General features: G+C 61.7%; 52 protein-coding genes, 3 tRNA genes and 1 pseudogene (1 of these 56 running past the window's edge). 34 read left to right on the top strand and 22 right to left on the bottom strand.

All coding sequences use genetic code 11. The annotated features are described in order from the left end of the window. The 5 genes from accC to AC1D08_RS27310 all read right to left on the bottom strand — a co-directional run. Nucleotides 1–136 carry the 5' portion of an acetyl-CoA carboxylase biotin carboxylase subunit gene (gene accC, locus AC1D08_RS27330; RefSeq protein ID WP_095090710.1) on the bottom strand. The gene continues 1208 nt to the left of window position 1, outside the view, so only the first 136 of its 1344 coding nucleotides appear in the window; its start codon is at nt 134–136; the stop codon falls past the left edge of the window. A gap of 10 nt (nt 137–146) precedes the next feature. Then, nucleotides 147–605, bottom strand: a complete 459-nt coding sequence (gene accB, locus AC1D08_RS27325; protein ID WP_457154931.1) for an acetyl-CoA carboxylase biotin carboxyl carrier protein — start codon at nt 603–605, stop codon at nt 147–149. A gap of 26 nt (nt 606–631) precedes the next feature. Further along, entirely contained in the window at nt 632–1066 is a 435-nt protein-coding gene (aroQ, locus tag AC1D08_RS27320) for a type II 3-dehydroquinate dehydratase (protein WP_095090709.1), read from the bottom strand. 149 nt (nt 1067–1215) lie between these two features. Continuing rightward, nucleotides 1216–2019, bottom strand: coding sequence for a DsbA family protein (locus AC1D08_RS27315; protein ID WP_457154932.1), 804 nt, complete (start codon nt 2017–2019; stop codon nt 1216–1218). 70 nt (nt 2020–2089) lie between these two features. Beyond that, entirely contained in the window at nt 2090–3484 is a 1395-nt protein-coding gene (locus AC1D08_RS27310) for a M48 family metalloprotease (protein ID WP_477424486.1), read from the bottom strand. A gap of 145 nt (nt 3485–3629) precedes the next feature. Between AC1D08_RS27310 and AC1D08_RS27305 the strand changes: the two genes are divergently transcribed. From AC1D08_RS27305 to AC1D08_RS27290, 4 genes are all read left to right on the top strand, one after another. After that, nucleotides 3630–4778 carry a pyridoxal phosphate-dependent aminotransferase gene (locus AC1D08_RS27305; RefSeq protein WP_457153099.1) on the top strand — a complete coding sequence of 383 codons (1149 nt, stop codon included), beginning with the start codon at nt 3630–3632 and terminating at the stop codon, nt 4776–4778. A gap of 4 nt (nt 4779–4782) precedes the next feature. Then, complete coding sequence (locus AC1D08_RS27300; RefSeq protein ID WP_457153100.1) at nt 4783–5712, top strand: glutaminase; 930 nt, start codon at nt 4783–4785, stop codon at nt 5710–5712. Nucleotides 5713–5916: 204 nt separating this feature from the next. Then, the gene (locus tag AC1D08_RS27295; RefSeq protein ID WP_477424484.1) at nt 5917–8682 is read left to right on the top strand and encodes a beta strand repeat-containing protein; all 2766 of its coding nucleotides are present in this window, start codon (nt 5917–5919) and stop codon (nt 8680–8682) included. Between the two features lie 122 nt (nt 8683–8804). After that, nucleotides 8805–11564: a beta strand repeat-containing protein gene (locus AC1D08_RS27290; RefSeq protein ID WP_477424482.1), complete on the top strand. Its 2760-nt coding sequence runs from the start codon at nt 8805–8807 to the stop codon at nt 11562–11564. A 176-nt stretch (nt 11565–11740) separates the two neighbouring features. Here the strand turns inward: AC1D08_RS27290 and AC1D08_RS27285 are convergent, their stop codons facing one another. Continuing rightward, nucleotides 11741–14725, bottom strand: coding sequence for an Rne/Rng family ribonuclease (locus AC1D08_RS27285; protein WP_457154016.1), 2985 nt, complete (start codon nt 14723–14725; stop codon nt 11741–11743). 653 nt (nt 14726–15378) lie between these two features. On the opposite strand from AC1D08_RS27285, the gene AC1D08_RS27280 reads away from it, so the two are divergent. From AC1D08_RS27280 to AC1D08_RS27245, 8 genes are all read left to right on the top strand, one after another. Then, nucleotides 15379–16641 carry an N-acetylmuramoyl-L-alanine amidase gene (locus AC1D08_RS27280; RefSeq protein ID WP_477424480.1) on the top strand — a complete coding sequence of 421 codons (1263 nt, stop codon included), beginning with the start codon at nt 15379–15381 and terminating at the stop codon, nt 16639–16641. Between the two features lie 213 nt (nt 16642–16854). Next, complete coding sequence (locus AC1D08_RS27275) at nt 16855–19311, top strand: penicillin-binding protein 1A (RefSeq protein WP_477228494.1); 2457 nt, start codon at nt 16855–16857, stop codon at nt 19309–19311. A 117-nt stretch (nt 19312–19428) separates the two neighbouring features. Beyond that, nucleotides 19429–20560, top strand: a protein-coding gene (gene prfB, locus AC1D08_RS27270; RefSeq protein WP_477417861.1) for a peptide chain release factor 2 whose coding sequence is annotated in 2 segments (ribosomal slippage) — nt 19429–19494 and nt 19496–20560 — 1131 coding nt in all. Because the reading frame shifts where the segments join, the coding sequence is not laid out codon by codon here. A gap of 65 nt (nt 20561–20625) precedes the next feature. After that, entirely contained in the window at nt 20626–21045 is a 420-nt protein-coding gene (locus AC1D08_RS27265) for a GFA family protein (protein ID WP_457153991.1), read from the top strand. A 192-nt stretch (nt 21046–21237) separates the two neighbouring features. Beyond that, the gene (locus AC1D08_RS27260) at nt 21238–21612 is read left to right on the top strand and encodes a hypothetical protein (protein ID WP_457153990.1); all 375 of its coding nucleotides are present in this window, start codon (nt 21238–21240) and stop codon (nt 21610–21612) included. A gap of 136 nt (nt 21613–21748) precedes the next feature. Further along, on the top strand, nt 21749–22117 hold the full coding sequence (locus AC1D08_RS27255) for a GFA family protein (protein WP_095091674.1): 369 nt from the start codon (nt 21749–21751) through the stop codon (nt 22115–22117). 151 nt (nt 22118–22268) lie between these two features. Continuing rightward, on the top strand, nt 22269–22919 hold the full coding sequence (locus AC1D08_RS27250; protein ID WP_095090696.1) for a YiaD family glycine zipper/OmpA-like lipoprotein: 651 nt from the start codon (nt 22269–22271) through the stop codon (nt 22917–22919). Between the two features lie 244 nt (nt 22920–23163). Next, nucleotides 23164–23769, top strand: coding sequence for a hypothetical protein (locus AC1D08_RS27245; protein WP_095091673.1), 606 nt, complete (start codon nt 23164–23166; stop codon nt 23767–23769). Between the two features lie 273 nt (nt 23770–24042). Here the strand turns inward: AC1D08_RS27245 and AC1D08_RS27240 are convergent, their stop codons facing one another. Next, the gene (locus AC1D08_RS27240; protein WP_457154898.1) at nt 24043–24315 is read right to left on the bottom strand and encodes a DUF2798 domain-containing protein; all 273 of its coding nucleotides are present in this window, start codon (nt 24313–24315) and stop codon (nt 24043–24045) included. 47 nt (nt 24316–24362) lie between these two features. Next, nucleotides 24363–25244: an NmrA/HSCARG family protein gene (locus AC1D08_RS27235; RefSeq protein WP_477424477.1), complete on the bottom strand. Its 882-nt coding sequence runs from the start codon at nt 25242–25244 to the stop codon at nt 24363–24365. Between the two features lie 119 nt (nt 25245–25363). On the opposite strand from AC1D08_RS27235, the gene AC1D08_RS27230 reads away from it, so the two are divergent. Further along, complete coding sequence (locus AC1D08_RS27230; protein ID WP_457153080.1) at nt 25364–26257, top strand: LysR family transcriptional regulator; 894 nt, start codon at nt 25364–25366, stop codon at nt 26255–26257. A gap of 101 nt (nt 26258–26358) precedes the next feature. On the opposite strand, the gene AC1D08_RS27225 is transcribed toward AC1D08_RS27230, so the two are convergent. Together AC1D08_RS27225 and AC1D08_RS27220 are read right to left on the bottom strand one after the other, a co-directional pair. Beyond that, nucleotides 26359–27951 carry a DEAD/DEAH box helicase gene (locus AC1D08_RS27225; protein WP_477424476.1) on the bottom strand — a complete coding sequence of 531 codons (1593 nt, stop codon included), beginning with the start codon at nt 27949–27951 and terminating at the stop codon, nt 26359–26361. A gap of 194 nt (nt 27952–28145) precedes the next feature. After that, nucleotides 28146–28919, bottom strand: coding sequence for an NAD kinase (locus tag AC1D08_RS27220; protein WP_477424474.1), 774 nt, complete (start codon nt 28917–28919; stop codon nt 28146–28148). Nucleotides 28920–29585: 666 nt separating this feature from the next. Between AC1D08_RS27220 and AC1D08_RS27215 the strand changes: the two genes are divergently transcribed. From AC1D08_RS27215 to AC1D08_RS27185, 7 genes and pseudogenes are all read left to right on the top strand, one after another. Further along, nucleotides 29586–30542, top strand: a complete 957-nt coding sequence (locus tag AC1D08_RS27215; protein ID WP_457153077.1) for an NAD-dependent epimerase/dehydratase family protein — start codon at nt 29586–29588, stop codon at nt 30540–30542. Nucleotides 30543–30901: 359 nt separating this feature from the next. Then, complete coding sequence (locus AC1D08_RS27210) at nt 30902–31993, top strand: ABC transporter ATP-binding protein (protein ID WP_457153076.1); 1092 nt, start codon at nt 30902–30904, stop codon at nt 31991–31993. Nucleotides 31994–31997: 4 nt separating this feature from the next. Beyond that, nucleotides 31998–32918: an ABC transporter permease gene (locus AC1D08_RS27205; RefSeq protein ID WP_457153075.1), complete on the top strand. Its 921-nt coding sequence runs from the start codon at nt 31998–32000 to the stop codon at nt 32916–32918. After that, complete coding sequence (locus tag AC1D08_RS27200) at nt 32911–33711, top strand: ABC transporter permease (RefSeq protein WP_477399294.1); 801 nt, start codon at nt 32911–32913, stop codon at nt 33709–33711. The genes AC1D08_RS27205 and AC1D08_RS27200 overlap by 8 nt, the downstream gene beginning before the upstream one ends. Before the next feature lie 40 nt (nt 33712–33751). Continuing rightward, nucleotides 33752–34787 (top strand): annotated as a pseudogene (locus AC1D08_RS27195) (extracellular solute-binding protein). 89 nt (nt 34788–34876) lie between these two features. Then, on the top strand, nt 34877–36304 hold the full coding sequence (locus tag AC1D08_RS27190; RefSeq protein WP_457153377.1) for an amidase: 1428 nt from the start codon (nt 34877–34879) through the stop codon (nt 36302–36304). Between the two features lie 109 nt (nt 36305–36413). Continuing rightward, complete coding sequence (locus tag AC1D08_RS27185; protein WP_457153376.1) at nt 36414–37103, top strand: TetR/AcrR family transcriptional regulator; 690 nt, start codon at nt 36414–36416, stop codon at nt 37101–37103. A gap of 8 nt (nt 37104–37111) precedes the next feature. Here the strand turns inward: AC1D08_RS27185 and AC1D08_RS27180 are convergent, their stop codons facing one another. From AC1D08_RS27180 to AC1D08_RS27160, 5 genes are read right to left on the bottom strand one after another with little or no spacing between them, the layout of a single operon-like run. After that, a complete protein-coding gene (locus tag AC1D08_RS27180) occupies nt 37112–37870 on the bottom strand; it encodes an MBL fold metallo-hydrolase (protein ID WP_457153375.1) in 759 nt (252 codons plus the stop codon). Between the two features lie 2 nt (nt 37871–37872). Beyond that, nucleotides 37873–38937, bottom strand: coding sequence for an ABC transporter ATP-binding protein (locus AC1D08_RS27175; RefSeq protein ID WP_457153374.1), 1065 nt, complete (start codon nt 38935–38937; stop codon nt 37873–37875). Beyond that, complete coding sequence (locus AC1D08_RS27170) at nt 38934–39716, bottom strand: ABC transporter permease (RefSeq protein WP_457153373.1); 783 nt, start codon at nt 39714–39716, stop codon at nt 38934–38936. The genes AC1D08_RS27175 and AC1D08_RS27170 overlap by 4 nt, the downstream gene beginning before the upstream one ends. Nucleotide 39717: 1 nt before the next feature. Continuing rightward, complete coding sequence (locus tag AC1D08_RS27165; protein ID WP_457153372.1) at nt 39718–40581, bottom strand: ABC transporter permease; 864 nt, start codon at nt 40579–40581, stop codon at nt 39718–39720. Between the two features lie 13 nt (nt 40582–40594). After that, nucleotides 40595–41686, bottom strand: coding sequence for a polyamine ABC transporter substrate-binding protein (locus tag AC1D08_RS27160; protein WP_477424470.1), 1092 nt, complete (start codon nt 41684–41686; stop codon nt 40595–40597). Between the two features lie 91 nt (nt 41687–41777). Here AC1D08_RS27160 and AC1D08_RS27155 point away from each other — a divergent pair, with 91 nt between their 5' ends. Further along, nucleotides 41778–42392, top strand: a complete 615-nt coding sequence (locus AC1D08_RS27155) for a TetR/AcrR family transcriptional regulator (RefSeq protein WP_477424468.1) — start codon at nt 41778–41780, stop codon at nt 42390–42392. Between the two features lie 112 nt (nt 42393–42504). Further along, nucleotides 42505–43071: a DUF2569 family protein gene (locus tag AC1D08_RS27150; protein WP_477424466.1), complete on the top strand. Its 567-nt coding sequence runs from the start codon at nt 42505–42507 to the stop codon at nt 43069–43071. 156 nt (nt 43072–43227) lie between these two features. On the opposite strand, the gene AC1D08_RS27145 is transcribed toward AC1D08_RS27150, so the two are convergent. Together AC1D08_RS27145 and AC1D08_RS27140 are read right to left on the bottom strand one after the other, a co-directional pair. Then, nucleotides 43228–43770, bottom strand: a complete 543-nt coding sequence (locus AC1D08_RS27145; RefSeq protein ID WP_457155445.1) for a hypothetical protein — start codon at nt 43768–43770, stop codon at nt 43228–43230. A 118-nt stretch (nt 43771–43888) separates the two neighbouring features. Beyond that, nucleotides 43889–43964 (bottom strand) — tRNA-Thr (locus tag AC1D08_RS27140). A 158-nt stretch (nt 43965–44122) separates the two neighbouring features. On the opposite strand from AC1D08_RS27140, the gene AC1D08_RS27135 reads away from it, so the two are divergent. The 4 genes from AC1D08_RS27135 (at nt 44123) to AC1D08_RS27120 (ending at nt 45639) form a co-directional block, all read left to right on the top strand. Further along, complete coding sequence (locus tag AC1D08_RS27135; RefSeq protein ID WP_095090676.1) at nt 44123–44290, top strand: hypothetical protein; 168 nt, start codon at nt 44123–44125, stop codon at nt 44288–44290. A gap of 198 nt (nt 44291–44488) precedes the next feature. Next, the gene (locus AC1D08_RS27130; RefSeq protein ID WP_457152129.1) at nt 44489–44683 is read left to right on the top strand and encodes a hypothetical protein; all 195 of its coding nucleotides are present in this window, start codon (nt 44489–44491) and stop codon (nt 44681–44683) included. A 257-nt stretch (nt 44684–44940) separates the two neighbouring features. Continuing rightward, the gene (locus tag AC1D08_RS27125) at nt 44941–45246 is read left to right on the top strand and encodes a BA14K family protein (RefSeq protein ID WP_477424464.1); all 306 of its coding nucleotides are present in this window, start codon (nt 44941–44943) and stop codon (nt 45244–45246) included. A 150-nt stretch (nt 45247–45396) separates the two neighbouring features. Continuing rightward, entirely contained in the window at nt 45397–45639 is a 243-nt protein-coding gene (locus AC1D08_RS27120; RefSeq protein ID WP_457152127.1) for a hypothetical protein, read from the top strand. A gap of 16 nt (nt 45640–45655) precedes the next feature. Here AC1D08_RS27120 and bhcR read toward each other — a convergent pair whose 3' ends face one another. Beyond that, nucleotides 45656–46477, bottom strand: a complete 822-nt coding sequence (gene bhcR / locus AC1D08_RS27115; protein WP_095091670.1) for an HTH-type transcriptional regulator BhcR — start codon at nt 46475–46477, stop codon at nt 45656–45658. A gap of 213 nt (nt 46478–46690) precedes the next feature. Between bhcR and gcl the strand changes: the two genes are divergently transcribed. The 3 genes from gcl to AC1D08_RS27100 all read left to right on the top strand — a co-directional run bounded on the left by gcl (nt 46691) and on the right by AC1D08_RS27100 (nt 50323). Continuing rightward, a complete protein-coding gene (gene gcl, locus AC1D08_RS27110; protein ID WP_457152126.1) occupies nt 46691–48472 on the top strand; it encodes a glyoxylate carboligase in 1782 nt (593 codons plus the stop codon). 24 nt (nt 48473–48496) lie between these two features. Then, nucleotides 48497–49294, top strand: a complete 798-nt coding sequence (gene otnI / locus AC1D08_RS27105) for a 2-oxo-tetronate isomerase (RefSeq protein WP_457152125.1) — start codon at nt 48497–48499, stop codon at nt 49292–49294. Between the two features lie 111 nt (nt 49295–49405). Next, a complete protein-coding gene (locus AC1D08_RS27100) occupies nt 49406–50323 on the top strand; it encodes a 2-hydroxy-3-oxopropionate reductase (protein WP_457152124.1) in 918 nt (305 codons plus the stop codon). Between the two features lie 114 nt (nt 50324–50437). On the opposite strand, the gene AC1D08_RS27095 is transcribed toward AC1D08_RS27100, so the two are convergent. Next, nucleotides 50438–51286, bottom strand: a complete 849-nt coding sequence (locus AC1D08_RS27095; RefSeq protein WP_457152123.1) for a TrmH family RNA methyltransferase — start codon at nt 51284–51286, stop codon at nt 50438–50440. 199 nt (nt 51287–51485) lie between these two features. Here AC1D08_RS27095 and AC1D08_RS27090 point away from each other — a divergent pair. From AC1D08_RS27090 to AC1D08_RS27080, 3 genes are all read left to right on the top strand, one after another. Beyond that, nucleotides 51486–51570: transfer RNA gene (locus AC1D08_RS27090), tRNA-Tyr, on the top strand. Nucleotides 51571–51659: 89 nt separating this feature from the next. After that, nucleotides 51660–51733 (top strand) — tRNA-Gly (locus AC1D08_RS27085). A gap of 768 nt (nt 51734–52501) precedes the next feature. Then, on the top strand, nt 52502–54235 hold the full coding sequence (locus tag AC1D08_RS27080) for an adenylate/guanylate cyclase domain-containing protein (protein ID WP_477424461.1): 1734 nt from the start codon (nt 52502–52504) through the stop codon (nt 54233–54235). A 402-nt stretch (nt 54236–54637) separates the two neighbouring features. On the opposite strand, the gene AC1D08_RS27075 is transcribed toward AC1D08_RS27080, so the two are convergent. Next, nucleotides 54638–55102, bottom strand: a complete 465-nt coding sequence (locus AC1D08_RS27075) for a YidB family protein (RefSeq protein ID WP_457152121.1) — start codon at nt 55100–55102, stop codon at nt 54638–54640. Between the two features lie 130 nt (nt 55103–55232). Here AC1D08_RS27075 and AC1D08_RS27070 point away from each other — a divergent pair, with 130 nt between their 5' ends. Continuing rightward, on the top strand, nt 55233–55487 hold the full coding sequence (locus AC1D08_RS27070; protein ID WP_095091667.1) for a GlsB/YeaQ/YmgE family stress response membrane protein: 255 nt from the start codon (nt 55233–55235) through the stop codon (nt 55485–55487). Nucleotides 55488–55603: 116 nt separating this feature from the next. On the opposite strand, the gene AC1D08_RS27065 is transcribed toward AC1D08_RS27070, so the two are convergent. Further along, nucleotides 55604–55741 (bottom strand): hypothetical protein, encoded by a 138-nt coding sequence (locus AC1D08_RS27065; RefSeq protein ID WP_202359563.1) that lies wholly within the window; start codon nt 55739–55741, stop codon nt 55604–55606. A gap of 134 nt (nt 55742–55875) precedes the next feature. Then, entirely contained in the window at nt 55876–56763 is an 888-nt protein-coding gene (locus AC1D08_RS27060) for a DMT family transporter (protein WP_457152120.1), read from the bottom strand. 294 nt (nt 56764–57057) lie between these two features. On the opposite strand from AC1D08_RS27060, the gene AC1D08_RS27055 reads away from it, so the two are divergent. Continuing rightward, nucleotides 57058–57317 (top strand): GTP-binding protein (locus AC1D08_RS27055; protein WP_477424459.1); only part of this gene is annotated, 260 nt, incomplete at its 3' end.

Here is a 57317-nt window from a genome sequence, read left to right as displayed (position 1 = left end):
CGGCGAGCCGCACATGCATGGCATCGGCGTCGGCGGTCGAATGCACCACCACCGTCTGGATGCCGAGTTCCTTGCAGGCACGCAGCACCCGAAGCGCGATTTCGCCGCGATTGGCGATGAGGATCTTCTGGAACATCCGGCCCGCTCTACTCGATCACAACGAGCGGCATGCCGTATTCGACAGGCGTCGCATCCTCGAACAGGATGGCCGTCACCGTGCCGGAGCGCGGCGAAGGAATCTGGTTCATCGTCTTCATCGCCTCGATGATCAGCAGCGTCTGGCCTTCCTTGACCTTTTGGCCGACTTCGATGAACGCCTTCGCGTCGGGCGATGGCGCCAGATAGGCGGTCCCGACCATCGGCGAGGTGATCGCGTTCTTCGCCACGTCGACCACTGCCGGGGCTGCCGCGGCAATGGGCTGGGCGGCTGACGGTGCATAGGCCGGCTGCGGTGCCGCGATCGCGTGCACGGCCGGGGCCTGCCGCGAAACACGCACCTTCAGGTCGCCCAGTTCAACCTCGATCTCGGTGAGGTTGGTGTCGTTCAGTATGCCCGCCAGATCGCGGATCAGCTGCTGGTCAACACCGGTCTTCTTTATCGACATTTTCGAGCCTTCTGTTTGTTGGCCGGTCATAGGCGTGCGGCCAGCGCCTGCAGGGCCAGCGTGTAGCCGAGCGGCCCAAAGCCACAGATCATGCCGACGGCAACCGGCGCGACCATGGACACGTGGCGGAATGGTTCCCGCGCATGGATGTTGGAAAGATGGACTTCAGCGACGGGCAGCGGCGCGATGGCGCGGATGGCGTCGTGGATCGCGATCGAGGTGTGGCTGTAGGCGCCTGGATTGATGACGATGCCGGCGGCCTTGTCGCCAGCTTCCTGAATCCAGTCGACAAGGTCGCCCTCGTGATTCGACTGGCGGAAATCGATCTCGAGCCCAAGTGCTGTGCCGGCCTGTTTGCAGTCCTCGGCGATCGCGGCAAGCGTCTTGCCGCCATAGATGCCCGGCTCGCGCTTGCCGAGCGCGTTGAGATTGGGACCGTTCAGGACGAAAACCGTTTTCAAAAAAGCCGACCTTTCCCGGCGCCGACATCAAGCCGGCGCGCTGGGCCCTCTATAATGGGCATAGACGCCTGCGAAAAGAGCGCAAGTGCGTTCTTTCACTGTCCACAACGCGCGGAAATGTACCCCTGAAAATATGCCCGTGAGCAAGATCAGAGCGCGGCTTTCGCCGCCTCGATCTTTTCAGCCAGCACTTCCTGTCCAAGCGCCCCGAACACCACCTCGTTGCCGACCACATAAGACGGCGTTCCGGTGATCGCCAGCTTGTTGGCAAGATCGTAGGTCTTGGAGAAGGCCTCGTTGATCGACGGGTCCTTCATCTTCTCGCGCAGCATCGCTTCGTCGGCGCCGAGCGAAAGCGCGATCTTGATCGCCGCCGCCTCGGTGGCGCGTCCCTGGCCGCCGAGCAGTGCGTTGTGGAACTCGCCATACTTTTCCGGCTTCATCAGGTGGAATGCCATCGAAACCACGCTCGCCTTCTGCGAATCCGGTCCGAGGATCGGGAACTCCTTGAGCACGAAGCGCAGGTCCGGATCGGACTTGGTCAGCGCCCGCATGTCGTCGATGGCGCGTTTGCAGAAGCCGCAATTGTAGTCGTAGAACTCGACGATGGTGACCTTGCCGTTCGGGTTGCCGACGACGCCGTCGAATGCCGAGTTGAAGATCTGGTCCTTGGCATCCTTGATGACACCCATATGGGCGATGCGCTGCTCTTCCTTCTGCTTGGCTTCGAGCGCGTCCTGAACCTCCAGAAGCACTTCCGGGTTCTTCAACAGATAGTCGCGGATGATACCTTCGACCTCGGTGCGGTCGATCTTGGTGTCGGACTCTGCCGTCTGGGCCGGCTGCGCCGTACCGGCCTTGGCAATCTGTGGGTTTCCGGCCACGAATCCGAAAGCCAGCATGGCCAGGGCGGCCACGGCCCCCGTGGTGCCCAGCAGCAGTGCCTTTTTCATCGTTCCTGTTCCTTCTACCTGTTTTTCCGGCCCGTTCGTCTGACTGTGTCGCAGCGTGCTGCCAGAAGGTTCACTTGATCTTGGTCGATGGTGCGTAGTTTATGATGTCCTGGGCGCGAAGCCATCGCGGTTCGCCGCGCTTCATCTGCTGCTGTGCCCGCATGGCGAAGATCTTAGCATCCTTATAGTTGCCGGAATAGAAATGACCTTCGGCGGTGGCAAGTTCTGCGCCCGGTATGTCACTCAGTTCGCCATAGGCCTGTGCAAGGTAGCGGTAACCGGCCGCATTTTCCTTGTCTCGCTGCAGACCATTGTTGATCTGCACGACGGCTTTCTTGAGGGATTCAGGCGTACCGACGGCCATCAGCGCCTGGCCAAGCGAGACAGGCAGCAATCCCGACCGCGCCGGGTCGAGGCTGACCGCCTTGGCATAGGCATCCGCGGCCTCCTTGGGCCTGTTCGCCTTCATCAGGATGTCGCCGCGCAGTTCCTGGAAATATGCATTCTTCGGCTGCGCCTTGATCAGTGCATTGGTCTTGGCGAGCGCGGTGGCTATGTTGCCGAACAGGTACGTCGACTCGGCATCGCCATATTGTGCGGCAAGGCTGCCGGGCATCTTGCGCATCAGCCGCGCCAACCCCGCCTGGCCTTCCATATAGACGGCGATCTTCATGCGCATCATGTCGTGCCGCTGCTGCAGAGCCGGCGGGTCGACCTTGTCGACATTGGGGCTCTGTTTCACCAGCACTTCGAGATTGGCGATGCGGTCCTGCGGCATCGGATGGCTGATCCGGTAGGGATCGACCTGGGCGCCCGACAGCGACAGCGCCGTCTGGAAACGGTGGAACGTCTTCAGCATGCCCATGCCGGACTGGCCGGTGGCGTTGAGATAGGTGATCGCCGAGCGGTCGGCGGTTATCTCCTCGGTGCGCTGATAGGCGAGGATGCTTCGCTGCGCCATCTCGCCGCCGCCCGCCGCCATGCCGATACCGGCGCCGGCAAGGCCGCGGCTGTTGGTGGTGGCACCGGCGACCATGGCGCCGGCCCCTAGCAATGTGGCGATGATGGCCATGGTCTTGGCACGTTCGAGCTGTTCGCGCAGCTTCTGCTGGTGGCCGCCGGCGATATGGCCGGCTTCGTGGGCAATGACGCCGATGATCTCGTTGGGTGTCTCGGCCGTCATCAGCGCGCCGGTGTTGATGAACAGCCGGCGCCCGGTGACGAAGGCGTTGAAACTCTGGTCGTTGACCAGCACGATGTCGATGCCGTCGTTCGCCAGTCCTGCCGCCTTGAAGATCGGCCGCGCATAATCGCGCACCAGCGCCTCGATCTCGGCGTCGCGTACCACTGGCACGTTCTGGGCGAAGGCGCTGACCGAATCCGCCAACGCGACGGCAACGCCAAGCGAAAGCGTCGCAAAGACGCGCGCTGTCCGGGCAATCGTCGATCTGGGTCGGCTCAACATGATGGTTCCACTGGTAGACGAGCGGGCGAAAGATGAAAAGTCGGCGCCGGAAACTTCCTCAACTTGTGATCCTCACATCAATCGGGCATTTGTGCGGCGCATGCGCCCGAGTTTGGCGCCTTCAACCATCGGGAATACTGGTTAAATGGTCGTTTCGCTCTCACGTCGTGGCAATGTCGAGCCCTTCCACGCCATGGACATTCTGGCCGAGGCAAACCGCCTGAAGGCCCAGGGCGTGCCGGTGGTTTCCATGGCCGTCGGCCAGCCCTCCGACCCTGCGCCGATCGGCGTTCGCGCGGCGGCGGCCAAGGCCTTGCAGGACGGACGCATCGGCTACACCGACACGCTCGGCCTCGCCGCGCTGCGCAAGGCGATCGCCGAGCACTACGCCGATCACTATGGCCTCGATATTTCACCGAGCCGGATCGCGGTGACCACCGGATCGTCGGCCGCCTTCAACCTCGCCTTCCTCGCGATGTTCGATCCAGGCGACCGCGTCGCCATCGCCGCGCCCGGCTATCCCGCCTATCGCAACATCATGGCCGCACTCGGCATCGACGTGGTCGAGATCGAACTCGGCGACGCCGCCTACCTGCATGCCGGCCATCTGGAAACCGCACATCGCGAAAAGCCGCTGAAAGGCGTGCTGTTTGCAAGTCCGGCCAATCCGACCGGCGCCGTCATACCGGCCGATGAGCTGGCGGCCCTGGTGAGGACGGCACAGGAGCTCGGCATCGCCGTGATATCAGATGAAATCTATCATCGGCTGGCCTATGCCGCCCCCGATACCACCGCACTTGCCTGTGGCGGCGACGTGACGGTCATCAACTCGTTCTCGAAATATTACTGCATGACCGGCTGGCGCATCGGCTGGATGGTGTTGCCCGAAGATCTGGTGCGGCCGGTAGAACGCGTCGCCCAAAGCCTCTACATCTCGCCGCCGGAACTGTCGCAGATCGCCGCGATCGAGGCGTTCAAGGCGACTGAGGAGCTGGAAGCGGTGAAAGGCCGCTACGCCTGGAATCGCGAGCTGTTGATGAAACGCCTGCCGGAACTCGGCTTTCCGCTGGCGGCACCGATGGACGGCGCCTTCTATGCCTTTTGCGATGTCACCAGGCACACCAACGACAGCATGGCCTTCGCACGAAAGATGTTGGCGCAGGCGCATGTCGCGGCGACGCCCGGCCGCGACTTCGACACCCAGGCGGGGCACCGCACGATGCGTTTCTCCTATGCCGGCAGCCACGACGAGATGGTCGAGGCGATGGCGCGCATTGAACGCTGGTTGAGGTAGCACCATGCCAGAACTCGAACAGGCGCTCGCCGAAGTCGCCGCCGAAATGGCCGAACGCACCGATCGCGGCGCTGTTGCCACCTACATTCCGCAGCTCGGCAAGGTCGATCCCAAGAAGTTCGGCATTGCCGCCGTCACCAATGACGGCCGCGTGCTGATGGCGGGTGACGCCGATCAGGCCTTTTCGATCCAGAGCATCTCGAAAGTGTTCACCCTGACGCTGGCGCTCGGCAATGTCGGTGATGCGCTGTGGCAGCGGGTCGGACGCGAGCCGTCGGGCAATCCGTTCAACTCGATCGTCCAGCTCGAGCATGAGAACGGCATTCCGCGCAATCCGTTCATCAATGCCGGCGCCATCGTCGTTTCCGACATCCTGCTTGCCGGCCACCAGCCGCGCGAGGCGATCGGCGAAATCCTGCGCTTCATCCAATTCCTGGCCGATGACGAGACGATCGTTATCGACCGCGAGGTCGCGGCCTCCGAACGGGCCACAGGCTATCGCAACTTTGCGCTTGCCAACTACATGAAATCCTTCGGCAATCTCAACCATGCGCCGGAGCTGGCGCTGGGCGTCTACTTCCACCACTGCGCCATCGCCATGAGTTGCCGGCAGCTGGCGCTCGCCGGCCGCTTTCTCGCCAACGGCGGCAAGAATCCGGCGACCGGACATAGCGTGGTGTCGGCCGAGCGGGCGCGGCGCATCGGCGCCATGATGCTGACCTGCGGCCATTATGACGGATCGGGCGACTTTGCCTTCCGCGTCGGCATTCCCGGCAAGAGCGGCGTCGGCGGTGGCATACTGGGCATCGTGCCGGGCGTAGCCTCGCTCGCCGTCTGGTCGCCCGGCCTCAACGCCAACGGCAATTCCAAGCTGGGCTCGATCGCGCTGGAAAAGCTGGCCAGGATGATGAACTGGTCGATTTTCGCGCCGTAGAGCGGTCTATTGTTCATGGAAACGCCGCTCGACTGATAGACTTCATGCCCGCCGGGTAAATCTGCAATAATTGCCTTGACCACAGTAATGTCGTCCGTTCTTGTTGGGGACGACTGCAAATGGGTAGCACCAGTCCTTGACCAAGACGGTCCCCTGACGCAGTCTTCTGTTTCAAACCCTGTCTGCAGCGAAAGAGAACGAGTCATGCCCATCGGACGCGTAGGACAGGAATTCATCGTCAATTCGACGGCAACCGGCGGTCAGGTTAGCCCAGCGATCACGGAACTGGCCGATGGCCGCTTCGTGGCCACCTGGCAGTCTTATGACACCGGCGACGGCGATAGCATCTGCATCCGCGGACGAATCTACAGTGTCGACGGCAAGGCGATAGGCAGCGACTTCATCGTCAATTCGACGGCAACGGGCTATCAGAATGCCCCAGCGATCGCGGGGCTGGCCGATGGCCGCTTCGTGGCCACCTGGCAGTCTTATGACACCGGCGATGGCGATGGCCTCTGCATCCGCGGACGGATCTACAATGTCGACGGCAATGCGGTCGGCAACGACTTCATCGTCAATTCGACAGCGGCGGGCAATCAGCTTAACCCAGCGATCACGGTGCTGGGTGACGGACGCTTTGTGGTCACTTGGGAGTCAACTGACACTGATACCGACATCGGCGCCTGCGTCCGCGCCCGAATATACAATGTCGACGGCAGCGCGGCCGGGAGCGACTTCATCGTCAATTCGACGGCAACGCACGACTATCAGGTCGAACCAGAGATCACGGCGCTGGCCGATGGCCGCTTCGTGGCCACCTGGACTTCCTTTGATATCGGCGACGGCTCTGGTTCCTGTATCCGCGCCCGAATCTACAATGTCGACGGCAGTGCGGCCGGCAACGACTTCATCGTCAACTCGACGACAACGGGCTATCAGAATGCCCAAGTAACCACGACGCTGGCGGATGGCCGCTTCTTGGCCTCTTGGGTGTCCGATGACATTGGCGACGGCAGCGGCGCCTGCATCCGCGCCCGAATCTACAATGTCGACGGCAGTGCGGCCGGGAGCGACTTCATCGTCAATTCGACAACAACGGGCTATCAGGTTAACCCAGCAATTACGGCGTTGGCCGATGGCCGTTTCGTGGCCGCTTGGCAGTCCGATGACACCGGCGACGGCTCTGGCACCTGTATCCGCGCCCGCGTCTACAATGCCGACGGCATAGCGGCCGGCAGCGACTTCATCGTCAATTTGACGGCAAGCAGTGATCAGTACACCCCAGCGATCACGCCACTGGCCGATGGCCGCTTCTTGGTCACTTGGCAGTCATTAGACAGTGGTGATGGCAGCAGCGGCTGCATTCGTGCTCAAATCTTCGATCCTACCATCTTTGTCGGCACCTCCGCAGATGACGTCTGGCAAGGCAGCAATGTCTTCGCCGACCACATCAACGGCGGCGACGGCGCCGACACGCTGTCGGGTCTTGGCGGCAATGATACGATCAGCGGCGATGCGGGCAACGACGTCCTCAACGGTGGTGCCGGCGCCGATACAATGAAAGGCGGCATCGGCAACGATACCTACTGGGTCGACAATGCCGGCGATCATGTCACTGAGGCCAATGGCGAGGGCACCGATACAGTCAACAGTACCGTGTCCTTCAATCTCTCCGGCCAGGAATTGGAAAATCTGACGCTGACGGGAACGGGTGATATCAACGGCACTGGCAACTCGATTGCCAACATCATGTCAGGCAATTCAGGCATCAACACGCTAATCGGGCTTGGTGGCAACGACACGCTGGATGGCAAGGGCGGCGCCGACACCATGCAAGGCGGCCTCGGCGACGACACCTACTACGTCGACAATGCCGGGGATATCGTCGATGAGAGTACTGCCGGCGCCAACGGCACCGATATCGTCAATGGCTACATCTCGATCAACCTTGGCGGTGCCGCCCACTTCAAGGGCAATATCGAGAATGTCGCGCTGCTCGGTGCGGTCGCGATCAACGCCACCGGCAACAGCCTGGCCAACACGCTGACCGGCAATTCCGGCAACAATGTGCTGGATGGCATGGGTGGCGCCGACACGATGAGAGGCGCTCAGGGCAACGACAGCTACTATGTCGACAATGCGGGCGATATCGTCAGTGAGCGCACCGCCGGCGCCAACGGCACCGATACCGTCAACGGCTACATCTCGATCAACCTCGGCGACGGCAACCATTTCACGGGCAATATCGAGAACGTCGCGCTGCTCGGTGCGGCCTCGATCAACGCCACCGGCAACAGCCTGGCCAACACGCTGACCGGTAATTCCGGCAACAATCTGCTGGACGGCAAAGGTGGCGCCGACACGATGATCGGGGCTCAGGGCAATGATGGCTACTATGTCGACAATGCCGGCGATATCGTCAGTGAAAGCACCGCCGGCGCCAACGGCACCGACACCGTCAATGGCTTTGTTTCGATCAACCTTGGCGATGGCAACCACTTCACGGGCAACATCGAGAACGTCGCACTGCGCAGCGCGGCCTCGATCAACGCCACCGGCAACAGCCTGGCCAATACGCTGACCGGCAATTCCGGCAACAACGTACTGGACGGCAGGGGCGGCAACGACACGATGTCCGGCAGCACCGGCCAGGACATCTTCGTCTTCACCACGGCGCTCAATGCCTCGACCAATGTCGACCGCATCACAGACTTCTCGGTGGTCGATGACACTATCCGGGTCGATAACGCCATCTTTGCCGCGCTTGGCGGCAACGGCACGCTGTCGGCCGACCAGTTCGTCAAGAACACCACCGGCCTTGCGGGTGACGGCAACGACCACATCATCTACGAGACCGACACCGGCTGGCTCACCTATGACAGCAACGGCAGTGCTGCCGGCGGCTCGACCCATTTCGCCACACTGGCCGCCAACCTGGCGCTGACCAACGCCGATTTCGTCGTTGTGTAAGGTCAGAAGTACCACCAGTCCTTGACCAGGACGGGATACTCTGATGCAACCTTTAGGTGCAGCCAATGCCATGCTGGCGGCTGGCCATTTTACACCCTGCCTGCAGCGAAAGAGAACGAGCCATGCCCATTGGACGCGTAGGACAGGACTTCATCGTCAATTCGACGACAATGGGCAGTCAGTTTGGCCCCGCGATCACGGCGCTGTCCGACGGCCGCTTCGTGGACACCTGGATGTCCTATGACCCCGGCGATGGCGATGGCTTGTGCATCCGTGCCCGCCTCTACAACGCCGACGGTTCAGCGGCCGGCAACGACTTCATCGTCAATTCGACAGCAACGGGCGATCAGTATAGCCCTGCAATCACGGCGCTGGACGGCGGCCGCTTTGTGGCCACCTGGCAGTCAGAAGATCACGGCGACGGCATCGGCAATTGCATCCGCGCCCGAATCTACAACGCCGACGGTACGGCGGCCGGCAACGACTTCATCGTCAATTCGGCGGCAACGAGTGGCGGGAATTCCCCCGATATCACGGCGTTGGCCGATGGCCGCTTCGTGGCCACCTGGGAGTCCTATGACCTCGGCGAGGGTAGTGGCATCCGCGGCAGTTACATCTACGCCCGCCTCTATAACGCCGACGGTTCTGCGACCGGCAACGACTTCATCGTCAATTCGACGACAGCAACATACACCGAGTTTGTCCCCGCGATCACGGCGCTGGCCGATGGCCGCTTCGTGGTCACCTGGCAGTCCTACGACAGTGGCGACGGTAGCGCCAACGGCATCCGTGCCCGCGTCTACAACGCCGACGGTTCTGCGGCCGGCAACGAATTCATAGTCAATTCGACGATAACCAACAGCTATAGTGCCCATAGTGCCCCCGACATCACGGCGCTGGCCGATGGCCGCTTCGTGGCCACCTGGCAGTCCTACGACACCGGCGACGGTGGCGGAAACTGCATCCGCGCCCGTATCTACAACGCCAACGGTTCGGCGGTTGGCAACGACTTCATCGTCAATTCGACGATAACCGACGGCCAGCTAAGCCCCGCGCTCACGGCGCTGGCCGACGGCCGCTTTGTGGCCACCTGGTATTCCTATGATGCCGGCGACGGCGATAGCAGCTGCATCCGCGCCCGCGTCTACAACGCCGACGGTTCAGCGGCCGGCAGCGACTTCATCGTCAATTCGACGGCAGCGAACAGCCAGTTTTACCCGGCAATCACGGCGCTGGCCGATGGCCGCCTCGTGTTCACCTGGGACTCCTATGATGGCGGCGACGGCGGCTCTTGGATCCGCGCCGCGATCTTCGACCCTACCGTCTTCGTCGGCACCGCCGCCGATGACATCTGGCAAGGCAGCAACGTCTTTGCCGACCACATCAATGGCGGCGAAGCCAACGACACGCTGTCGGGCCTTGGCGGCAATGATACGATCAGCGGCGATGCCGGCGCCGATCTGATGAGCGGCGGCACCGGCGACGACACCTACTTCGTTGACGATTACGGAGACCATGTGGTCGAGGTGAATGGCCAGGGCATCGATACAGTCAACAGCACCGTGTCCTTCAACCTCTCGGGCCAGGAGTTGGAGAAACTGACGCTGATCGGCGCCCGCAATATCAATGGCACCGGCAACTCGATCGCCAATGTGATCACCGGCAACTCCGGCAACAACGTCATCGACGGGCTCGGCGGCACCGATACGATGAGCGGAGCGCAAGGCAAYGACACCTACATCGTCGACAATGCCGGGGATCATGTGATCGAGGCTAATGGTCAGGGCACCGATACGGTCAACAGCTCCATCTCTTTCAATCTCTCCGGCCAGGAACTGGAAAACCTGACGCTGACTGGATCGGCGAACATCAACGGCACCGGCAATTCCTTCGCCAATGTCATCACCGGCAATTCTGCCGTCAACACGCTGATCGGCCTTGACGGCAGCGATACGCTGGATGGCAAGGGGGGCGCCGATACGATGCAAGGCGGCATCGGCAACGACACCTACTTCGTCGACAATGCCGGCGATATAGTCAGTGAAAGCACCGTCGGCGCCGACGGCGCCGATATCGTCAACAGCTACATCTCGATCAGCCTTAGCGATGGCAATCACTTCACGGGCAACATCGAGAACGTCGCACTGCGCAGTGCGGCCTCGATCAACGCCACCGGCAACAGCCTGGCCAACGCGCTGACCGGCAATTCCGGCGTCAACACGCTGATCGGCCTTGGCGGCAACGATACGCTGGACGGCAAGGAAGGTGCCGACCGTTTGGAAGGCGGGGCCGGCACCGACACCTACTTCGTCGACAATGCCGGCGATATCGTCAGTGAAAGCACCGCCGGCGCCAACGGCACCGACACCGTCAATGGCTACATCTCGATCAACCTTGGCGATGGCAATCACTTCACGGGCAACATCGAGAACGTCGCACTACGCAGCGCGGCCTCGATCAACGCCACCGGCAACAGCCTGGCCAACACGCTGACCGGCAATTCCGGCAACAACGTGCTGGACGGCAGGGGCGGCAACGACACGCTGTCCGGCAGCAGCGGCCAGGACATCTTCGTCTTCACCACGGCGCTCAATGCCTCGAGCAATGTCGACCGCATCACCGACTTCTCGGTGGTCGACGACACCATCCGGGTCGATAATGCCATCTTCGCAGCGCTTGGCGGCAACGGCACGCTGACGGCCGACCAGTTCGTCAAGAACACAACTGGCCTTGCCGGTGACGGCAACGACCACATCATCTACGAGACCGACACCGGCTGGCTCACCTATGACAGCAACGGCAGTGCCGCCGGCGGCTCGACCCATTTTGCCACACTGGCCGCGAACCTGGCGCTGACCAACGCCGATTTCGTCGTGGTGTAAGGTTAGAAGGCACTTCGGTTTCCGTCGACGATAACTCTCTGCGCCGGCGGTTTCACACTTTGATTGGCTTTAGCGTTTCGCGACCAGCCGGAACGCCAGATATGAAAAATCCCGCGCAGTCTTTCGATTGGCGCGGGATTCTTTTGTCAAGAAATCAAGTCAAGCGGCTGAAAGGCTTAGAAAAAGCCCTTCCGCTGCCACCATCCGGCGCGCTTCGGCTTGTCCTCGGTCTTGGCCGCCGGTTCGTCGGCAACCGTCGAAGACACCACCGGCACGACCGGCGCATCCACGGCCGCCGGCTTGCGCCGTGACGGGCGGACCTTCGGCGCCTCCTCGACAGTCGCTGCCGCTGCCTCGTCGGACGCCGTGGCCGGCGTCTCGGCCAGTACCTCCGCGACCGCTTCGGCAGCAGCCGGCTCCTCGGCGACGACCTCGACCGCGGCCTTCTTCGGCTTGGCGGCACGACGTGGCTTCTTCGGCTTTTCCGTGCTCGGCGCGTCGTCATTGGCCGGAGCAAGCGCCACCGGCTCTTCGGCCGGTTCGGCAACTACCGGCTCACTGGAGACCGTCGCGCTTTCCGCCACTTCACTGTCGAGTGCTTCGACCGTTTCGCCAGCGCCTGCCTCGGCCTCGCCTTCACCGTCTTCGCGACGGTTGCGCTTGCCGCCGCGCTTGCCACGCCGGCGCTTCTTGCCTTGGCCTTCATCCGAAGCCTCAACCGTTTCGGACGTTTCCGCAACACCGAGAGGAGCGTCGTCGTCCGCTTCCGCCTCGCCGTCGCTGGCAGTGGCTGCCGAGCCGGAGAACTCAGCGGCCGGTGCGGAGACGGTAGACCCGTCCGCGGGTGCGCCGTGTTCGCGGTCGCGGTCCTTGCCGCCACGACGCCGCCGGCGCTTGCGGCGCTTGCGGTCGCGGCCTTCGCCTTCTTCGCCACCGGCGGCAGGCCGTGGCTGTTGTTGCTGCGGCTGCTGCTGGCGTGGCTGTTCGGCCTGTACCGGCGCGTCGTCGTCTTCCTCGATGACGACGATCTCGTCCTCGGGCTCATCCGGTTCGACATAGGCCGGCAGGCTACGCACCTCGACAAAGCCTTCCGGCTTTTCCGCCAGCGCGCCGCGGAAGATCGCATAGTGCTGCGCGCCAACCGAATCGTCGGCCTCGACGGTGATGGTCAGGCCGAAGCGGCTTTCCAGTTCCACCAGCGTGCCGCGCTTGTGGTTGAGCACGTAGAGCGCGGTCGCTGCCGGCGTCCGCACCGTGATGTGGCTACGCGAATCCTTCAGCAGGAATTCCTCGATCGCCCGCACCACCATCAGCGCGACCGACGAATCGGACCGCACATGGCCCGTGCCGCCGCAATGCGGGCAGGGCTTCATGGTCGATTCCAGCACGCTGGCGCGGATGCGCTGGCGTGACATCTCCATCAGGCCAAAATGCGAGATGCGGCCGACCTGGATGCGCGCACGGTCGTTCTTGAGGTGATCCTTCAACCGCTTCTCGACGGAGCGGTTGTTGCGGTTCTCCTCCATGTCGATGAAGTCGATGACGATCAGGCCGGCGAGATCGCGCAGCCTGAGCTGGCGGGCGACTTCCTCGGCCGCTTCCAGGTTGGTGTGGAGTGCCGTGTCCTCGATCGAGTGCTCCTTGGTGGAACGGCCCGAATTGACGTCGATGGCGACCAGAGCCTCGGTCTGGTTGATGATGATGTAGCCGCCGCTCTTCAGCGTCACTTGCGGCTGCAGCATGCGGTCGAGTTGCGCCTCGATGCCATTCCGCACGAAGATCGGCGTCGTGTCGCGAAACGGCTGAACCACCTTGGCGTGGCTCGGCATGAGCATGCGCATGAAGTCCTTGGCTTCGCGGTAGCCTTCCTCGCCGGAGACAAGGATCTCGTCGATATCCTTGTTGTAGAGGTCGCGCACCGAACGCTTGATCAGGCTGCCTTCCTCGTAGACCAGGGCAGGGGCCGTCGATTGCAAGGTGAGGCTCCGGACATTTTCCCAAAGCCGCATCAGATATTCGTAGTCGCGCTTGATCTCGGCCTTGGTGCGGCTCTCGCCGGCGGTGCGCAGGATGACGCCCATGCCCTGCGGCACTTCGAGATCGGCAACGACCTCCTTGAGGCGCTTGCGGTCGACCGCGCTGGTGATCTTGCGCGAAATGCCGCCGCCGCGCGCCGTGTTCGGCATCAGCACCGAATAGCGGCCGGCAAGCGACAGGTAGGTGGTGAGGGCAGCACCCTTGTTGCCGCGCTCTTCCTTGACGACCTGCACCAGCAGGATCTGGCGGCGCTTGATCACTTCCTGGATCTTGTACTGGCGGCGCACCGGCTTGCGGCGGTTGCGCACTTCTTCCAGCGCATCCTCGGCGCCGACCGATTCGACCTCATGGTCGTCCGGGTGCGAGGATTGCACCTCCTCGAGCATGCCGCGATCATTGTCACCTGACGGCGCTTCGCTGCCTTCCGCTTGCGGGACGGCTTCGGAAATCACATCGGCTTCGACCGAGGCGGCGATCGACGTCGGGCCGCCGTTGCGCGTTTCGGTTTCGTCCTGCTCGGCAGAACCCTCGTCATGCCCGGACGCATCGGCATGTTCGGAAGTATCGGCATGTTCGGACGTATCAACATGTTCGGACGCATCGGCCGCGTGTTCGATGATCTCGGAAGTGTGAGAGATCTCCTCGACAACGAAATCGCCGCCATTGTCGCCGCCTTCGCCTGCCTCGCCGGAGCCTTCGCTCTCGCCGGCAGCGCCTGCGTCGCGCCTGTGTTCACTACGGTCGCGGCTCTTGCCACCGCGCCGGCGTCCGCGCCGCCCGCGATCGCGGCTCTGGCGATCATCGCCGTCGCCATCCTCGTCCTCCTCGTCTTCGGCCTCCTGCGCTTCGGCGCGCAGCAGTGCCTGACGGTCGGCGACCGGAATCTGGTAGTAGTCGGGGTGTATTTCACTGAAGGCGAGGAAACCGTGACGGTTGCCGCCATATTCGACAAAGGCTGCCTGAAGGGAGGGCTCTACGCGCGTTACGCGGGCTAGGTAGATGTTTCCTTTGAGCTGCTTCTTGTCCTGGGATTCAAAGTCGAATTCTTCAATACGGTTACCGCGAACGACGACAACGCGTGTTTCCTCCGGGTGGGAGGCGTCTATCAGCATTTTGTTGGGCATTATTTCGTTTCCCCCCGGCAGCCGTCAGCCGCAGCTTGCGAGGCAAAGCCCGCTGCTGCGTGTCTGGAGTGTGGGTGCCGGATAATTGAACGTCCGCCGGCCGCCGCTTGAGCGCCATGGCGGTGCCGCCCGCAGCCATAATGGCGCGGTTTGATGCGGACCTTTCCATGATTGCGCTTGAAGCCATCGTCACCAGCAGAACCTTTTGAACCAAAGCCCGGACGAACCGGACCAGCTTGTTTGCTCATACAGAGCCGGCGCGGGAACAAACCCGGCCGTTTTCCTCACGCAGGCGATTCCCCCGCCACGGGCGCACACCTGCGAAATTTCGTCGCGATCACCTGAACCCTTTTCGCATGAAGCGAAAGGAGCCGCCTTTCATCTAACCCTGTAGCAGGAAGCTGCGGAGGAGGGCGGTTCCAGGATTGCAGTGATCCAGTATCGCTTTTATGATTTGGCGGGGTGGAAGGCAACCCCGATTTCCGATGCCGGCAAAAAGCAGTTCCGTAACGTAAGAACAGGCTCCAACCCTTGCATGAAAAGGCTTGGTTAACCTTCTCTGGATACCAATCGTTAATCGAGTTCGCGGCCTAACCGGCACTTCGACGAAACGACGGGCGCCTGGCGCCAAACCGGGAGCGACTGGAAGACAAATGGGACTGGCAGACTTCACAGACAAGGGATGTCGTGTTGGCGGCCGGATCATCGGTGCCTTCTGCCTCCTGCTGTTGCTGGTGATCTCTTCCGCCTCGTCCTCCGTTGCCAATGCGGCCGACGCACCGCTGGTGGCAAAAGGCTACAAGATGGCGGGCGATGCCACCAAGATGCGCATCGTCATGGATTTCGACCGCGAACCCGATGTCAAATGGTTCCTGCTGCGCGGTCCCAATCGTCTTGTCATCGATCTTGCGAATACGCGATTCGCCATTAACGCCAAGGACTTGAAGGCGCGCGGTCTGGTCAGGGGCGTGCGCCTTGGCGCGCTCGGCGAGGGCGTTTCGCGGCTGATCCTCACCGGCAAGGGACCCTTCGCCGTCGACAAGCTCGATGTGCTCAAGAACGAGGACGGAACCGGCTACCGCATCGCCATCGATATCTCGGCAGCCTCCGCTCGCGAGTTCGACGCGGCACTTGCCAATCAGGCGCTGACCACCGGATCGACGGTTTCGACCGACAAGGGAGCGCGGGTCGGCACCGGACCGGTGTCCAATCCGGGCCATCGCTTCACTGTCGTCATCGATCCAGGCCATGGCGGCATCGACGGCGGCGCCGAGGGCCTGAACGGCACCATCGAGAAGAACGTCACGCTCGCCTTCGCCACCGAGTTGCGCGACAAGCTGGCGGCCGTCGGTAACTACGATGTGTTCATGACGCGCGATACCGACGAGTTCCTGCGGCTGGATGATCGCGTGCGCATTGCCCGGCAGCACGAGGCCGATTTGCTGATTTCCATTCATGCCGACACGATCAGTGTGAAAGGCATTCGCGGCGCCACCGTCTACACCGTTTCCGACAAGGCTTCGGATCCCGAGGCGCAGGCGCTTGCCGACCGCGARAATCTCTCCGACCAGTTCGCCGGCATGGAMATCAAGAACGAYAGCAAGGAAGTCACCGACATCCTGATCGACCTGATCCGCCGCGAAACGCACAATTTCTCGATGAGCTTCGCCCACACCCTGGTCGGCCAGCTTTCGACCAGCGTCGGCCTCATCAACAATCCGCAGCGTTCGGCGGGGTTCAAGGTGCTGAAAGCACCCGACGTGCCATCCGTGCTGGTCGAACTGGGTTATCTCTCGAATGCCAAGGACGAGGCGCAGCTGCTCAACGCCGACTGGCGCGGCAAGGCGGCTCAGAGTATAACCAATGCCGTCGCACTTTTCGCGTCAGCCAAGACCGGAGCCGGAACCGGAGGCTGACATGCTCCGGGTCGCCCACAACCAGGGGCAGCGTTGCGCGGCGACAACAGCTGTTGCCTTTATTTACGGCCTGCGGTCACGAATTCAGGCATTGCCGTATTTTGTCCACATGGTGGCGACATGAGTTTTCGATTGCGGATTGGGACCGGCTCGAAAGCTTGCGCGGAAGGCGGCTTCGTTTAGGAAATTCCCGAACCAAGGACTGGAGCGGGTATGATTCGTCTCATTGGCTATTTTTTCGGCATCGGCACGACGCTGGCCCTTTTGGTCGCGGCGGGCGTTGCGATCTACATCGGCCATTTGTCGAAGGACCTCCCCGACTACGAGGTGCTGGCCAAATACGAGCCGCCGGTGACCACCCGCATTCATGCGTCGGACGGCGCGCTGATGGCCGAATATGCCCGTGAGCGGCGCCTGTACCTGCCGATCCAGGCCATACCGGATCGCGTCAAGGCAGCCTTCCTGTCCGCCGAAGACAAGAACTTCTACAATCATCCCGGCATCGACGTGACCGGCCTTGGCCGCGCCATCATCGTCAACCTGCAGAATTTTGGCTCAGGCAAGCGCCAGGTCGGCGCCTCGACGATCACCCAGCAGGTGGCGAAGAACTTCCTCTTGTCTTCGGACCAGACCTATGAGCGCAAGATCAAGGAGATGATCCTCGCCTTCCGCATCGAGCAGGCCTACCCCAAGGATCGTATTCTCGAGCTCTACCTCAACGAAATCTTCTTCGGCTTCGGCGCCTATGGCGTCGCCGGTGCGGCGCTGACCTATTTCGACAAGTCGGTCAACGAGCTGACCGTGGCCGAAGCTGCTTATCTGGCTTCGCTGCCGAAGGGACCGAACAACTACCATCCCTTCAAGCATGCCGATCGCGCGCTGGAGCGCCGCAACTGGGTCATCGACCAGATGGTCGAGAATGGCTACGTGACGCGTGAGGAAGGCGCCAAGGCCAAGGCCGAGCCGCTGGGCGTGACGCCGCGCCGCAACGGCACCTATCTTTTCGCCGGCGAGTACTTCACCGAGGAGGTGCGCCGCCAGATCATCGCCCGTTACGGCGAGAATGCGCTTTACGAAGGCGGCCTTTCCGTCCGCACGACGCTTGATCCGAAGGTTCAGCTCATTGCCCGCAAGGCGATGCAGAACGGGTTGATGAAATACGACACGCTGCGCGGTTATCGCGGACCGGTGACGACCATCGACGTGTCCGGCGACTGGGGCGTGCCGCTTGGCAACGTCAAGGGGCTGGAGGATGTCCCTGAATGGTCGCTGGCCGTCGTGCTCGACAGTTCGGAGACCGGCCTGTCGATCGGCCTTCAGCCGGCGCGCCAGGCCTCGGGCGAGATCGTCAAGGAACGCGTCGAAGGCACCGTCAGCAAGGACGACATGGGTTTCGCCATGCGCCATCTGGTCGACGGCAAGACCGTCAAGGCCAAGTCGCCGGCGGACGTCTTGAAACCGGGCGACGTTATTTTCGTGCAGAAGAACGATGGCGCCGATGGCGCCTACAGCCTGCGCCAGGTTCCCGAGGTGGAGGGCGGCCTGATCGCCATGGATCCGCATACCGGCCGCGTGCTGGCCATGGTCGGCGGCTTCTCCTACGCGCAATCCGAATTCAATCGCGCGACGCAAGCCATGCGCCAGCCAGGCTCCTCGTTCAAGCCGATCGTCTATTCGGCCGCGCTCGACAACGGCTATACGCCGGCCTCGGTGATCATGGACGGGCCGATCACCATCCAGAGCGGCAACACGACCTGGACGCCGAAGAACTATGACGGCACCGTTGCTGGTCCGGCGACATTGCGCTCCGGCATCGAGAAGTCGCGCAATTTGATGACGGTGCGGCTTGCCAACGATATGGGCATGAAGCTGGTCGTCGAGTATGCCGAGCGCTTTGGTGTCTACGACCATCTGGCGCCGTATCTGCCGATGGCGCTGGGCTCCGGCGAAACGACCGTGATGCGCATGGTGTCGGCCTATTCGATCATGGCCAACGGCGGCAAGTCGATCAAGCCGTCGCTGATCGACCGCATCCAGGACCGCTACGGCAAGACGGTGTTCAAGCAGGACGAACGTGGCTGCCAGGGCTGCAATGCGCCCGAATGGCAGAACCAGCCGGAACCGGAACTGGTCGACAATTCCGAGCAGGTGCTCGATCCGATGACCGCCTATCAGATCACCTCGATGATGGAAGGTGTCGTGCAGCGCGGCACCGGCGCCACCATCGGCGAACTCGGCCGCCACATCGCCGGCAAGACCGGGACGACGAACGACGAAAAGGACGCCTGGTTCATCGGTTTTACGCCCAACCTCGTCGTTGGCCTCTACATGGGCTACGACACGCCGCGCGGCCTTGGCCATGGCGCTACCGGTGGTGGTCTCGCGGCACCTATCTTCAAGGACTTCATGCGGGTGGCGCTGGATGGCACGCCCAATGTCGACTTCAAGGTGCCGGAAGGCATGAACCTGATCGCCATCAATCGCAAGACCGGCATGCGTGCCGCTTCGGGCGATCCCGGCACCATCATCGAAGCCTTCAAGCCGGGTACCGGGCCTGCCGACAGCTATTGGGTGATCGGCATGGGCGCCGACGGCTCTAATGCCACCGGCGGTGCACTATCGCCGCAGGCCAACCAGGCCATCCAGTCCGGCGGCGGCGGCCTCTACTGACGATTTTCATGAGCGGATGGGCTGGCCTTGCGCCGGCCCATTTTGCTTTACAGCCGGCGGCGGCCTCCCTATGTATCGCGCCTACCGATTTCATCAAACAGGACAGAACAGCCAGCCATGCGCGCGGAAACGCAGAATATTGTCGACGAGATCAGGCAGGCGATTACCCTGCTGAGGAGGCATCTTTGACTGGGATCAGGCCATAAAGCGGCTTGAATACCTCAACGTGCGCGCCGAGGACGCCAGCCTCTGGAACGAACCGCTGGAAGCACAGAAGTTGATGCGCGAACGGCAGGGCCTCGAGGAAGGTATCGCCTCGGTGAAAGGCCTGACGCAGGCGCTGGAAGACAATATCGGGCTGATCGAACTCGGTGAGGAAGAGGGCGACGAGGGCGTCATCGCGGAAGCGGAAGCCGCGCTCCGTTCGATGCAGGGCGAAGCGAAGGCTCGCCAGGTCGAGACGCTGCTGTCGGGCGAGGCCGACGCCAACGACACCTACCTCGAAGTCCATGCCGGCGCAGGTGGCACCGAAAGCCAGGACTGGGCCTCGATGCTTTTGCGCATGTACACGCGCTGGGCCGAGCGGCGCCGCTTCAAGGTCGAGGTGCTGGAAGTGCATGACGGCGAAGAGGCCGGCATCAAGTCCGCCACGCTGCTGATCAAGGGCCACAACGCCTATGGCTGGCTGAAGACGGAATCGGGCGTTCATCGCCTGGTACGCATTTCGCCCTATGACAGCAATGCGCGTCGTCACACGTCGTTCGCCAGCATCTGGGTCTATCCGGTCATCGACGACACGATCGAGATCGACGTGTCCGAATCTGATGTCCGCATCGACACCTACCGCTCGTCCGGCTCGGGCGGCCAGCACGTCAACACCACGGATTCGGCGGTGCGCATCACCCACCTTGCCACCGGCATCGCCGTCGCCTGCCAGGCCGAACGGTCGCAGCATAAGAACAAGGCCAAGGCGTGGGAGATGTTGCGCTCGCGCCTCTACGAGGAAGAGCTGAAGAAGCGCGAGGCTGTTGCCAACGCCACCGAAGCGTCGAAGAGCGATATCGGCTGGGGTCACCAGATCCGCTCCTATGTGCTGCAGCCCTACCAGTTGGTGAAGGATCTTCGCACCGGCGTCGAGAGCACCAGCCCGTCGAGCGTGCTCGATGGCGACCTCGACGATTTCATGGAAGCCTCCCTGTCGCAGCGCATCGAGGGCGGTGCGGGTGAAGCGGTGGCGGATCTGGATTAGTCCTGGCAGCATGATCCCGAAAATTGGGTCCAGTACCGCGGGCCCACATAGACCTGGATAGGACGATGGCTCGCAAGCTTGTCGGAAAATGTTTGTGCGGCGCTGTGCAATACGCCGTACGGGACGAGTTTGTTTACGCGGCCAACTGCCACTGTTCCAATTGCCGACGGACCACGGGTTCGGCCTTCAAGCCGTTCGCCGGTATCGAGCGCGAAAAATTTGCCTTGGGCGAAGGCGAGGACAAGCTTCTGATCTTCGGCGATCAAAGCGGCCATGATGCGCATTGCGGGCTGTGCGGCTCATTGCTCTATTCGCTGGTTCGCGAAGGGGCTTTCGTCCACGTGGCGATGGGAACCCTTGCCGACGACCCGTCGATCCGCCCGTCCGCCCATATCTTCGTGGGCTCCAAGGCGGGCTGGTTCACCATCACCGACGACCTGCCGCAATATCAAGAGCACGTGATTGCCGGATCTGTCGACGAATAGGCGTCGGTCTGCCACGTAGCAATTTCTTGCGCCGACTCACATTTGCGCTCACCATCACCGCATTGAGGGGAGACAAAAGCATTTATGGCTGGGCGCGGCATATCTGCTAGCTGACGATCCGGCCGCTGGGAAGAGACGTTCAGGGAACGGGCAAGCGAAACGCTTGATGGCTCGTTTGAAAGGAACGTTTCCATGTCTGCCACACCCAGATCGGCCAAAGCCGTTCGACCGGCCGGTCGACTCCTGATTTCCCTGCTTGCAATTCCAATGATCGCAATGCTGTCGTCGCCGGCGTTGGCGCATGATGCCAAGCCGACCGCGGCGAAACCGCAAGGCTGGAGCTATCCGTTCGCCTGCTGCGCCAATTACGATTGCCACGAGGTGTCGCAAACCTCGATCAGCGAGCGCCCGGAAGGTTATGTCATCAAGGACACCGGGGAGGTGTTGGCCTACAGCGACAGACGGATCAAGGATTCGCCCGACGGCGAATTCCATTGGTGCGCCCATGAAGCCGGGCTCGATGCCGGCAAGACCATCTGCCTGTTCGTGCCGCCATCGTCCTTCTAGGCCTTTCCGGCCTGGATTTAGAATGAAGGTTCAGACGGCGCGCCGTCTGGCGCCTCTGCTGGCAGAGAGTTGTCAGGAGCGCCTCTTTATGCTGCCCTTGCCGCACGAGGCGGTGGGCGACTGGAGGAGTTCGTTGATGACCATCAAGGCAAGCTGTCATTGCAAGGGGACGACATTCGAGGTTTCGCAGGCGCCGCAGACTGTGACGCAATGCACCTGCTCGTTCTGCTCGAAACGGGGCTCGCTCTGGGCCTACTACGTTCCGTCGCAATTCAAGCTCACCAGCCCGCCGGAGAATGTTTCCGTCTACCAATGGGGGTCAAAAACAGTCAAGCACGGTTTTTGCGCCACATGCGGCTGCGGCACCTTCACGGAAACGCCGGATTGGTCGACTGGCGAGCCGGATTTCGACAATCCCAAGATCAGTGTCAATTCGCGGCTCTTCGATGATTTCGATCTCGATAAGGTCGAAGTGGTCGTCATCGACGGCAAGAATCTCTGGTAGCCCGCCATGGGGCGACCGGCCAATCGGCGTCGGGGAAAAGCCGTTGCGGTAGCTTTTGCCGTTCCGCTTTTCGCCGCATTTCATGTTACAAGTCGCGGGAAGGGCTGATTTGGCGCCATCGCAGTGGCGTGACCTGGAGAGGGACGATCCTATGAAAAAGACTGTGCTCGTCGTTGTGGCGACGGCTTTGCTTGTGAGCGCATGCACCACCACCGATCCGTACACGGGCGACCAGAAGATTTCCAACACCGCCGCGGGAGCCGGTCTTGGCGCCCTGGCAGGTGCCAGCCTTGGCCTGCTTGCCGGTGGCAACGACCGCCGCAACGCACTGATCGGCGCGGGTATCGGCGCGCTTGCCGGCGGTGCCATCGGCGCCACCATGGACCAGAACGAGGCCGAACTGCGCCGCCAGCTTCAGGGCACCGGCGTCAGCGTCACCCGCAGCGGTGACCAGATCATCCTCAACATGCCCTCCGACATCACCTTCAACACGGATCAGGATGCTGTGAAGCCCGGCTTCTACCAGGTGCTGAATTCGGTCGCGCTGGTGCTGAAGAAGTTCAAGCAGACCACGGTCGACGTTTTCGGCCACACCGATTCGACCGGTGGCGACCAGCACAATTTCGATCTGTCGCAGCGGCGCGCGCTGGCGGTTGCCAACTACCTGTCCGGTCAGGGTGTCGATCAGCGCCGCTTCGCCGTCACCGGTTTCGGCAAGACACGGCCGATCGCATCCAATGCGACGGCCGAAGGCCGCGCCCAGAACCGCCGCGTCGAGATCCAGCTGTCGCCGCTCACCTGATCTGTCCGGCAAGCGAATGCAAAACGGCCCCATATATGGGGCCGTTTTTGTTTGAGCGGATGCCGGCGCAGATTGGCGCTCAGAGAATTAGCTAGTTCTAACTAACTAGTTTCCCGCAGCCACGGAAAGGAATAGCATCGACCCTGTTCCGGAGGGGATGAGGCGGATACAACTGGCCGCGCAATCAGCATTTTTTCCCGCCTCGGTCTTGCACGGCCAGATTCAGAAAATCTGGGAGGAATGCATGACAAGAACAGCCAGCCTTGGGCGCTGCGGCGTCCTCGCTTTAACCAGTCTTGTGGGCGCATGGTTGGGCGTCGCCACGGCTCAGGCCGAGGATGCCGGCAAGGCCGACATAGATGCCTTGAAGAAGTCGCTTGCCAAATATGAGGACTACACCGCCGCCGTCCGCGACCTCTATCTGTCGACAGTCGGCTGCGTCTACTACAGCGGAGAAAAGATACCGGGCACGATGGATTACCCGAAAGGCGCCATGGGTATCCATTTCGTCAACGTCCCAAGTGTCGGCCAAAAACTCGATCCGATGCACCCCAATGTGCTGATCTACGAACCGACGAGAAAAGGCCTGCGCCTGGTCGGGGCGGAATGGCTGGTGCCACTGACGCCGGACATCAAAGCGCCGCCGAAGCTGTTTGGCCAAACCTTCATGGGCCCGATGGAGGGACACTATCCGCTCATCCCGCGGGAGTTCGTCCACTACGATCTTCACGCCTGGTTCGTGGACAATCCGAACGGCCTGTTCAGTCCGACGAACCCGAAGGTGAAATGCAACAAGGCCGAGTTTCCGATGCTGGAGAAACCGACCAAGATGATGCCTGGCCCGATGTAACGGGCGAGCCAGGCTGGGAGCAATTCCAGGAAAAGTGTGAAGCGGTTTTCCGTCCGGAATTGCGTCCAAACAAAGAGGCAATTCCCGGAAAAGTGTGAGACGGTTTTCCCGGGAAAGCGCATCGCGCTTTCCCTTAGGAAATTGCGTCAGAGCAAGATTTGGAGCGGTCCGGCGTTTCCGTGAAACGGTGAATCGGTAGGAGCTTACCGGCAGGGCAAGCCGATGGCTGGCTTGCCCTCGAAAGCGATCGGGGATCAGACCCTGGCGACGCCATCAGGACGAGGTCGGCTGGTCGACAATTGCCGCCACGATCCGGCGAACGATCGGCAAGACCAGCAGCAGACTCGGAAACGCCACAAGCCATGATGCTCCCCATGCATACGGCCAGGTCGCCACGAAACCGGTTGTCCAGCCCGCATTGATCAGCGTCGATACTGCCGAGACAATGCTCGACATCAAGATGGAAAGAACGAATGGCATTACCAGCGCATTGTAGGAGGGCGGTAGTTTCCTCGATTTCAAAACTTTGTCCGATGACGCTCGCATCAAGTATCTCCTGTTCAGAAAGTGGACGCATGCGCGGCTGAGCGCGATCAGGTGGCATGTGCCGTTTGCAGGGCCAGGTTGCTAATGAAGCTGCGCAACGAACGCGGTTCGCGACCCAGGGCGGCGCGCAATGTCAGACTGTTCCCGCCGAGGCCATGGAGGGCGTAGTGGCCATATACCCTGGCCAACGATTGCATCTGGAGGTCGCTGTAGGGGAGGCGGACATCCGCAGCCCACTCGGCAAATGTCGGCTCGCCCGCGATGACCGGGCGGCCAAGTTCCTCTCCCATTATTGACGCGATCTCTTCCCGGCTGTGCATACCCGCGCAGAGCTCGATCGTCGCATATGACAGTCGCGCTTCGGTCAAGGCGATCGCTGCCACTTCAGCAACATCGCGGTAATCGACACGCGCCACCTTCGCCGTCTTTGGAAAAGGTTCCGAGAAAACACCGTGCTCAACGACCGACGGCCAGGCCGCTGCGATATTCTGCATGAAATTGGCAGGATGCAGGATCGTATATTCCATCGTCGTCGAGTAGAGAGCGTTCTCGACTGGCACCTTGCTCGCATGGTTTTTCAGTTTCGTATTGGTCGGCTGGATCACCGACGAGAAGACGAATTTCTGAACGCCCGCCTGCGCAGCGGCTTCAACCATGGCAACCCCCATGGCGGCTTCATCGGGGGCAAAGGCCGGTCCAATATGGAAGACACCGGCAACGCCCTCGACAGCGCTTTCGAGGCTCCGGCGATTGCGTAAATCGCCAGTGGCGACCTCGGATGCCCCTAGCATTCGGGCCTTCTCGGCGTTCGCCGGATCATGGACGAGCGCGCGAACCGTGGCATTGCGGCGCACAAGTTCGGGCACGACCAATCCGGCAAATCGGCCGCTGGCGCCAACAACCAGTACGGTTGGATTGGGTGCTTGCATGACAACTCCCTTCCATCAAGCCTGTCCTCGTGGGACAACTTGCAGAGAGGTACGATGTCGCAAACGGCGTTACAATTGTCCGATTTTGTGATAGATTATATCGATCACCGGGAGAATACATGAGCCGGATAGACGATTTCGAGGCTTTCATCGCGATCATCGAGCATGGAAGTCTGACGGCTGCCGCGCGCCGGCTGAACCGCTCGCTGCAGTCGGTCAGCCGATCCTTGGCGGCATTGGAGGAATCAGTCGGCGTCGAGTTGGTCCACAGAACAACGCGTCGCTCGACACCGAGTGAAGTCGGGGCAGCCTTTTTCAACCGGATCAAGCCCGCGGTCGACGAGATAAACGACGCAAGTCTTCAAGCGATCAATCAACGATCGGAACCATCGGGCGTCCTGCGCATCGGGGCGCCGGTTCTGTTTGGGCCGAACGTCCTGATGCCTGTCATCGCCGAATACATGCGGACGTTTCCCCGGGTCGAGGTCGATCTTCAACTTTCCGATGGATTTGCCGATCTTGGTGCTGAAGGTCTCGATCTGGCAATCCGCATCGGCGACTTGCCGAATTCCAGCTTGAAAGCCAAACGCCTGGGAGCGTTGCGGCGCGTTGTGTTCGGCGCGCCTTCCTATTTTGCGCGGTGCGGCCGGCCGACCCATCCCTTCGAACTGAGTGAGCACAGTTGCATCGTTAGAACCGTCAACGAGCGCCCAGGTGAATGGACGTTTCAGGTCGACGGGAAACCCCGGGCCGTGAAGGTCTCGGGCGCCTTTCGCTCCAATCTGATGACCTCGGTCTATGCCGCCGCAGTCCACGGACTGGGTTTGGGCTTCTCGCCGCTTTGGCAGATAAGACATCTGGTGGACGATGGTCGGGTCGAGCTGGTTTTGATGGAATTCGAGCCGGCGTTGGTGCCGATCCATGCCTTGTGGCAGGAAGGCCGGTCATCTTCGGCCAAGGTTCGCGCGTTTCTGGATTTATTGGCATCCCGCCTGGAACTCAAAGGCCTGTAGCATCGACGGGCTGTTTTAAGGTTCCCAGGTCAGGAGCGACCGGGCAGATCGAGCCGGTTTTGCGGTTGCCGCGCATCCTAGGGACGCGCGGCTCTTGGGGATCAGACCTTGGCGACGATCCGCATGAAGGCCGGCATGTCGTCGCCGAAGCCGACAGTGGCGTCGTTGTCTTCCTGGCGGTGGCGGGCTGGGCGGTTGCTGTCGCGCTGCGGCCTGGTGTCGCCACGTTCCGGAGCGCGCGGTTCGTTGCGATCGGATGATTTGCGCTCGGTGTTTTCCGAGCGGATCGCTTCCTTGCGCGCACGCCGTTCGCCGATGTCGGCGACCGCGGTCTCTGCCACGTCAGGCTGTTCGTCCTGCTGCGCAATGACGGCCGGGGCGTCTTCCTCGCTGTGTTTGGAGCGGCGTTCGCCGCCCCTCTTGCGCTCGCCCCTGTCCTTGCGATCGTCGTCCTTGCGACCTGCACGGCGCGGCGCCCCTTTGCCACGGCGCGGAGCATCGTCCTCGCCGCCTTCGCTGGCGACCACTGTCGACAGGTCGCCATCATGCCACTCGATCTTGTTGCCGATCAGCCGCTCGATGGCGTCGATATACTTGGTGTCCGACTTGGTCGCGATGGTGAAGGATTTGCCCGAGCGCCCGGCGCGGCCGGTGCGGCCGATACGATGGACGTAGTCTTCGGCATGGATCGGCACGTCGTAGTTGAAGACGTGGCTGACGTCGGGGATGTCGAGGCCACGTGCGGCGACGTCGGAAGCGACGAGATAGCGCAGCTTGCCATCGCGGAAATTGGCCAGCATCTGCATGCGCGCACGCTGGTCCATGTCGCCATGCAGCGCGCCGGCATCGAAATCATACTTCAGCAGCGAGCGGAACAGCTCCGACACCTCGACCTTTCGGTTGCAGAAGATGATGGCGTTCTTCAGCTCCGCGTCCTCGGCCTTGATCAGGTTGCGCAGCGTCTCGCGCTTGTCCCACGGCTTGGAGCCGGATTTGACCAGGCGCTGGATGATGTTGGTGGCGGCCGACGCAGCCTTCGAGACCTCGACGCGCACTGGCGCGTGCAGGAATTTCTCCGTGAGCTTGGTGATTTCCGGCGGCATCGTCGCCGAGAAGAACAGCGTCTGCCTGGTGAACGGGATCATCTCGCAGATGCGCTCGATGTCGGGGATGAAGCCCATGTCGAGCATCCGGTCCGCTTCGTCGATGACGAGGATCTCGACGCCGTTGAGCAACAGCTTGCCACGCTCGCGGTGGTCGAGCAGGCGGCCGGGCGTGGCGATCAGCACGTCGGCCCCGCGCTCCAGCTTCTTGTCCTGTTCGTCGAACGAGACGCCGCCGATCAACAGCGCGATGTTGAGCTTGTGGTTCTTGCCGTATTTGACGAAGTTTTCCTCGACCTGAGCCGCGAGTTCACGCGTCGGCTCGAGAATGAGGGTGCGCGGCATGCGGGCGCGGGCGCGCCCCTTTTCCAGCCTTGTGAGCATGGGCAGCACGAAGGATGCCGTCTTGCCGGTGCCGGTCTGGGCGATGCCCAGCACGTCCTTGCCGAGAAGCGCGTGCGGGATGGCGCCGGCCTGGATCGGCGTCGGCTGGGTGTAGCCGGCATCGGTGACTGCGGAAAGGACCTTCGGCGACAGGCCTAGGTCTGAAAAGGTCAACGCTTCTGGAGCGGTCGTGGTGTCTGAGGACAAGTGTTGTTGTCTTTGGCTGGTTCGGGGAAGCGCAACAGCATGTGTGTCGCGGCAAGCGCCACGCGCCTGCAAGATTGGTATTGCGATTAGGCGCAAGCCCACGATTTGTCAACAGAAACGGGCGGGAATGGCACGATTGTGAAGTTGTAACCTTAATCGCGATGCTTAATCGAGGCGTTGATCACTGCGCTAGCTCAATAGCGGAACTGCTCGGCGAGAATGCGTTCGTTCCAGGAATGATTGGGATCGAACAGCAACGTTGCCGTCGCGGTTGGTGATTCCCGCACCGTGACCGAGGTCACCGCCTTGACCTCGGTATGGTCGGCGGCGGCGTTCACCGGCCGCTTTTCCGGCTCGAGGATGTCGAAGCGCACGGTCGCCTTGTTGGAGAGCAGCGCGCCGCGCCAGCGGCGCGGGCGAAACGGGCTGACCGGGGTCAGTGCCAGCAGCGGCGCGTCTAGCGGCAGGATCGGCCCATGCGCGGAAAGATTGTAGGCGGTGGACCCGGCAGGCGTCGCGATCATCACTCCGTCGCAACTCAGTTCCTCGAGCCGTACCTGCTCGTCGACGGTGATGCGGATCTTGGCCGTCTGATAGGATTGGCGCCAAAGCGCCACCTCGTTGATCGCCAGCGCCGAAACCGTTTCGCCTTCCGAGGTCTCCGCCAGCATCTCCAGCGGGCGGATCGTTTCGGCGACGGCGGCCGCGAGACGCTCGGTAAGTCCACCGGAGCGATATTCGTTCATCAGGAAACCGATGGTGCCACGGTTCATGCCGTAGACCTTCTTGCCCGTCCCCATCGTGTCGCGAAGGGTCTGCAGCAGGAAGCCGTCGCCGCCAAGGGCGACGACGATCCCGGCATCCTCGATGGAGGATTGTCCATAGCGCGCCGACAGGCTTTCCAGCGCCGTCTTGGCGTCAACGGTGTCGGACGAGACGAAGGCGATGCGGCTGGCGGTTTGGCTCATGGCTCCCCGATGACGACCGATTGGCGGCAGCCGGTTACCGGGGCCGCGCCAGCGCCGGGGTAGCATGGGCAGGGTACGTCTGCAAAGAGAGCCGTTGTTCCGGCCGGCAGGCGATCGCAAAACGGCGAAATGCAGATCTGCCGTTCGCGCATCATGTCAAAGGCAACGCGAATGTGATGGTTAAGACGAAGGTTAAACTATCGTAAAGCCGCATCGGTCATGGTAGCCGACAGTGGATGGTGGCGGGGGCCTAGCCAGTCGAGGCCGACATATTGCCGGTAGCACGCCTTATCATCGTCTTCCTGATGCTGGGAAGTTTCGCTCTTGTCTTCGCCGCACTGGTGCGCCAGTCCGAAGAGATGAGCTTTCGGCCTCAGCCCACGGCGTCGCGCTGCGGCGACGCAGCCGGAACGCCATGCCCGCAACGGGCGCTGTAACTCCCGAAGACATTTTGTTGTTTCTCCCTGAGCCGAGGCCGGTGGCCCGCGCGCGTCGATGGCGTGCGACAAAGCTTGCTCGTTGCGCCTGCGGCCCTTCGCGACGTAGATGAGAACCTTGATTGGCGGATGAACTTTGGGTCGGTGGCGGTAGCCAGCTATTCGATGTTCTTGGGAAACAAGCCCTGCGGCGCGTTGACTGGCCGGGTGTCTGGAGCGGGAATTTTCCATGTCGCGCAGCGTGTTGGTTTCAGGTGGCTGCGGTTTCTTGGGCTCACATCTGATCGACCGTCTGCTGCGGCGAAGCGATCTGGAAAGACTGGTCGTCGTCGACAATCTATGGACCGGCACGCGAGACAACATTGCGCATGTCACCGACCCGCGTTTCAGCCTCCAGGTTGCCGACGCCGAAAGCTTTTCATCCAGTCAGCGCTTTGACGAGATCATCCATCTCGCGTCGCCCGCTTCGCCGATTTGGTACATGCGCGAGCCGATACGCACGATAAAGGCCAACATAGGTGGTGCGCTCAATCTTCTGACGCTGCTCAAGCCCGGCGGTCGTTTCTGCTTTGCCTCGACCTCGGAGATTTACGGCGATCCCCAGGTTTCCCCGCAATCCGAAAGTTACAGGGGATCGGTGGACTGCACAGGTCCCAGGGCCGCCTATGATGAGAGCAAGCGCTGCACCGAGGCATTGCTGTTCGAGCAGCAGCGGGTCAGCGGGCTTGATGTTCGTGTCGTCAGGATTTTCAACACCTATGGGCCGCGAACACGGATGGACGACGGCCGCGCCATTTCGAACTTTGTCATCCAGGCTCTGACGACAGGGGTCCTGACGGTTTACGGCGACGGGTCCCAATCGCGCAGCTGGGGTTATGTCGACGACATCGTCGAGGGACTGGAACGTTTCTTCTGGCGCGACAGCATCTCGCACCGCGGTCCGCTGAACATCGGCAACAATCAAGAGGTTTCGGTTCTGCGCATCGCTGAGTTCGTCAGCTCGCTTGTCCCCGGCAGCCGCATCGAGCACCAGCCTCCGGTTCCCCAGGATCCAACCAACCGATGTCCGGACCTGACTTTGGCGAGGCATGTCCTTCCTGGTTGGGAAGCAAAAACCGGCTACCAGGGGGGTATCGAGCGGACGTTCGAGTGGTTTCGCCAACAGATCGCCGCGACCAGGATGTGACGCCCTCATAGACCGGATTGGCGACAACCAACGCAATACGCTCCTCGCCGCGCGCAGCGGAGAAGAGCGCCATGGTCATCAGCAGCACGGCCGCCAGAAACAGGCGCATGACCTTGATCCAAACCCTGCAGGCCGCGGCGGTCACGCCACGACTTGCCCCCAATTCATCAACGGCCTCGTCCTGAGCACATCATGATGGGTTCACCGACGCATCGGCCGCATCTTCAACGGTTGATGCCCCGCTCGTGGTCGCAAAAAGATATTGACTGTATGTTTAGTCATAGTTATCCCTAGCGGTGAGGATCAAGTTGGTCAGCCGGTTTGCGCCGGTGAATGACCACGGAGGAGAGGGGAATATCTTGACAGCCATACGGCCCGCCGTTGAGGCGAAGGGCGTCACCAGGATCTTTCGGGGAACCGGTCAGGACCAGGTCAGAGCACTCGACAACGTCTCCGTCGCGATCCGCGAAAATGAATTCTTCACACTGCTCGGCCCGTCGGGCTGCGGAAAGACGACGTTGCTGCGGCTGATCGCCGGCTTCGACTATCCGACTGACGGCGAAATCCTGCTCTATGGCCAGGACATCGCGCCGCTGCCGCCGTTCAAGCGGCCGGTCAACACCGTCTTCCAGTCCTATGCGCTGTTTCCGCACATGACCGTGGCCGACAACATCGGCTTTGGCCTGAAGATGCTGGGCAGGCCGAAGGCCGAGATAGAGGCGCGTGTCGACGCGATGCTGAAGCTCGTCCACATGCAGGCGCTCAAAAATCGCCGAACCAGCCAGATATCCGGCGGCCAGCAGCAGCGTGTGGCGCTCGCCAGAGCGCTCGCACCGCAGCCGAAAGTGCTGCTGCTCGACGAACCCTTGTCGGCGCTCGACTACAAGCTGCGCAAGGAAATGCAGATCGAGCTGAAGCGTCTGCAGCACGAGACCGGCATCACCTTCATCTTCGTCACCCATGACCAGGAGGAAGCGCTGACGATGTCGGACCGCATCGCGGTGATGTCGGCGGGAAACATCCTGCAGGTCGGCACGCCCTGGGACGTCTATGACCACCCGGCGGAACGGTTCGTCGCCGACTTCATCGGCGAGACGAACTTCCTGACCGGCATGGTCGAAAGTGCAGGCGATGGCCGGGCGCGAATTGCCTTGCGCTCGGGTGCGAAGATCTGCGCGACCGCCGCCGCGGATTTCCGCGCCGGCGGCAACGCAACGCTGATGGTCCGGCCTGAGCATGCCAAGCTCGTCAAAGGCCGCGGCGACCTGACCGGCATGATCGAGACCATCGTCTATTTCGGCACCGACACGCACATCCATGTCCGGCTGGATGAAGGCAACGTCTTCATGGTGCGCCAGCAGAACTCGCGCAGCGCCAGCTGCGGCTTCGAAAACGGCGACAAGGTCGGCATATCGATCGGCGACGACGCTGCCCAAGTGCTGAAGGACTAGGGCCATGGCGACCGCGATAGAGGTAGCCGAAAAGGCCGAACGTGACGACATCAGGTCACGCTGGCTGCTTTCCACCCCGGCGCTGCTGATCGTCTTCGTCGCGGCCCTTGGGCCGCTGCTGATCGTGGTCGTCTATTCCTTCCTGACGCCAGGCAATTACGGCGATGTGAAATGGCAGTTCTCGACCGATGCCTGGGTGAGCGTGCTGTTCGAGCGTGACGTGTTCGACGACACGCTGTCGTTGGCCACCGCCTATCTGTCGATCTTCTGGCGCTCGGTGTCGCTGTCGCTGGCAACCACTGTGCTGACCCTGATCCTCGGCTTCCCCACCGCCTATTTCATTGCCACACGGCCGGATCACCGGCGCGACATCTGGCTGTTCCTGATCACCATCCCGTTCTGGACCAACCTTCTGATCCGCACCTTCGCCATGCAACAGGTGCTGCGCAATGACGGCATCATCAATTCGGTGCTGCAGCTGCTTGGGATCACTGACCATCCTGTGCAGCTCATGTATACCAATTTCGCCGTCCTGGCCGGCATGGTCTACGTGTTCCTGCCGCTGATGGTGCTGCCGCTATACGCCAGCATGGAGAAGATCGACTTCCGCCTTGTCGAGGCGGGCTACGACCTCTACGCGACGCGGTTCGAGGTTTTGAGGCGCATCATCATCCCGCTGGTCACGCCGGGCATCGTCGCCGGCTCGATCCTCGTCTTCATCCCCTCGCTCGGCGCCTATGTGACGCCGAGGGTGCTCGGCGGCGGCACCAATCTGATGATCGGCAACCTGATCGAGCTGCAGTTTGGCCAGGGCAGAAACTGGCCGCTTGGTGCGGCGCTTTCGATCACCTTGATGGCGATCGTCATGGTGGCGCTGCTGTTCTATGTCCGCAACACGACCAGGTCGGATGGCGCCCATGGCTAATCGCTTCGACGTCCGGCGGCAGAACGGCTTCGTCAGCGTGGCAATGCTGTGTTTCTTCCTGCTTTACCTGCCGATCGCCACGCTCGTGGTCTACGCATTCAACGACAATGATTCCATTGTGATCTGGAAAGGCTTTTCGCTACGCTGGTTTCACATCGCCTGGAACAATGGGCTGGTCATCGAGGCGTCGATCCGCTCGTTCCAGATCGCCGCTGTCGCCGCCATGCTGGCGACGATCACCGCCACGATGGCGGCGCTGGCGACGACCAGGACCAAACCATATCCGGGGTTGACCCTCAAATACGCCTTCATCAACCAGCCGCTGATGGTGCCGGAGATCGTCACCGCGGTGGCGCTGCTGATTGTGTTCTCGCGCATCAAGATCTGGACCGGTTATTCCGGGCTCGGCTACCTCGTCGCCGCGCACACCGCCTTCTGCATCCCGTTCGCCTATCTGCCGATCCGGGCGCGGCTTGAAAGCATGGACCTGGCGCTCGAGACCGCGGCGGCCGATCTCTACGCAACGAAGTGGAAGACATTCCTCCACGTGACCTTGCCATTGCTCTGGCCGGGCATTCTCGCCGGACTGATGCTCGCCTTCGTCGTCTCGCTGGATGACGTCGTCATCACCGAATTCGTCAAATCGGGCGGCCAGGACACGCTGCCCACCTACATGCTCGGCCAGCTCCGGCGTACCGTCACGCCGGAAGTCAATGCGATCTCGACGGCCTTCCTCGTGCTGTCGATCGGCATCGTCACGGCTTTCTTTTTCATCAGCAGGAAACGGACCTGAGGCGGCAACGCCGACGGTCCCAACAATGGGAGCATGGAGCATGAACTGGAAACTGACCGCGACGGCGATCGGGCTGTCGCTGCTGGCCGTGACGGGTGCTGCCCGCGCCGAGGGTGAACTCAACATCTACAATTGGGGCAACTACACCAACCCCGATCTCATCAAGAAGTTCGAAGAGACCTATAAGGTCAAGGTCACCGTCACCGACTTCGATTCCAACGATACAGCACTCGCCAAGATCCGCCAGGGTGGCGCCGGTTTCGACATCGTCGTGCCGTCGGCAAGCGTCGTCCCGATCTGGATCAGCGAGGGGCTGCTGCTTGAATCGCGCCCGGACCAGATGGAGAATTTCAAAAACGTCGATCCCAAATGGGTCGATGTCCCCTTCGATCCGGGTCGCAAATACACCGTTCCGTGGCAGTGGGGCACGACAGGCGTGTCGGTCAACAAGTCGGTCTATTCGGGTGACGTGAACACGTCCGCGATCTTCCTCGATCCGCCGCCCGAACTCGTCGGCAAGATCAATGTCGTTCCCGAAATGGGTGACGTCATGTTCCTCGCCATCGCCTACGAAGGCGGCCAATACTGCACTGACGACAAGGTCGTGCTGAAGAAGGTGCGCGACAAGCTGGTCGAGGCCAAGGCGAAATGGCTGTCCTTCGACTATGGCGCCGTCGACGGCCTCGGCAAGGGCGACGTTGCCGCCGGCGTCAACTGGAACGGCATTTCGCTCCGCCAGCGGCTGCAAAACGACAAGATCGTCTATGGCTATCCCAAGGAGGGCTACCCGATCTGGATGGACAACGTCGCCGTCCTCAAGGACGCCAGGAACGTCGAGAACGCCAAGCTCTTCCAGAACTTCATCATGGACCCGCAGAACGCCGCACTGATCTCGGCCTTCGCGCGCTATTCGAACGGCATCAAAGGCTCGGAAGCCTTCATGCCGGACGACATGAAGAACGCGCCGGAAGTGAACGTTCCGGCCGAATTTCGCTGCCAAGGGACAATTCATGCCGGCCTGTCCGCCTGATGTGCAGGCGCTCTACACGAAAATCTGGACCGATCTCCAGAAATAGCTCGACCCGGGTTTCTCGCGCCGCGATATCGCGGCGCGGCCACCTCCCGTCCATGCCAGAGGCGATCCGGCGATCGCAGGAGACTTCCCATGACTGATCTCGACCTTTGCTACATGCCGGCCAGCGAGGCGCTGCGGCTGTTCAAGGCGAAGAAACTCTCGCCCGTCGAATTGATGCAGGCGACCATCGACCGCGCCGAAGCCACCAGGTCGGCAATCAACTGCTTCACGTTTACGCATTTCGACGAGGCGATGGAGCTGGCCAAAAAAGCTGAGGCGAAATACGCCAGGGGGGCCAGGACCGGCGCGCTCGAGGGCCTGCCGATCGGCATCAAGGACGAGAGCTACATCAAGGGCAAGCCGACATCGCACGGCTCGCTGCTGTCGAAGGATGCCATTGGCGGCCACACTTCGACAATGAACGAGCGCATCATCAAGGCCGGAGGCATCGTCCATGCACGCACGGCAACGCCCGAATTCAGCTGCGCCGGCTATACCTGGTCGAGGCGCTGGGGCGTCACACGCAATCCGTGGAACCCGGACTTCACACCGGGTGGTTCGTCCGGCGGCGCGGCGGCAACGCTGGCCTCGGGCACATCGGCGATCGCCACTGGTTCGGACATTGCCGGGTCGATCCGCATTCCGGCGTCCGCTTGCGGTCTCGTCGGCTTCAAGCCGCCTTATGGCCGCAACCCGGACGAGCCGCCGTTCAATCTCGACTTCTATTGCCACACCGGGCCGCTGGCGCGAAACGTCGGGGATGCGATCCTGCTGCAGAATGTCATGGCGGGACCAAGTCCGCTCGACATCGCCACGCTGCGTCCGAAATTGCACCTGCCACTCGACTACAAGCCGATCAAGGGCTGGAAGATTGCTCTCTCGATGGACCTCGGCTCCTTCGAAGTGGATGCCGAGGTGCGGAAAAACACACTCGCTGCCTGCGACGTGTTCCGCTCACTTGGCGCCACCGTCGAGGAGGTCGACCTGGGCTGGGGCGACGAAGTGCTCAAGGCCGGCATTGCCTATCTGGAGCACCTCTTCGGCGCTTCGCTGGCGCAACTTCTCAAGCAGCACGGCGGGGATATGACCAGCTATGCACGGCAATTTGCCGAAGATGGGCAAAAGTCGAAGGCCACGGACTTCGTCGCTACCCTCGACGTGGCGGCCAGGATGTACCAGACGCTCGGGCCGTTGCTGGAGACATATGATGTGCTGATCTGCCCGACCAATGCGCTTCCCTCTGTGCCGGCGGAGTTCGACCACACCAGGGACACCGTCGAGATCAACGGAAAGCAGGTGAACCCTTCGCTTGGCTGGGTGATGACGACGCCATTCAACATGCTGAGCCGTTGCCCGGTTCTGTCCATGCCGTCGGGCCGCGCGACGAATGGCGTGCCGACCGGCATCCAGATTGTCGGCCGCACCTATTGCGACGCCGATGTCTTCCGTGCGGCGCTGGCATATGAGACGGTTCAGGGACAGTGGTACACAAACGCCGAAACGCGACCGTCGCTGTGATAACCATGTGGCCCTTGCCGCGCTGGTGCTTGATCTCCGGCTTCGGTTATGGTGAGCCGGCGCGCGGGGCTGGAAAGCTCCGGCGCGAGGTTTGAAAGGCTGGACAGAAATGGCGCAACGCAAGGCAGCCGCGAAGGCAATGGTCGCCGAGGCTGGCGACGGCCGGCTCGAGCCGGCCCCCAGGGATCGCCGGCGCGAGCGCGGTGAGGCCAGCATCCAGCGCATCATCGACGCCACCATCGATCTCATCGCCGACGAAGGCCTGGCGAGCGTCACCATGCAGCGCATCGCCGAGCATGTCGGATCCTCCAACGCACTGGTGGTTTTCCACTTTCGCAGCAAGGAGAACCTGTTTCGCGCCGTGCTGCAGTATCTCAGCGATCAGTACGATGAATTGTGGGCGACGCTGGTGCGCGTGCCCGGCCTATCGCCGGTCGAGCGGCTGATGGGCGCGGTCGAATGCGCGCAAAGATTCGCGCGGCAGCATCCGAAATGGGTCTCGGTCTTTGTCGTGTTCTCCAGCGACCGCAAGAGCATGCAGATCTACAACGAGATCGGCCTGCCCAGCGATCTCAGCTACAATGCCGAAGCTCGCGACCTGCTCATCGAAATCAAGCGCAGCGGCGGCTACACCGATGTCGACCCGGACACGCTGGCTGAGAGCCTGAACTATCTCGTCCATGGCGCATGGATCTGGGATCACCTCAACCCACCGGCGGGCAATTCCGATGTGTTGAGAAAGACGATGCTGATGCTGCTGCATCAGTCGTTTCCGCGACATTTCGAATTGATGCGCTAACTCGTTTCCTACGGCTGCCGCAGATGGCAGCCGGCCTGCCGCTTCTGCGCCAGATATTCGTCGACAAGCTGGCGGTAACGCACCTTGCCGAAGCTCGGAAAATGGCCGCCATGCACGACCGCGACATCGAGGTCGCGCATGCCGAGCAGCGTCGCCATGTAGTCGGAAATATCCGAGTGGTAGACGTCGTCGATCAGCGGGCCATCATAGATGATGTCGCCGGAAAGCAGGATGCCGGTCTTCTTCTCGTGGAGCGCGATGCCGCCGGGCGAATGGCCGGTCGTGTGGATCACCTCGAAGGCACGGTCGCCGAGATCGACCACATCGCCATGCGCGAGCAAACGGTCGGCCGGCGCGGGCTGGATGCTGTAATTCGCGGTGTCCCAGCCTTGTGGCATACCGTCGAACATCTCGTCGGTCGCATAAGTGCCGGCGGCCGTCCATTCGTTGCGCGGATCGGCAAGGATTTCCGCCTCGGCGGCGTGCACGCAGCGGTCGGGAAATTCGTGATGGCAGCCGATATGATCGAAATGCGTGTGGCTGGCGACGCAGGTCAGCTTGCGCTCCGTCACCAGCGGCACATGGCACCTGAGGCTAAAATGGCCGAGACCGGTATCAAACAGAAGATCACGGTCGCGGCCGCGCACATGCCACATGTTGCAGCGGAAGAACGGCTTGATCCACGGCTCATGGATCAGCGTCACGCCATCGCTCATGCGGATGGTCTCGTACCAGTCCGGAGCGCCGATGACCGGAAGCGTGCCCATGTTCATTCCGTCAACAGGATGATCTGGTCGGTATCGCACGAAACCGCAACCGTGTCGCCCGGCTGGACTGCCGCCGATGCCGGAAGCCTGGCGATGAACTGCAGCGAAGGGTCTTCGATGGAAGCCGCGAGCACGCGTTTGAAGCTGCCCTGGAAGACGACGTCGCTGACCTCGGCGCTACCAAGCCTGACACCGCCGCCAGCCGCGCCGAGGACAAGGTGCTCTGGCCGAATGGCGAGCCCGACGGCCGAGCCCAAAGGCAAGGCGCTCGGCAGGGAAACCGGCCCGACCGGCGTCGCGACAGTGCTGGTCCTGTCACTGGCCTCCGTGACGGCGCCGGCAAGGATCGTGCTTTCACCCATGAAGGTGGCGGAAAAGCGCGTCGCCGGCCTGGCGTAGACACGTTCAGGTGGCCCTTCGTCCTCGATGCGCCCGTCATTCATCACCACGCAATGGTCGGCCAGCGCCATCGCCTCTTCCTGGTCGTGCGTAACATGGATGAAGGCGGTGCCGACGCGCTTCTGGATCGCCTTCAGCTCGTCCTGCATCTGGCGCCGCAATTTCAGATCGAGCGCGCCAAGCGGCTCGTCGAGTAAAAGCACCGCCGGTTCGATCACCAGCGCACGCGCCAGCGCCACGCGCTGCCGCTGGCCGCCGGAGAGCTGGTGCGGTTTCTTGTCGAAAGAAGAGGCGAGGCCGACCAGCGCCAGCGCCTCGCGCGCCCGGGCGGCTCGCGTCGTGCCATCGACGCCCTGCATGCGCAGGCCGAAGCCGACATTGCTGCCGACGCTCATATGCGGGAACAGCGCGTAGTCCTGGAACACCGTCGTCGTCGGGCGCTTTGCCGGCGGCACCGAGGTGCAGTCCACGCCGCGGATGAAAACCTTGCCTTCGCTCGGGGTGACGAAGCCGCCGAGAATGGACAGCAGCGTCGTCTTGCCCGAGCCTGACGGTCCGAGCAGGATGGTGTAGCTGCCCGGTTCGATCTTGAGCGAAACGCTCTTGAGCACCGTCTGTTGGCCGAAGCGATGCGAGACCGAGTCTATGTCGACCAAAGGCGCGGTCATGCTTTTCTCCGGCGCAGCAATGTCAGTTCGAACAGCACGACCAGCACAATGGAGACGGCAAAGACCAGCGAGCCGACGGCGTTGGTCTTTGGATTGAGGCCGGAGCGCAGCAGGTTCCAGATTTCCACGGGCAAGGTCGTGTCGAAGCGGGTCAAAAGGAAGGAGATGACGAACTCGTCCCAGGAGAAGGTCATCGACAGGAAGAAGCCGGCGAATATGGCAGGCGCCATGACCGGCACGGTGATCAGGAGCAGCACCTTCCATTCCGGCGCGCCGAGGTCGCGCGCCGCCCGTTCGATGTTGATCTGGTGGTCGCCCATCTGGCTGTAGATGATGGCAAAGCACAGCGGCAGGTTGATCACGACATGGCCGATGCCGGCGGCAAGCAATGATTTCGGCACGCCGGCCCAGTTGAACAGCACCAGCAGCCCCATGCCGATGATGAGATAGCTGACCGTCAGGGGCAGCGTGATCAGCCCGCGCAGCAGGCCGGAGCCGGGCAGGACGAAGCGGGCAAAGCCCCAGGCGGAAAGGAAGCCGAGCGTGACAGCGGCCAGCGACGAGATGGAGGCCACCAGCAGCGAATTGACCAGCGCCGAGGTCAGCCGTGTGTCCGAGAGAACCGCGTCGTACCAGCGCAGCGACGGGCCGGTGAAGGGCGGGATCGGAAAGGAGGTCGACTGGAGCGAGAACAGGACCAGCACGACCACAGGCAGGAAGATGAAGCCGTAGACGGCAAGCGCATAGAGCCAGGATACGATGCGGACAATCCTGCGCATCTCACGCCCGCTCGATCTTGAGCCAGCGGGCGCAGGCAAGATAGGCGATGGTGACCACCGCCATCAGGATGATCGACAGCGCCGACGCAAGCGGAAAGTCGCCGCGCCGGCCGATCTGCATCATCACCAGCTGCGGCATCAGAAGCTCGTTGTTGCCGCCGAGGATCTGCGGCGTGATGTAGTCACCGATGCACAGCACGAAGGTGAGGAAGGCGCCGACCATGATGCCGGGCAAGGTCAGCGGCAGGATGACATGCAGGAAGGTGCGCACCGGCCCGGCGCCGAGATCGGCGGCCGCCTTGCGATAGCTCAGGCTCAACTGCTTCAGGTTGGCGAAGATCGTCAGCGTCAAAAGCATAACGAAGAAATGCACGAAGCCCGTGACGGTGGCGAAACGTGTGTTGGCGAGTTGCAGGGGCTCGGAAACCACGCCAATGCCCGTCAGCGTCCGGTTGATGACGCCATTCTGCGCCAGCACCAGCAGCCAGGAATAGGAGCGGACGACATAGGACGTCCAGAACGGCAGCACGGCCAGCATAAGCGCCAGCCTTTGCCAGCGCTCCGGCACCTGTTCGGCCAGGATCCAGGCGAAGGGGTAGGCGAGCAGCACCGAGACGACTGTGACGATCGCCGTCACCTCGAGCGAATTCACCATCGCCTGCCAGTAGGAAGGGTTGGTGAAGAACTGGCTGTAGTTGGACACCGTGAAGCCGCCGCCCTCATGCGCCGTCAGGCTGGACAGCCCCATGGCGATGAAAGGCAGCACGAAGAACAAAAGCGTCCAGCCGAGTGCCGGCGTGACCAGCGCCCAGGGCAGGGCGCGGCCACCCCGTGGCGGGGCACGCCCGTCGTTTGCGGCGGTCATCGGCGGTATCAGCTCATTTCGCCTGCAGCATTTCGGTCCACATATCCTGCATCTTCTTGTCGAGGTCGGCGTTCGGCGCCGGGTAGGCCTGGGCGCGGGCGAGGAAGCCCGGCTGTTCGTCGAAGCGCAGGATCTTCTTCTGGTCGTCGGTCAAACCCGCCTTGGTGTTCGCCGGCATGCCCCAGTAGCAGGACGAGGTGGCAAGCCGCGCCTGGCCCTCCGGGCTCATGATGTACTGGATGAATTTCAGCGCCATGTCCTTGTTCTTGGAATCCTTGAACATGGCCAGCGACTGCGACCACAGCACAGCCCCTTCCTTGGGGATCGAGAAGTCCAGCGCCGGGTTCTCCTTGGCCAGCCCGGCCGTCACCCATTCGCCGCCGCCGACCAGTATATCAACCTCGCCGGTCGCCAGCGCCGTCTGGCTGGCGGTCACCTCGCCGACCAGCTTGGCATTGGCCTTCATCTTGAGAAGCTCGTCCTTGAGGGCGGGCAGGTCGGATTCGGTCAGCTCAGCCGTCTTCTTGCCGATGGCGAGTGCGGCCATGCCGATGACCGGCAGATAATAATCGTAGATGGCGACCTTGCCCTTGTATTTGTCGCCGGTCAGCGCCGCCATCGACTGCATGTCGGCCGGGTCGACCTTGCTCTTGTTGTAGCCGATCGTGTTGTAGCCGAACTTTTCGGTGATGCCGTAGCGCTTGCCGCCGACCACGGTGGAGCCGTCCATCTTCACCTGGGGAAACATGTACGCCAGGGGCAGCTTGTCGTCGGGCAGCGGCTCGAACAGGCCCTTTTCGACGCCGCGCGGCACGTCGATCGAGTCGATCACCATCACGTCCCAGTCGCCTGGCTGCGACTGCTCGACGATAGCGAGCCCGGCGCCGGTGCCCTCGAACTCCTTGACGTTGACCTTGACGTTGTTGGCCTCCTCGAAGGGCTGCAGAAGTGCGGGATCGGAATGATCGCACCAGATCAGCGCGTTGAGATCGGCGCCTTGCGCGACGCTGCCCGCACCGAGCAGCAGCGCCGTGGCTGCGCACGCGGCGTGCAGATGGCGCTTCAGGATGGAAAGCGGATTCCGGGATGCAGATTCAGCGGACATCGAGTGTTCTCCCTTGCCTTTGTGGCTTCTTGCAAAAAATTGAACCAATTCTAAAATTGAGTCAATTCTGTTTTTGTGGCAAGAGGCTGATATGAGCGGATTGCGGGCAAGGCAAAAAGCGGATCGCCACAGGCGCATCATCGAGGCGGCGGCAGAGCTTTTCCGCGAGGCCGGCTATGAAGGCGCCAAGATCGAGGTTATCGCCGCGCAGGCCGAAGTCTCGGTCGGCACGATCTACAATTACTACCAGAACAAGGGCGACATCCTCGGCGCCATCGTCTCGCTGGAAGTCAACGAGGTGCTGAATGCCGGGCAAGGTGTCGTCGCCAAGCCGCCGGCCAATGTCGGCGACGCGCTGGACACGCTGATCGGCATCTATATCGAACACTCGCTGCACTATCTAAGCAAGGAGATGTGGCGGCAGGCAATGGCGATCTCGACGCAACTGCCAGACAGCCCGTTCGGCCAGGCCTACACCGCGCTCGACCGTTCACTGACCGAACAGATCCGCGCGCTGATCTCCCGCCTACAGGCGCTCGGCCTGGTGCGGCAGGACATCGACGGGGCAGCACTCGGCGAACTGATCTTCAACAACATGAACATGATGTTCATCGAGTTCGTGAAACGCGACGAGGCGAGGATATCGGAATTGCGCGCCGCGATACGCCGGCAGAACCGGATTCTGGTGGCGGCGATTGCGGTCTGATTGTCAGGAGCAGGCAGCAGAATCGATTTTTGGACCAAGCCGCGGCTCAACCCCCTTGAGTCGAATCTGAAATCTGCTACAACCCATGAGTGTATTTCTAGGGGAGGGGTGAATGCAGTTTTCCATCTGGCATTGGGCAATACTTCTGTTGTTGATCGGAGTGCCTGTCTTCTTTGCGGTTCGATCTGCCTACAAGCCCGTCCAGAATTCGGCGGAACTCGTCGGAATTGGAGGGTGGCTGATGCTTCTCGCGATTGGTCAGGCCATGGCTCCATTGCGTACGCTCGCCACACTGGGTTCCTCGAGCGATGGTTACAACCAGCTCATGCTGGTGCCGAACGGACCCATGGTGGTCTACGGCGAGGTTGGGCTGGTGCTGGCATTTCTGGTGCTTCAAGTGGTCGTGCTCGTTGCCATGCTGAGGCGGAGCACTTGGTTCAAGCAGCTCTTCCTCACCCAATGGCTAGCAATCCCGGTGGTATTCATCCTGGACGCGATCTGGGTTTCCACGGTTTTCGGCGTCCCGGTTGGACAAGTGGTCACCGGAGAGGCGCTTGCTACGTCCATAACCTCGTTTGTCCTGATCGGACTCTGGGTCGCCTACGTCTACAGGTCGGTCAGGGTGCGCAACACGTTCACCAGAGTGAAAGCATCCGCCCAGGTCGCGAACGCGGCATAGAAGCGGGGCAATTCGAATATTTTGGAGCGCGAGCGCTCTCGGTCATTCCTGAAACCGCTCGCTGATCCCGCCACAAAATGCTAGCATAAGCAGCAGTCAAACCGTGCTGCCATTTCATCAATGCTTAGAATTTCGGGAACTCTTCTCCACGGCGGGTCAACCCGTGCGCCGGTTGAGGTTCGTCCCGATTTTGGCGGCGGCCATATTCGACACGGTGTTCAACGGCCGAGCCTCGAAACATGGGAACGTGTCTCGCCGCCGACGACCCTTGCGGGCCTTATTCGCGAACTCCAGCGCCAATTTCCCCACATGGCCATACATGCTACCGGCGGAGTGCGGACAGTCCGCCGCCAGGCTGAGTTGATGGCGGAGCGGCGGCTTTCGAACCGGGCGCAGTTCCTGAGGGTATATCGTCAAGCCCAGCATATTACCGAGATGGACGCGTGGGTCGTTCAACATCCTCGCGCTACCCGATCGCAAACCACCGAGGCGTTCGAACAGATAATACACCGCGCCCGCGGACGCGGGGCTACGGTTAGCAACCATCTGGATGACCGCGCCCGCGATATTTCCATTCCACATGGAAATCCTCACGAGCAAGCCGAAGTGCAGCGCGCGCTGCAAAATTGGGGTGCACACGTCATCCTGGAAGGAGATGCAACCGGCGGGCCGCATTGGCACGTAGACTACACGCCACAAGTCGGGCCACCAATGGGGCGCAGGCCTTGATTGAGGTGCTGGTGCAAGAACGGCGGCCTAAAGCGGTGATGCCTAAGGTTCTGAAACTATTAAATTAATTGACATGTTGCCAGGAAGCTGGTGCCCCCGGACGGAATCGAACCGCCGACCTTCGGTTTACAAAACCGCTGCTCTACCAGCTGAGCTACAAGGGCACGGCGCTCCGGTTAGCATATTTGTTGCGCCAGTAAAGACAAAACTCCATTTTCGGTTACCCGGCATCGAGTGGACCGCCGGGGAGGGGCATCCTGAAAAGCGCCAAATCGCTTCCTACATATCTGGCAGGTGCAATCGCTTCGAGCAGGGGTGCCGCATGATCAGGTTTGTCATCATTCTCCCCATCATCTTGGTAGTCTGGATGCTGCTGGTGAAAATCATCAGCGATGTGAAGAAGGCCAATGTCGACTGGACCGGCGTCACCACCATCATCGGCTTTATCGCACTCGCCTTCTGGCTTCGCCATGTCACCGGCATGGGGTGAGCGGTAGGGAGTAGCGAATAGCGAATAGTCCAGGTGGCGAGTGCGGCTCTTTCGCTACTCGCTACTCCCTATTCGCTATTCACTCGCCTTCCGGCGCCGCCGAAAAATCTCCGAAACCTTTCGAACCATTTGCCGCACCGCGCCGACTGATGGTCAGAGGCGAATGGGTCGCCTCGATCAAGGATCCAGGAGATCATCATGTTCAAGCGCACTCTCACGTCAGGCCTCGTTGCCATTTTCGTCGCCACCGGCGCGCTCGCCGGCACCGTCGGCACGTCGTCAGCCCACGGCATGCATTATCACCATCATCATTACAGGCATTTCGAGCATTGGTGGTGGCACCACAACCATCATCATCACCACCACCATGGCCGGGTGATCATTTTCCTTTGATGGAGGGACCCAATTCCCAAAGGGCGGCTTCGGCCGCCCTTTTTGCGTTATGCGCCAGGTCGCTGAGCCCCCGGCCTCGACACCAAGGTCCAGACTTCCGTCGATACGCGGAGGCATAGCGCCGGCAGGCCTCCACACTGGTTGATTTCTGCGGCTCCAGGAAAATCGAAAAAAGTTTCGAACCTTTCTCCTTGCCGTCACGACAGATGATCAAGAGGCGGATGGATCGCCTCGTTCAACGAAGCAAGGAGATCATCATGTTCACGCGCACAATCGTTTCCGGCCTCATCGCCACCACCGTCGCCGCCACCATGCTGGTCGGCACCGTCCAGCCCTCGGCCGCGCATTCGCATCATCACCACGACCTCGGCATCGGCATCGCCGCCGGCGTTGGCGGCTTTGTCCTGGGCACCCTGCTCGCCCAGCAGCCCCGCACCGTCTATGTCGACGAAGACGGCGGCTCGTGGCACGTCCGCCGCTGCTTCGACCGCTACGGAAGCTACGATCCGGACTCAGACACCTATGTCGGCTACGACGGCTACCGTCACTACTGCCGGCTCTGAGAGGGGTGGCGTCTCAATCAACTGCAGGAGGGGCGCCCCCGCCGCCCCTCTTTGCTGTTCGCAAGATGTTCGGGGGGAGGGGGATGGGATCGGGTCCCGGCCGGGTACCGAGGCCTTGATTTCGAGACATTGCGGCGAGACAACGATCCGATGAAGACAGCAATCTATGCCGTTCTCGCGATCGCCACGGGAGCCGGCGCGTTGCTGTTCGCGCTCGCGTGGCATGACCGCTACTGGTTGTGGCGGGATTGCTTCAACGAACTTGGCCGCTGCTACAATTCCGAAAGCGGCGAGGTTTTTCTTGAACAGGCCGGGCTGGTGTGGGGCATGTTCGCCATCGGCTGTCTGCTTGCTTGCCTGTTCTTTGCCCGATTGGCCTACTCGCGGAGTTGAGTCTTCCCGCGCCGCATCAGGCTGAGAGAGCGCCGCCGATCATCCTGGTCACCTCGGCCGCGGCATCGCGCACCAAAGGGCCGATCTCGGCCAGCCGCTCCGGCGTCACCCGCACTGTCGGCCCCGAGACCGAGACACCACCGATCGGCTCGCCGAATTCATTGAAGATGGCGGCTGCCACGCAACGCATGCCGGGGTGCCGCTCCTCGTCGTCCACCGACCAGCCACGCCGTTTGATCGTTGCCAGGTCATGGGCAAGGGCGGAAATGTCGGAAAGCGTCCTGTCGGTGAAGCGCTGCAGTCCAGCCTTGCGCAGGATGGTGCCGACACGCTCCGGCTCAAGATGCGCCAGCACTGCCTTGCCGATGCCGGACGCATGGAACGGGCTGCGCGTCCCCGGCCGGAAGAAGGCGCGGATCGCCTGGTGCGTCTCGACCTGGCTGACAAAGACCACGCAATCATCCTCGGCAACGCCGAGATTGGCGGTCTCGCCGGTCCTTTCCATCAACTCCTGCATGACGATACGGGCGCGGTCGACCAGCTTGCGGCGGCGCAGGAACGCCGCGCCCATGCGGTAGGTCTCGACGCCGATCGACCAGAGCTGGTCGCTGGTGTCGAATTCGACCATGCCGTGGTTTTCGAGTGTCGTCAGCATGCGGTAAGCGGTGGAGGCGGCAAGGCCGCTTTGCGCTGATATCTCGCTTAGGGACAGGCCGCTGCCTTCGGCGACAATGGCCAGGATGCGCAGTGCCCGGTCGAGCGACTGGACCGAAGTCGGCTCGGATGGCCCGTTGAAGGCGCGCGGCCGACCGCGCTGGCGTTTCTCGGTGGTTTCCATGGCCGCATTGTCGGCAATTCGGCGCAATAGGCAATGAAAAAGTTTTTCATTGTGCGAGGCGGTGAAATCGGTGGAAAACGAAAAGCCGTTCAAATTCATTGGCTAATCGCCGTTTCCTATAAATGAAAAAATATTCTGAAAAAATTGAAAAATAGCCGGCTTGGTGACATTCTCAGCCATCCAACAATGACAACCCCTGTGGAGGGCCGGAAAATGGCCAGGATGCGCGCTGTCGATGCTGCGGTTCTCGTTCTCGAAAAGGAAGGCATTTCCTGCGCTTTCGGCGTGCCGGGCGCGGCGATCAACCCGTTCTATTCGGCCATGAAGGCGAGGGGAACGATCCGCCATGTCCTTGCCCGCCACGTCGAGGGCGCCTCGCATATGGCGGAAGGTTTTACCCGCGCCAAGGCTGGCAATATCGGCCTGTGCATCGGCACCTCGGGCCCGGCCGGCACCGACATGATCACCGGGCTTTATTCAGCCGCGGCGGATTCCATCCCGATCCTGTGCATCACCGGCCAGGCGCCGCGTGCGCGGCTGAACAAGGAGGATTTCCAGGCGGTCGACATCGCCGCCATCGCCGCGCCGGTCGCCAAATGGGCGGTCACCGTCATGGAGCCCTATCTGGTGCCGATGACGCTGCAGAAGGCATTCCACCTGATGCGCTCGTCGCGGCCGGGGCCGGTGCTGATAGACCTGCCGGTCGACGTGCAGTTGGCCGAGATCGAGTTCGACATCGATGCCTATGAGCCGTTGACGCCGTTCAAGCCGGCAATGACGCGCACGCAGGCCGAAAAGGCGCTGGCGATGCTCAACGCGGCCGAAAAGCCGCTGATCGTCGCCGGCGGCGGCATCATCAACGCCGATGCGTCGGATCTGCTCATCGAATTCGCCGAAATTTCGGGCGTGCCGGTCATCCCGACCTTGATGGGCTGGGGCACGATCCCCGACGACCACCGGCTGATGGCCGGCATGTGCGGGCTGCAGACGTCGCACCGCTACGGCAATGCAACGATGCTGGAGGCCGATTTCGTCTTCGGCATCGGCAACCGCTGGGCCAACCGCCACACCGGGTCGGTCGACGTCTACACCAAGGGCAAGAAGTTCATCCATGTCGACATCGAGCCGACGCAGATCGGCCGTGTTTTCGCGCCGGACCTCGGCGTCGTTTCGGACGCTGGCGCGGCGCTGAAGGTGCTGCTCGACGTCGCCACCGAGTGGAAGACGGCTGGCAAGCTGCGCGACTGGTCGGGCTGGGCGAAGGAATGCCAGGGCCGCAAGAAGACCATGAAGCGCAAGACGCATTTCGACCAGGTGCCGCTCAAGCCACAGCGTGTCTACGAGGAGATGAACAAGGCGTTCGGCCGCGATGTCACCTATGTCACCACGATTGGCCTGTCGCAGATCGCCGGGGCGCAGTTCCTGCATGTCTACAAACCGCGCAACTGGATCAATTGCGGCCAGGCCGGCCCGCTCGGCTGGACCTTGCCGGCAGCCCTTGGCGTTCGCGCCGCCGATCCCGACCGCACCATCGTGGCGCTGTCGGGCGACTATGATTTCCAGTTCATGATCGAGGAACTGGCGGTCGGTGCGCAGCACAAGCTGCCCTATCTCCATGTCGTGGTGAACAACGCCTATCTCGGGCTGATCCGCCAGGCGCAGCGCGGCTTTTCGATGGATTTCGAGGTCAATCTCGCCTTCGAGAACATCAACCGCTCGGGCGATCCCGAGGCCGGCTATGGCGTCGACCATGTTGCCGTTGCCGAGGCGATGGGCTGCAAGGCTGTCAGGGTGCGCAAGCCCGAGGAATTCGCCGCCGCTTTCAAGGAAGCGCAGCGGCTGATGAAGGAGCACCAGGTTCCGGTCGTGCTCGAATTCATCCTCGAGCGTGTCACCAACATCTCCATGGGCACCGAGATCGACAAGATCACAGAATTCGAGGACCTTGCCGAACATCAGGAAGACGCCCCAACGGCGATCGTGATGCTGGATTAGATCAGCGGAAAAGGAGGAAAAGAAATGCCGCGTTTCTCAGCCAATCTTTCGATGCTCTTTGGCGAGCATGAGTTCCTCGACCGTTTTGACGCAGCTGCCCGCGCGGGCTTCAAGGGCGTCGAATATATCGGCCCCTACGATCACGCGCCTGAGGTGGTCGCCGCCCGGCTGAAGAAAAACGGCCTGACGCAGGTGCTGTTCAATCTGCCGGTGGGCGACTGGAGCAAGGGCGAGCGCGGCATTGCCGTGCTGCCGGATCGCGTGCCGGAATTCCGCCAGGGCATCGCCAAGGCGATCACCTACGCGCAGGCGCTCGGCTGCGAGCAGGTCAATTGCCTTGCCGGCATCGCGCCCGCGGGCGCCGAACGCAAGGTGCTGGAGGACGTCTTTGCCGAAAACCTCGCCTTTGCGGCGGAAAAACTGGAGCAGGCCGGCATCCGGCTGCTGATCGAGCCGATCAACACCCTCGATATTCCCGGCTTCTTCCTCAACTACTCCGACCAGGCGCTAGCGCTGATCGACCGTATCGGGTCGAAGAACCTGTTCCTGCAATACGACATCTATCACATGCAGATCATGGAGGGGGATCTCGCCCGTACCATCGAGGCAAACCTCGGCCGCATCGCGCATATCCAGCTTGCGGACAATCCCGGTCGTCACGAGCCGGGGACGGGCGAGATCAACTATCCCTTCCTCTACGAGCATATCGACCGCATCGGCTATTCCGGCTGGATCGGAGCGGAATACAAGCCGAAGGCCGGAACGGAGGCTGGGCTCGATTGGTTCAGGGAACTGGCCGGGCAGGGAAGCGCGGCGGCTTAGCTGCCGACGCTGAAGCTGCCAATCTCCCCACCCGTGGGGGAGATGGCCGGCAGGCCAGAGGGGGGCGCGAAGGAACGCAGCCTCGACAAAGACATACGACGGAGAAAAACAATGGAAACCATCGGTTTCATCGGCCTCGGCATCATGGGCGCGCCGATGGCGGGGCATCTGCTGGATGCTGGCTATACGGTCATCGCCAGCGACCATCGCTCGAAGCCGCCGGCTGACCTCGTCGCCAAGGGACTGAAGTCAGTCTCCGGCCATGCCGCGGTGGCCAAGGCGGTCGATATCATCATCCTGATGGTGCCCGATACACCACAGGTTGCCGATGTGCTGTTCGGCGACAACGGCGTTGCATCCGGCCTGACCAAGGGCAAGCTGGTGATCGACATGAGCTCGATCTCGCCGATCGAGACCAAAGTGTTTGCGAAAAAGATCAATGAACTGGGCTGCGACTATCTCGACGCGCCGGTTTCGGGCGGCGAAGTCGGCGCCAAGGCGGCGTCGCTGACCATCATGGTCGGCGGCGAGGACAAGGCGTTCGAGCGCGCCAGGCCTGTGTTCGAGAAGATGGGCAAGAACATCACCCTGGTCGGGCCGAACGGCGTCGGCCAGACCACCAAGGTGGCCAACCAGATCGTCGTCGCGCTGACCATTGAAGCTGTCGCCGAAGCACTTGTTTTTGCATCGAAAGCCGGTGCCGACCCGGCCAAGGTCAGGCAAGCGCTGATGGGCGGGCTGGCGGCCTCGCGCATTCTCGAAGTGCATGGCGAACGCATGGTCAAGCGCACCTTCGCGCCGGGCTTTCGCATCGAGCTGCACCAGAAGGACCTCAACCTGGCGCTGGAAGGGGCAAAATCACTCGGCGTGTCGCTGCCCAACACCTCGACCACGCAGCAGCTGTTCAATTCCTGCGCCGCCAATGGCGGCGCCAAGGAGGATCACTCGGCGCTGGTCAGGGCGCTGGAGCGGATGGCCAATTTCGAGGTGGGCGGCAACGCAGCCGAAATCAAAGGCAAAGCTGCATAGGTCAGGAGAGGGCGGCGCAACGTTCCCAAGCCGTCAACTCGTGCCTGTCGAAGAACGGGCTCCTGCGTCCATCGCCGGAGCCCGTTTCGCATTTAGAGATGTTTGCCGTGAGGCTCAGCCGCGCTTCAAGAATGCCCGCGCCGCATAGAGGCTGATCGCCGCGGCGTTCGACACATTGAGCGAACGGATGGCGCCGGGCATGTCGAGCCGCGCCAGCGTCGTCACCGTCTCGCGCGTCTTCTGGCGCAGGCCCTTGCCCTCGGCGCCGAGCACCAGCGCTATTTTGTCACCGGCGAAACTGGTTTCGAGTTCCGCCGGCCCGTCCGAATCGAGGCCGATGGTCTGGAACCCGGCCTCGTGCAACTGGCCGAGCGCGTCGGCCAGGTTCTTCACCTCGATCTGGTCGATATGCTCCAGCGCGCCGGAGGCCGATTTCGCCAGCACGCCCGATTCCTGCGGGCTGTGACGCGCCGTGGTGATCAGCGCGCCGGCGCCGAAGGCGACCGCCGAGCGCAGGATGGCGCCGACATTGTGCGGATCGGTGACCTGGTCGAGCACCAGCACCAGCCTGGCCTCGCCAAGTGCATCAAGCCGCTTCGGCTTCAGCGGTTCGGCCTCGATCAGCACGCCCTGATGCACGGCGTCCGAGCCGGTGATCTTGTCGATGTCCCTTGGTTCGACCATTTCCGCCTTGAAGGGCAGGGCGGCGAGATCGGCGATTTCCAGGCGCTCGGCCGCATTGCGCGTGACCAGCATCCTTCTGATCCTGCGGCGCGGATTGTCGAGCGCCGCTCGCACCGTGTGCAGGCCATAGAGCCGCACCAGCCCGTCCGCGGCATGTTCGCCGGGCGGAACCGGCTGCCGGGGCCTGAACGCCGGTGCGCCGCCGCTTTTCTCGTCGCGATAGGCGCGCCGCAACTTGGCGTAGTGGGTGTCTTTCGGGGTGTTGGTTTTGTCGCTCATGGCCGGCTTCTATAGCCGTCTCCTCAGGCCAAGGATATGGCTCGTCGCCGCAGCCGGCGAACAACATCGAAAAACGCCGGTTGCGCGGTTGACACCCAATGGCCTTGCCGCCATAAGGCGCTTCGCTGGTTTCGGAGAAGACTTAACTCGGGTCCGGATTGGCGTGAATGCCTCGTTGCATGGCTCCGGCGGCAGAACTGGAGAGGTGCCCGAGTGGTTAAAGGGGACGGACTGTAAATCCGTTGGCTTAGCCTACGTTGGTTCGAATCCAACCCTCTCCACCACTGCCGGCCCGGAAGCCCTGAAACGCGAAAGCATCGGACCGAAAAGTGCATGGCGCTTTTCGGGGGAATCCGGTACTTCAGTGCAAGGCGCGGGTATAGCTCAGTGGTAGAGCAGCAGCCTTCCAAGCTGAATATGCGGGTTCGATTCCCGCTACCCGCTCCATATAACTATTTGATATTTATCAAAAATTTTTCCTGAGATCGATAGTGCCGTGTCACTGCGCCTGTCAGTACTGCGCTGTTATTCCTAAAAATCCGCTGCAGAAGTTCAGCTTGCTAAGCTTACCCTCGACAGAGAGCGGCATTGAAAGGACGTGCGCGAAATAGGTGGAAGCTCCCTTCGGCTCATCTGCCAGAACGAGCAAACAGAAGCGACCATCCGCCTCTAGTTTTCAGATGACCGCAGTTGGGCCGACAGCGGACTGTCGGCATTTTTGGCGTCCGAGGAACAATAACGGACGTTCAGCCCCGGTGGGCCCAAGTCTGAAGCTGACCCAAGGGCGACTACCAAATTGTTCGGATAGATGTCCGCTTCGGCTGAAAGCTGACCTCTAGGACCTTTAGTTCGAATCTCGTGTGGCGCGCCAATTTTCTACCACTCCCGAACAAAACGGGAATCGGGCAGTTTCTCACCGGAGGCAGGAGAGCACTCAAGAGCACACCCGGGTTCCGCTCAGCGACCGGCGGCTCTTGCGCCACATCTCGGCCGTAGAGGCCAGCTTGGCCTGCGCCCCGAAGCACATCGTCCCCTTCCGCCGACTAGCCGTCATAGTAACCCAGTCAGATCGGCGCTCTAAAATATTTGGATAGACAAATCCGGCGCTATCTCAAGGACGCCATGACAACTCGCCGCTATCAGGCAGCCCGATGGACATCCCCGCATGGTGCCAATACCATTTGTGCAAGTGAATTTTCTGAGGCACCTACCTCAATGGCCGAAGAACGCGTCCAGCGCCGTCTTGCCGCAATTCTGGCCGCGGACGTTGTCGGCTACAGCCGCCTTATGGAAGCAGACGAGCAAGGAACCCTTGAGGTCCTCAAGGCCCGACGGCGCGATATTCTGGCTCCCCTGATCGCTCGATATCGAGGCCGCCTGGTTAAGGTCATGGGCGACGGCGTGTTGGTCGAGTTCGCCAGCGCGGTCGATGCCGTCCAGTGCGCAGTCGACCTCCAATACGGCACGGCCGAGGCCAACGATCGTTTGCCGGACTCCCGGCGGGTGATCCTGCGCATCGGCATCAATCTCGGCGATATCATCGTGGACGGTAGCGATCTTTACGGCGACGGCGTCAACGTTGCCGCTCGGCTGGAGGCGTTGGGCGAACCTGGAGACATCTGCGTTTCGGGGAGCGTCTACGATCAGGTCAAGCGGAAGGTGGAGACCGGGTTCGACGATCTCGGGCAGAAGTCGTTGAAGAATATTGCTGAGCCCGTGCGCGTCTACCGGGCGCGGCATTTGGCAATTGCAGACAGGAAAGACGGCGAAACCGTGCCACTGCCGCTGCCGTCAAAACCCTCTATCGCCATCCTGCCTTTCACCAACATGAGCGGCGACGCCGAGCAGGACGTGTTCACAGACGGGTTGACTGAAGACCTAATCACCGATCTATCGCGGAACGCCAGCCTGTTCGTGATCGCCCGCCATTCGACCTTTGCCTACAAGGGAAAGTCGATCGACATCCGGCTGATTGCCCGTGATCTTGGCGTCCGCTATTTGCTGGAAGGCAGCGCCCGCCGTGCTGCCGGTCGTGTGCGCATCAACGTTCAGCTGATCGATGCCGTCAGCGGAACTCATCTTTGGGCGGACCGCTTTGACCGCGATCTTGAAGATATTTTTGCTGTGCAGGACGAGGTGACCGCCAAGATCGTCGAGGCTCTGATCGGCCGCCTGGTGACACAGCCGCCGCGTAACCGGCCAAAAAGCATGGAAGCCTATGATCTTTGCGTGCGTGGCCGGACGCTGATCGGGATTTCGCCGGAGGCGTCGCGCGAATCGCGTCTTCTGTTGCAGCGGGCGATCACCCTCGACCCGGACTATGCGGAGGCGCATCGGCTCCTGGCCTTTCACCTCTGGCAGGCTTGGGCGCAGTGGGGCGAGCCAGAAGTGCCCAACCGGCTTGTGGCCGTTGCCATGGCAGAAAAAGCCGTGAAGCTCGACCCGAACGATGCCGGCTGCCGCTTCGTCCTTGGCCACTTGCTGGCATATGAACGGCGCTGGCCCGCGTCGGATGCGGAGTTCGCGACCGCGCTCGAGATTGACCCGAATTATGCCGATGCCTGGGCGGACCTGTCGGACTTTTCGGTGTTGAACGGTAAGCCGGCCACCGCGATTGAACAGGTCCAAAAGGCACTCCGCCTGAACCCACACCCGCCCAGGTGGTACTATTGGGATTTGGGGTTCGCGCAATACGCCGCCCGCCAGTATGAGTTGGCAGTCGTCACGTTACGCAATGAGGCCACGTACAGAACGATTTCGCGCCGTGTGCTTGCAGCAAGCCTTGCACAACTTGGACGAACGGACGAGGCCCACCAGGAAGGCGCGCTGTTCATGGCGAGCAATCCACATTTCACGATCAGCCATTGGGCCGCTTCACAGCCCTTTCGAGATCAGGCAACGCGTGACCATTTCGTCGACGGATATCGCAAAGCAGGCCTGCCAGATTGAACGAAAACCGCTGAATCGACGGCATCTTCATGATCTTGGCTGATATTGGATGACAGGTATGATTCAGCTTCCCGCTTACGTCCAGGAGGGAACGCCCGCCTTGCATCGATAGCGGCCGTCCCTGGGCCAGATAGAGAACGGCGGCAAGTGGCGCAACTGCGACCTGCGACCGTCAGCTTTCAGGAAACGGCAATGCTGATCAATACGGCCGAGATGCGGCGCAAAGCGATCATGCGCACCTTCGCCTGCGAGAGTCTGCTCCGGGTCAAAAATCGGATTTTTCAGGGTGTTTTGACCTTGGAGTGTTCACCCAGACAGACCTTCGTCCTCGCGATCTCCAGGTCGAAACACCGCGCGGCAAGCCGCGCTGCGCTCCTCCACTGTGCAGATGTCTGCGCCGCGCTAGCTGTTGAACGCGGACGCAACCTGATGCTGCTGCGGCACCTGGCCGTTCGGCGTCAGCTTGTCGATGACGCCGGGCAGCGCCGTGGACAGCTGCTTGAGCAGTTCCTGCTCGTCCATCCCCGTCCGCTGCGCGATCTCGTGAATGACCTGCGGCCCGAGTGCGGCGCCGAGATCATTGGCGTTGATCGACTGGTTCTGCCCGGTGCCGACCCAAGAGTCGGCGACATTGCCGTGGCCGGCATCCCTGAGCTTGTCGAGCAGGCCGCCCAATCCGCCGAGCAGGCCGCCGTCGGCGGAGGTCGTTCCGGTGGAAGCAGGTCCGGTCGGGGCCGGGGTCTCGGTCTGGTCCGGCTGTTCGGCACTTCTGCCGCTCAGCATTTTTCCGACCAGCAGCGCGCCAAGCGCGATCATCAGCGGTTTGGTGATGTTGCCGCCTGGAACGGCGTTGTCAAAAAGTCCCATAGTGGATCCTCCATAACGACAAGCCCAACACCTCCTCAACAATGGAGCGTGCGGGCGGAATTTCAAGCTGGCTTGAGCTTTTGACAATCGTATGAAAATGTTTGGCTGGCGGGTGGATGGAGAGGAAAAAATGTCAATCATCAGCTGGATCATACTCGGCGTCATCGCCGGCTTCCTGGGCAGCAAGATCGTCAACAAGAGCGGCCAGGGCATTTTGATGGACATCGTGCTCGGCATCGTCGGCGCCATTGTCGGCGGTCTGATCTTCAGCGCCTTCGGCGCGTCGGGCGTCACCGGCCTCAACATCTACAGCCTGATCGTCGCCGTGATCGGCGCGGTGGTCGTGCTGTGGGCCTACCACCAGTTCAGCGGAGGACGGGCGTAAAAACAAAGGGGTAGAGCGGTTCTGCGTTTCCGTGAACGATGAACCACCCTAAGCCCTGGAATCTGAAACTTCGATTTTCGCCGAGGACCAGCTCCGGGCCGGTACGCGATACCAGCCTATGGCATCAACACTGCGTCTGCTGCTGCGAAAAAGATCAGCGTTCCCGCGATAAACACCGCCCAGCCGATGAGCGACTTGCGGATGGCGGCCTTGTGCTCGGCGTCGGAGTTCTTGTTCTGGTCAAAATCCGTCATGGGGAAACTCCCTTGGCTGATTGATCATGGCGTCCTGGATTGGACGGTGTTCGCCGATTAGAGGATCTTTTTCGGCTCGGCAACAGCGCGCGGAAAGACGTGGGTGAGCGCCCACTTGGCCTGCTTGGGCGGGGCTAGGCGACGACGGTCAGTCGGCGCTTGCGCTGGTCCAGCGAGACGATGGCAAGTCCGCTGCCCACCACCAGCAGGATGCCGCAGACCGCCAGCGCATTGGGGAATTGCCCGAACACCAGCAAGCCTGAAATGACCGCCCAGACGGTGAAGCAATAGTAGAACGGCGCAACCGCACTGGTCGGCCCGACGCGATAGGCCATGAAGATGAAGAAGTGGCCGAAGATCAGGAAAAATCCGGCGCCGGCCATCAGCAGCAGATGGCGCGCCTCGGGCATGACCCAGCGCTCGGAAACCAGATGCGCTGCACCGGCGCCGACCAGCACCACCACGACGGCGGAGATCGCCACGATCATCCCCGGCACCTCTGCCGTAACCCGCCGGCCGGCAAGGTCGCGTGCCGCCGACAGCGTCGCGTTGCCGAGCGCCAGCAAGGCGTAGACCGAAATGCCTTGCATGGTCGGTTGCGCCACCATCAGCGCGCCGATGAAGCCGAGCCCGATCAGCGCCATGCGCTGGCCGCCGATCCGCTCGCCAAACAGGATCGAGGAGCCGACCAGCATCAACAGCGGCGTGATCTGTCCGAGTGCCGTCGAATCCGCGATCTGCATGTTGGCGAGCGCCACCACGTAGCAGAGGATCGCCGCCAGCTCGAGCAGGTTCCTGCGCAGCACGTGCCTGTCGAAGATCAGCGGAATCTGCTTGCCGTAGCCCAGTGCGAACAACAGCGGGAAACCCCAGAGCGTTGCCGCCGCACCGCGCAGAAACAGCACTTCGTAGGACGGCAGGCCCGATGTCGCGAGTTTCATCATCGTATCGTTGACGAGATACGATCCGGTCGAGACGATCATGAACAGGGGGCCGCGGATGGCGGTCGGAATGAAATGCATCCGGCGAGGAAATCAGACCTCGATGACGACCGCAATGGGCCATGACCTGGCGGTGAATCGGACAGCATCGGGCAGGCAAGACAGCGCTGTGGCGGCTTCGATCGATACGCCTGCCACCCATTTCATTTCGTCTCGTCCCTTCCTATATCAGCGCCATATCCCCGCAATCGGATCAATGGTTCGGACTGAGTGAGACGGCACCCGGCCAAAAGACGCTTGTGTTTTTTGGCCTTTGTCGCTAATCGCCCCGCATTCGACTGAACTGAAGGTCCAGGCCGTCCAAGGAAAGAGACTATGGCAAAAGGTAAATTCGAGCGTAACAAGCCTCATGTGAACATCGGCACGATTGGTCACGTTGACCATGGCAAGACGTCGCTGACGGCGGCGATCACGAAGTATTTTGGCGAATACAAGCGCTATGACCAGATCGACGCGGCACCTGAGGAGAAGGCGCGCGGCATCACGATCTCGACGGCGCATGTCGAATACGAGACGGCCAACCGCCACTACGCTCACGTCGACTGCCCCGGGCCTGCCCCGGGCACGCCGACTAT

It is taken from the genome of Mesorhizobium sp. P2_E6 (assembly GCF_056403835.1).
This window is presented reverse-complemented; position numbering and strand designations above follow the sequence as displayed.

What these genes read in the sequence shown, in the direction of transcription:
- accB (WP_457154931.1), bottom strand. Translation starts at nt 605, where the DNA reads ATGTCGATAAAGAAGACCGGTGTTGACCAGCAGCTGATCCGCGATCTG.
- AC1D08_RS27315 (WP_457154932.1), bottom strand. Translation starts at nt 2,019, where the DNA reads ATGAAAAAGGCACTGCTGCTGGGCACCACGGGGGCCGTGGCCGCCCTG.
- AC1D08_RS27310 (WP_477424486.1), bottom strand. Translation starts at nt 3,484, where the DNA reads ATGTTGAGCCGACCCAGATCGACGATTGCCCGGACAGCGCGCGTCTTT.
- AC1D08_RS27305 (WP_457153099.1), top strand. Translation starts at nt 3,630, where the DNA reads ATGGTCGTTTCGCTCTCACGTCGTGGCAATGTCGAGCCCTTCCACGCC.
- AC1D08_RS27300 (WP_457153100.1), top strand. Translation starts at nt 4,783, where the DNA reads ATGCCAGAACTCGAACAGGCGCTCGCCGAAGTCGCCGCCGAAATGGCC.
- AC1D08_RS27295 (WP_477424484.1), top strand. Translation starts at nt 5,917, where the DNA reads ATGCCCATCGGACGCGTAGGACAGGAATTCATCGTCAATTCGACGGCA.
- AC1D08_RS27285 (WP_457154016.1), bottom strand. Translation starts at nt 14,725, where the DNA reads ATGCCCAACAAAATGCTGATAGACGCCTCCCACCCGGAGGAAACACGC.
- AC1D08_RS27275 (WP_477228494.1), top strand. Translation starts at nt 16,855, where the DNA reads ATGATTCGTCTCATTGGCTATTTTTTCGGCATCGGCACGACGCTGGCC.
- AC1D08_RS27265 (WP_457153991.1), top strand. Translation starts at nt 20,626, where the DNA reads ATGGCTCGCAAGCTTGTCGGAAAATGTTTGTGCGGCGCTGTGCAATAC.
- AC1D08_RS27260 (WP_457153990.1), top strand. Translation starts at nt 21,238, where the DNA reads ATGTCTGCCACACCCAGATCGGCCAAAGCCGTTCGACCGGCCGGTCGA.
- AC1D08_RS27255 (WP_095091674.1), top strand. Translation starts at nt 21,749, where the DNA reads ATGACCATCAAGGCAAGCTGTCATTGCAAGGGGACGACATTCGAGGTT.
- AC1D08_RS27250 (WP_095090696.1), top strand. Translation starts at nt 22,269, where the DNA reads ATGAAAAAGACTGTGCTCGTCGTTGTGGCGACGGCTTTGCTTGTGAGC.
- AC1D08_RS27245 (WP_095091673.1), top strand. Translation starts at nt 23,164, where the DNA reads ATGACAAGAACAGCCAGCCTTGGGCGCTGCGGCGTCCTCGCTTTAACC.
- AC1D08_RS27240 (WP_457154898.1), bottom strand. Translation starts at nt 24,315, where the DNA reads ATGCGAGCGTCATCGGACAAAGTTTTGAAATCGAGGAAACTACCGCCC.
- AC1D08_RS27235 (WP_477424477.1), bottom strand. Translation starts at nt 25,244, where the DNA reads ATGCAAGCACCCAATCCAACCGTACTGGTTGTTGGCGCCAGCGGCCGA.
- AC1D08_RS27230 (WP_457153080.1), top strand. Translation starts at nt 25,364, where the DNA reads ATGAGCCGGATAGACGATTTCGAGGCTTTCATCGCGATCATCGAGCAT.
- AC1D08_RS27220 (WP_477424474.1), bottom strand. Translation starts at nt 28,919, where the DNA reads ATGAGCCAAACCGCCAGCCGCATCGCCTTCGTCTCGTCCGACACCGTT.
- AC1D08_RS27215 (WP_457153077.1), top strand. Translation starts at nt 29,586, where the DNA reads ATGTCGCGCAGCGTGTTGGTTTCAGGTGGCTGCGGTTTCTTGGGCTCA.
- AC1D08_RS27205 (WP_457153075.1), top strand. Translation starts at nt 31,998, where the DNA reads ATGGCGACCGCGATAGAGGTAGCCGAAAAGGCCGAACGTGACGACATC.
- AC1D08_RS27200 (WP_477399294.1), top strand. Translation starts at nt 32,911, where the DNA reads ATGGCTAATCGCTTCGACGTCCGGCGGCAGAACGGCTTCGTCAGCGTG.
- AC1D08_RS27190 (WP_457153377.1), top strand. Translation starts at nt 34,877, where the DNA reads ATGACTGATCTCGACCTTTGCTACATGCCGGCCAGCGAGGCGCTGCGG.
- AC1D08_RS27185 (WP_457153376.1), top strand. Translation starts at nt 36,414, where the DNA reads ATGGCGCAACGCAAGGCAGCCGCGAAGGCAATGGTCGCCGAGGCTGGC.
- AC1D08_RS27180 (WP_457153375.1), bottom strand. Translation starts at nt 37,870, where the DNA reads ATGGGCACGCTTCCGGTCATCGGCGCTCCGGACTGGTACGAGACCATC.
- AC1D08_RS27175 (WP_457153374.1), bottom strand. Translation starts at nt 38,937, where the DNA reads ATGACCGCGCCTTTGGTCGACATAGACTCGGTCTCGCATCGCTTCGGC.
- AC1D08_RS27170 (WP_457153373.1), bottom strand. Translation starts at nt 39,716, where the DNA reads ATGCGCAGGATTGTCCGCATCGTATCCTGGCTCTATGCGCTTGCCGTC.
- AC1D08_RS27165 (WP_457153372.1), bottom strand. Translation starts at nt 40,581, where the DNA reads ATGACCGCCGCAAACGACGGGCGTGCCCCGCCACGGGGTGGCCGCGCC.
- AC1D08_RS27160 (WP_477424470.1), bottom strand. Translation starts at nt 41,686, where the DNA reads ATGTCCGCTGAATCTGCATCCCGGAATCCGCTTTCCATCCTGAAGCGC.
- AC1D08_RS27155 (WP_477424468.1), top strand. Translation starts at nt 41,778, where the DNA reads ATGAGCGGATTGCGGGCAAGGCAAAAAGCGGATCGCCACAGGCGCATC.
- AC1D08_RS27150 (WP_477424466.1), top strand. Translation starts at nt 42,505, where the DNA reads ATGCAGTTTTCCATCTGGCATTGGGCAATACTTCTGTTGTTGATCGGA.
- AC1D08_RS27135 (WP_095090676.1), top strand. Translation starts at nt 44,123, where the DNA reads ATGATCAGGTTTGTCATCATTCTCCCCATCATCTTGGTAGTCTGGATG.
- AC1D08_RS27130 (WP_457152129.1), top strand. Translation starts at nt 44,489, where the DNA reads ATGTTCAAGCGCACTCTCACGTCAGGCCTCGTTGCCATTTTCGTCGCC.
- AC1D08_RS27125 (WP_477424464.1), top strand. Translation starts at nt 44,941, where the DNA reads ATGTTCACGCGCACAATCGTTTCCGGCCTCATCGCCACCACCGTCGCC.
- AC1D08_RS27120 (WP_457152127.1), top strand. Translation starts at nt 45,397, where the DNA reads ATGAAGACAGCAATCTATGCCGTTCTCGCGATCGCCACGGGAGCCGGC.
- bhcR (WP_095091670.1), bottom strand. Translation starts at nt 46,477, where the DNA reads ATGGAAACCACCGAGAAACGCCAGCGCGGTCGGCCGCGCGCCTTCAAC.
- gcl (WP_457152126.1), top strand. Translation starts at nt 46,691, where the DNA reads ATGGCCAGGATGCGCGCTGTCGATGCTGCGGTTCTCGTTCTCGAAAAG.
- otnI (WP_457152125.1), top strand. Translation starts at nt 48,497, where the DNA reads ATGCCGCGTTTCTCAGCCAATCTTTCGATGCTCTTTGGCGAGCATGAG.
- AC1D08_RS27100 (WP_457152124.1), top strand. Translation starts at nt 49,406, where the DNA reads ATGGAAACCATCGGTTTCATCGGCCTCGGCATCATGGGCGCGCCGATG.
- AC1D08_RS27095 (WP_457152123.1), bottom strand. Translation starts at nt 51,286, where the DNA reads ATGAGCGACAAAACCAACACCCCGAAAGACACCCACTACGCCAAGTTG.
- AC1D08_RS27080 (WP_477424461.1), top strand. Translation starts at nt 52,502, where the DNA reads ATGGCCGAAGAACGCGTCCAGCGCCGTCTTGCCGCAATTCTGGCCGCG.
- AC1D08_RS27075 (WP_457152121.1), bottom strand. Translation starts at nt 55,102, where the DNA reads ATGGGACTTTTTGACAACGCCGTTCCAGGCGGCAACATCACCAAACCG.
- AC1D08_RS27070 (WP_095091667.1), top strand. Translation starts at nt 55,233, where the DNA reads ATGTCAATCATCAGCTGGATCATACTCGGCGTCATCGCCGGCTTCCTG.
- AC1D08_RS27065 (WP_202359563.1), bottom strand. Translation starts at nt 55,741, where the DNA reads ATGACGGATTTTGACCAGAACAAGAACTCCGACGCCGAGCACAAGGCC.
- AC1D08_RS27060 (WP_457152120.1), bottom strand. Translation starts at nt 56,763, where the DNA reads ATGCATTTCATTCCGACCGCCATCCGCGGCCCCCTGTTCATGATCGTC.